The sequence below is a fragment of the Nocardia sp. NPDC052254 genome (assembly GCF_040679495.1).
GTDB lineage: Bacteria > Actinomycetota > Actinomycetes > Mycobacteriales > Mycobacteriaceae > Nocardia.
In genome coordinates, this window is record NZ_JBFAUW010000002.1 from 1 (window position 1) to 56,994 (window position 56,994).

55 protein-coding genes, 1 tRNA gene and 1 riboswitch (1 of these 57 only partly in view) are annotated in these 56,994 nt (G+C 67.2%); of the genes, 14 read left to right on the forward strand and 42 right to left on the reverse strand.

What is annotated here, in order from left to right; all coding sequences use genetic code 11:
- Window positions 1–198: 198 nt before the first annotated feature.
- From AB0L57_RS04935 to ftsH, 18 genes are all read right to left on the reverse strand, one after another.
- Window positions 199–1,149, reverse strand: a complete 951-nt coding sequence (locus AB0L57_RS04935) for an alpha/beta fold hydrolase (RefSeq protein ID WP_364959229.1) — start codon at window positions 1,147–1,149, stop codon at window positions 199–201.
- A 125-nt stretch (window positions 1,150–1,274) separates the two neighbouring features.
- A complete protein-coding gene (locus AB0L57_RS04940) occupies window positions 1,275–1,898 on the reverse strand; it encodes an FHA domain-containing protein (protein WP_364957362.1) in 624 nt (207 codons plus the stop codon).
- Window positions 1,899–2,078: 180 nt separating this feature from the next.
- Entirely contained in the window at window positions 2,079–2,444 is a 366-nt protein-coding gene (locus tag AB0L57_RS04945; protein WP_364957365.1) for an Lsr2 family protein, read from the reverse strand.
- 115 nt (window positions 2,445–2,559) lie between these two features.
- Window positions 2,560–4,026 (reverse strand): lysine--tRNA ligase, encoded by a 1,467-nt coding sequence (gene lysS, locus AB0L57_RS04950; protein ID WP_364959231.1) that lies wholly within the window; start codon window positions 4,024–4,026, stop codon window positions 2,560–2,562.
- Window positions 4,027–4,191: 165 nt separating this feature from the next.
- A complete protein-coding gene (locus AB0L57_RS04955) occupies window positions 4,192–4,614 on the reverse strand; it encodes a rhodanese-like domain-containing protein (RefSeq protein ID WP_364957368.1) in 423 nt (140 codons plus the stop codon).
- Window positions 4,615–4,682: 68 nt separating this feature from the next.
- On the reverse strand, window positions 4,683–5,213 hold the full coding sequence (locus AB0L57_RS04960) for a cysteine dioxygenase family protein (protein WP_364959232.1): 531 nt from the start codon (window positions 5,211–5,213) through the stop codon (window positions 4,683–4,685).
- 293 nt (window positions 5,214–5,506) lie between these two features.
- A complete protein-coding gene (locus AB0L57_RS04965) occupies window positions 5,507–6,301 on the reverse strand; it encodes a type III pantothenate kinase (RefSeq protein WP_364957371.1) in 795 nt (264 codons plus the stop codon).
- Between the two features lie 24 nt (window positions 6,302–6,325).
- The gene (gene panD / locus AB0L57_RS04970; protein WP_364957375.1) at window positions 6,326–6,745 is read right to left on the reverse strand and encodes an aspartate 1-decarboxylase; all 420 of its coding nucleotides are present in this window, start codon (window positions 6,743–6,745) and stop codon (window positions 6,326–6,328) included.
- Between the two features lie 14 nt (window positions 6,746–6,759).
- Complete coding sequence (gene panC, locus AB0L57_RS04975) at window positions 6,760–7,686, reverse strand: pantoate--beta-alanine ligase (protein WP_364959234.1); 927 nt, start codon at window positions 7,684–7,686, stop codon at window positions 6,760–6,762.
- A gap of 166 nt (window positions 7,687–7,852) precedes the next feature.
- Window positions 7,853–8,863 carry a DUF2520 domain-containing protein gene (locus AB0L57_RS04980; RefSeq protein ID WP_364957378.1) on the reverse strand — a complete coding sequence of 337 codons (1,011 nt, stop codon included), beginning with the start codon at window positions 8,861–8,863 and terminating at the stop codon, window positions 7,853–7,855.
- 375 nt (window positions 8,864–9,238) lie between these two features.
- Window positions 9,239–10,222 (reverse strand): diiron oxygenase, encoded by a 984-nt coding sequence (locus AB0L57_RS04985; protein WP_364957381.1) that lies wholly within the window; start codon window positions 10,220–10,222, stop codon window positions 9,239–9,241.
- Window positions 10,223–10,297: 75 nt separating this feature from the next.
- Window positions 10,298–11,317 (reverse strand): DUF6779 domain-containing protein, encoded by a 1,020-nt coding sequence (locus AB0L57_RS04990; RefSeq protein ID WP_364957383.1) that lies wholly within the window; start codon window positions 11,315–11,317, stop codon window positions 10,298–10,300.
- Between the two features lie 70 nt (window positions 11,318–11,387).
- Window positions 11,388–11,858, reverse strand: a complete 471-nt coding sequence (locus tag AB0L57_RS04995; RefSeq protein ID WP_364959236.1) for a DUF3180 domain-containing protein — start codon at window positions 11,856–11,858, stop codon at window positions 11,388–11,390.
- A 22-nt stretch (window positions 11,859–11,880) separates the two neighbouring features.
- Window positions 11,881–12,417 carry a 2-amino-4-hydroxy-6-hydroxymethyldihydropteridine diphosphokinase gene (gene folK, locus AB0L57_RS05000; protein ID WP_364957386.1) on the reverse strand — a complete coding sequence of 179 codons (537 nt, stop codon included), beginning with the start codon at window positions 12,415–12,417 and terminating at the stop codon, window positions 11,881–11,883.
- On the reverse strand, window positions 12,414–12,833 hold the full coding sequence (gene folB, locus AB0L57_RS05005; protein WP_364957389.1) for a dihydroneopterin aldolase: 420 nt from the start codon (window positions 12,831–12,833) through the stop codon (window positions 12,414–12,416). The genes folK and folB overlap by 4 nt, the downstream gene beginning before the upstream one ends.
- Window positions 12,794–13,660, reverse strand: a complete 867-nt coding sequence (gene folP, locus AB0L57_RS05010) for a dihydropteroate synthase (RefSeq protein ID WP_364957392.1) — start codon at window positions 13,658–13,660, stop codon at window positions 12,794–12,796. Before folP ends, folB begins: the two co-directional genes overlap by 40 nt.
- 10 nt (window positions 13,661–13,670) lie before the next feature.
- Window positions 13,671–14,336, reverse strand: coding sequence for a GTP cyclohydrolase I FolE (gene folE / locus AB0L57_RS05015; RefSeq protein ID WP_364957395.1), 666 nt, complete (start codon window positions 14,334–14,336; stop codon window positions 13,671–13,673).
- 84 nt (window positions 14,337–14,420) lie between these two features.
- A complete protein-coding gene (gene ftsH, locus AB0L57_RS05020) occupies window positions 14,421–16,796 on the reverse strand; it encodes an ATP-dependent zinc metalloprotease FtsH (RefSeq protein ID WP_364957398.1) in 2,376 nt (791 codons plus the stop codon).
- A gap of 312 nt (window positions 16,797–17,108) precedes the next feature.
- Here ftsH and AB0L57_RS05025 point away from each other — a divergent pair, with 312 nt between their 5' ends.
- On the forward strand, window positions 17,109–18,032 hold the full coding sequence (locus AB0L57_RS05025) for a hypothetical protein (RefSeq protein WP_364957401.1): 924 nt from the start codon (window positions 17,109–17,111) through the stop codon (window positions 18,030–18,032).
- Window positions 18,033–18,038: 6 nt separating this feature from the next.
- Here the strand turns inward: AB0L57_RS05025 and AB0L57_RS05030 are convergent, their stop codons facing one another.
- Window positions 18,039–18,860 (reverse strand): DUF1266 domain-containing protein, encoded by an 822-nt coding sequence (locus tag AB0L57_RS05030; protein WP_364957404.1) that lies wholly within the window; start codon window positions 18,858–18,860, stop codon window positions 18,039–18,041.
- A 182-nt stretch (window positions 18,861–19,042) separates the two neighbouring features.
- On the opposite strand from AB0L57_RS05030, the gene AB0L57_RS05035 reads away from it, so the two are divergent.
- Entirely contained in the window at window positions 19,043–19,294 is a 252-nt protein-coding gene (locus AB0L57_RS05035) for a DUF2277 domain-containing protein (RefSeq protein ID WP_364957407.1), read from the forward strand.
- A 10-nt stretch (window positions 19,295–19,304) separates the two neighbouring features.
- Here the strand turns inward: AB0L57_RS05035 and AB0L57_RS05040 are convergent, their stop codons facing one another.
- Window positions 19,305–20,615, reverse strand: a complete 1,311-nt coding sequence (locus AB0L57_RS05040) for a helix-turn-helix domain-containing protein (protein WP_364957410.1) — start codon at window positions 20,613–20,615, stop codon at window positions 19,305–19,307.
- A gap of 268 nt (window positions 20,616–20,883) precedes the next feature.
- Here AB0L57_RS05040 and AB0L57_RS05045 point away from each other — a divergent pair, with 268 nt between their 5' ends.
- From AB0L57_RS05045 to AB0L57_RS05055, 3 genes are all read left to right on the forward strand, one after another.
- Complete coding sequence (locus AB0L57_RS05045) at window positions 20,884–22,407, forward strand: aldehyde dehydrogenase family protein (RefSeq protein ID WP_364959238.1); 1,524 nt, start codon at window positions 20,884–20,886, stop codon at window positions 22,405–22,407.
- A complete protein-coding gene (locus AB0L57_RS05050; protein ID WP_364957413.1) occupies window positions 22,404–23,255 on the forward strand; it encodes an SDR family oxidoreductase in 852 nt (283 codons plus the stop codon). The genes AB0L57_RS05045 and AB0L57_RS05050 overlap by 4 nt, the downstream gene beginning before the upstream one ends.
- Before the next feature lie 301 nt (window positions 23,256–23,556).
- Window positions 23,557–25,062: an amidase family protein gene (locus tag AB0L57_RS05055; protein WP_364957416.1), complete on the forward strand. Its 1,506-nt coding sequence runs from the start codon at window positions 23,557–23,559 to the stop codon at window positions 25,060–25,062.
- 7 nt (window positions 25,063–25,069) lie between these two features.
- Here the strand turns inward: AB0L57_RS05055 and AB0L57_RS05060 are convergent, their stop codons facing one another.
- The 5 genes from AB0L57_RS05060 to AB0L57_RS05080 all read right to left on the reverse strand — a co-directional run bounded on the left by AB0L57_RS05060 (window position 25,070) and on the right by AB0L57_RS05080 (window position 30,495).
- Window positions 25,070–25,948 carry a LysR substrate-binding domain-containing protein gene (locus tag AB0L57_RS05060; protein WP_364957419.1) on the reverse strand — a complete coding sequence of 293 codons (879 nt, stop codon included), beginning with the start codon at window positions 25,946–25,948 and terminating at the stop codon, window positions 25,070–25,072.
- A gap of 377 nt (window positions 25,949–26,325) precedes the next feature.
- Window positions 26,326–26,880 (reverse strand): hypoxanthine phosphoribosyltransferase, encoded by a 555-nt coding sequence (gene hpt, locus AB0L57_RS05065; protein ID WP_364957422.1) that lies wholly within the window; start codon window positions 26,878–26,880, stop codon window positions 26,326–26,328.
- Between the two features lie 24 nt (window positions 26,881–26,904).
- Entirely contained in the window at window positions 26,905–27,927 is a 1,023-nt protein-coding gene (gene tilS, locus AB0L57_RS05070; RefSeq protein WP_364957424.1) for a tRNA lysidine(34) synthetase TilS, read from the reverse strand.
- Window positions 27,903–29,000, reverse strand: coding sequence for a zinc-dependent metalloprotease (locus AB0L57_RS05075; protein WP_364957427.1), 1,098 nt, complete (start codon window positions 28,998–29,000; stop codon window positions 27,903–27,905). Before AB0L57_RS05075 ends, tilS begins: the two co-directional genes overlap by 25 nt.
- A gap of 13 nt (window positions 29,001–29,013) precedes the next feature.
- The gene (locus AB0L57_RS05080; RefSeq protein WP_364957430.1) at window positions 29,014–30,495 is read right to left on the reverse strand and encodes a D-alanyl-D-alanine carboxypeptidase; all 1,482 of its coding nucleotides are present in this window, start codon (window positions 30,493–30,495) and stop codon (window positions 29,014–29,016) included.
- Window positions 30,496–30,642: 147 nt separating this feature from the next.
- On the opposite strand from AB0L57_RS05080, the gene ppa reads away from it, so the two are divergent.
- Window positions 30,643–31,134 carry an inorganic diphosphatase gene (gene ppa, locus AB0L57_RS05085; RefSeq protein ID WP_364957433.1) on the forward strand — a complete coding sequence of 164 codons (492 nt, stop codon included), beginning with the start codon at window positions 30,643–30,645 and terminating at the stop codon, window positions 31,132–31,134.
- Window positions 31,135–31,194: 60 nt separating this feature from the next.
- On the opposite strand, the gene AB0L57_RS05090 is transcribed toward ppa, so the two are convergent.
- Window positions 31,195–32,016: a crotonase/enoyl-CoA hydratase family protein gene (locus AB0L57_RS05090; protein WP_364957436.1), complete on the reverse strand. Its 822-nt coding sequence runs from the start codon at window positions 32,014–32,016 to the stop codon at window positions 31,195–31,197.
- Between the two features lie 170 nt (window positions 32,017–32,186).
- Between AB0L57_RS05090 and AB0L57_RS05095 the strand changes: the two genes are divergently transcribed.
- A complete protein-coding gene (locus AB0L57_RS05095; RefSeq protein WP_364959239.1) occupies window positions 32,187–32,651 on the forward strand; it encodes a flavin reductase family protein in 465 nt (154 codons plus the stop codon).
- Between the two features lie 108 nt (window positions 32,652–32,759).
- A riboswitch (SAM riboswitch) is annotated at window positions 32,760–32,874 on the forward strand.
- A 48-nt stretch (window positions 32,875–32,922) separates the two neighbouring features.
- Entirely contained in the window at window positions 32,923–34,365 is a 1,443-nt protein-coding gene (locus tag AB0L57_RS05100) for an aminotransferase class V-fold PLP-dependent enzyme (RefSeq protein WP_364957439.1), read from the forward strand.
- On the opposite strand, the gene AB0L57_RS05105 is transcribed toward AB0L57_RS05100, so the two are convergent.
- Genes AB0L57_RS05105 through AB0L57_RS05115 form a run of 3 tightly spaced genes read right to left on the reverse strand, consistent with a single transcriptional unit; the run spans window position 34,350 to window position 35,677 of the window.
- Window positions 34,350–34,553: a hypothetical protein gene (locus AB0L57_RS05105; RefSeq protein ID WP_364957442.1), complete on the reverse strand. Its 204-nt coding sequence runs from the start codon at window positions 34,551–34,553 to the stop codon at window positions 34,350–34,352. The two genes, AB0L57_RS05100 and AB0L57_RS05105, sit on opposite strands and share 16 nt — an antisense overlap.
- A 17-nt stretch (window positions 34,554–34,570) precedes the next feature.
- Complete coding sequence (locus AB0L57_RS05110; protein WP_364957445.1) at window positions 34,571–35,023, reverse strand: DUF2752 domain-containing protein; 453 nt, start codon at window positions 35,021–35,023, stop codon at window positions 34,571–34,573.
- A gap of 39 nt (window positions 35,024–35,062) precedes the next feature.
- Complete coding sequence (locus AB0L57_RS05115) at window positions 35,063–35,677, reverse strand: TetR family transcriptional regulator (protein WP_364957448.1); 615 nt, start codon at window positions 35,675–35,677, stop codon at window positions 35,063–35,065.
- 100 nt (window positions 35,678–35,777) lie between these two features.
- Here AB0L57_RS05115 and AB0L57_RS05120 point away from each other — a divergent pair, with 100 nt between their 5' ends.
- From AB0L57_RS05120 to AB0L57_RS05130, 3 genes are all read left to right on the forward strand, one after another.
- Window positions 35,778–36,566 (forward strand): SDR family oxidoreductase, encoded by a 789-nt coding sequence (locus tag AB0L57_RS05120; RefSeq protein WP_364957451.1) that lies wholly within the window; start codon window positions 35,778–35,780, stop codon window positions 36,564–36,566.
- A gap of 188 nt (window positions 36,567–36,754) precedes the next feature.
- Complete coding sequence (locus AB0L57_RS05125) at window positions 36,755–37,270, forward strand: L,D-transpeptidase (RefSeq protein WP_364957454.1); 516 nt, start codon at window positions 36,755–36,757, stop codon at window positions 37,268–37,270.
- A 164-nt stretch (window positions 37,271–37,434) separates the two neighbouring features.
- Window positions 37,435–38,850 carry an acyltransferase domain-containing protein gene (locus AB0L57_RS05130; protein WP_364957456.1) on the forward strand — a complete coding sequence of 472 codons (1,416 nt, stop codon included), beginning with the start codon at window positions 37,435–37,437 and terminating at the stop codon, window positions 38,848–38,850.
- A 21-nt stretch (window positions 38,851–38,871) separates the two neighbouring features.
- On the opposite strand, the gene AB0L57_RS05135 is transcribed toward AB0L57_RS05130, so the two are convergent.
- The 5 genes from AB0L57_RS05135 to AB0L57_RS05155 form a co-directional block, all read right to left on the reverse strand.
- The gene (locus AB0L57_RS05135; RefSeq protein ID WP_364957459.1) at window positions 38,872–39,222 is read right to left on the reverse strand and encodes a YrdB family protein; all 351 of its coding nucleotides are present in this window, start codon (window positions 39,220–39,222) and stop codon (window positions 38,872–38,874) included.
- Between the two features lie 400 nt (window positions 39,223–39,622).
- A tRNA-Thr gene (locus tag AB0L57_RS05140) sits at window positions 39,623–39,698 on the reverse strand.
- Between the two features lie 80 nt (window positions 39,699–39,778).
- Window positions 39,779–40,990 (reverse strand): DNA polymerase III subunit delta', encoded by a 1,212-nt coding sequence (locus AB0L57_RS05145; protein ID WP_364957462.1) that lies wholly within the window; start codon window positions 40,988–40,990, stop codon window positions 39,779–39,781.
- Between the two features lie 76 nt (window positions 40,991–41,066).
- The gene (topA, locus tag AB0L57_RS05150) at window positions 41,067–43,913 is read right to left on the reverse strand and encodes a type I DNA topoisomerase (RefSeq protein WP_364959240.1); all 2,847 of its coding nucleotides are present in this window, start codon (window positions 43,911–43,913) and stop codon (window positions 41,067–41,069) included.
- Window positions 43,914–44,297: 384 nt separating this feature from the next.
- Window positions 44,298–44,504, reverse strand: coding sequence for a cold-shock protein (locus AB0L57_RS05155; protein ID WP_011206895.1), 207 nt, complete (start codon window positions 44,502–44,504; stop codon window positions 44,298–44,300).
- A gap of 436 nt (window positions 44,505–44,940) precedes the next feature.
- Between AB0L57_RS05155 and AB0L57_RS05160 the strand changes: the two genes are divergently transcribed.
- Window positions 44,941–47,325: a DEAD/DEAH box helicase gene (locus AB0L57_RS05160; protein ID WP_364957465.1), complete on the forward strand. Its 2,385-nt coding sequence runs from the start codon at window positions 44,941–44,943 to the stop codon at window positions 47,323–47,325.
- A gap of 299 nt (window positions 47,326–47,624) precedes the next feature.
- Here the strand turns inward: AB0L57_RS05160 and AB0L57_RS05165 are convergent, their stop codons facing one another.
- From AB0L57_RS05165 to ssd, 7 genes are all read right to left on the reverse strand, one after another.
- Entirely contained in the window at window positions 47,625–48,005 is a 381-nt protein-coding gene (locus tag AB0L57_RS05165; RefSeq protein ID WP_364957468.1) for an Rv3654c family TadE-like protein, read from the reverse strand.
- Window positions 48,002–48,346, reverse strand: coding sequence for a TadE family type IV pilus minor pilin (locus AB0L57_RS05170; RefSeq protein WP_364957471.1), 345 nt, complete (start codon window positions 48,344–48,346; stop codon window positions 48,002–48,004). Before AB0L57_RS05170 ends, AB0L57_RS05165 begins: the two co-directional genes overlap by 4 nt.
- A 29-nt stretch (window positions 48,347–48,375) precedes the next feature.
- Window positions 48,376–48,588 (reverse strand): DUF4244 domain-containing protein, encoded by a 213-nt coding sequence (locus tag AB0L57_RS05175; protein WP_364957474.1) that lies wholly within the window; start codon window positions 48,586–48,588, stop codon window positions 48,376–48,378.
- A gap of 57 nt (window positions 48,589–48,645) precedes the next feature.
- On the reverse strand, window positions 48,646–49,242 hold the full coding sequence (locus AB0L57_RS05180) for a type II secretion system F family protein (protein ID WP_364957477.1): 597 nt from the start codon (window positions 49,240–49,242) through the stop codon (window positions 48,646–48,648).
- The gene (locus AB0L57_RS05185; RefSeq protein WP_364957480.1) at window positions 49,239–49,739 is read right to left on the reverse strand and encodes a hypothetical protein; all 501 of its coding nucleotides are present in this window, start codon (window positions 49,737–49,739) and stop codon (window positions 49,239–49,241) included. The genes AB0L57_RS05180 and AB0L57_RS05185 overlap by 4 nt, the downstream gene beginning before the upstream one ends.
- A gap of 287 nt (window positions 49,740–50,026) precedes the next feature.
- Window positions 50,027–51,211: a TadA family conjugal transfer-associated ATPase gene (locus AB0L57_RS05190; RefSeq protein ID WP_364957483.1), complete on the reverse strand. Its 1,185-nt coding sequence runs from the start codon at window positions 51,209–51,211 to the stop codon at window positions 50,027–50,029.
- Window positions 51,208–52,293: a septum site-determining protein Ssd gene (gene ssd, locus AB0L57_RS05195; protein ID WP_364957486.1), complete on the reverse strand. Its 1,086-nt coding sequence runs from the start codon at window positions 52,291–52,293 to the stop codon at window positions 51,208–51,210. The genes AB0L57_RS05190 and ssd overlap by 4 nt, the downstream gene beginning before the upstream one ends.
- Before the next feature lie 565 nt (window positions 52,294–52,858).
- Here ssd and AB0L57_RS05200 point away from each other — a divergent pair.
- Window positions 52,859–53,638, forward strand: a complete 780-nt coding sequence (locus AB0L57_RS05200; protein WP_364959242.1) for an HAD-IB family hydrolase — start codon at window positions 52,859–52,861, stop codon at window positions 53,636–53,638.
- A gap of 451 nt (window positions 53,639–54,089) precedes the next feature.
- Here AB0L57_RS05200 and AB0L57_RS05205 read toward each other — a convergent pair whose 3' ends face one another.
- On the reverse strand, window positions 54,090–54,833 hold the full coding sequence (locus AB0L57_RS05205; RefSeq protein ID WP_364957490.1) for an oxidoreductase: 744 nt from the start codon (window positions 54,831–54,833) through the stop codon (window positions 54,090–54,092).
- 263 nt (window positions 54,834–55,096) lie between these two features.
- Between AB0L57_RS05205 and acs the strand changes: the two genes are divergently transcribed.
- A protein-coding gene (gene acs, locus AB0L57_RS05210) for an acetate--CoA ligase (RefSeq protein WP_364957492.1) crosses the window boundary here: on the forward strand, window positions 55,097–56,994 show its 5' portion. The gene runs 58 nt beyond the window's last position; the window shows 1,898 of its 1,956 coding nt (coding positions 1–1,898); it begins with the start codon at window positions 55,097–55,099; its stop codon lies beyond the right edge, outside the window.

The window sequence follows — 56,994 nt, forward strand, 5'->3', positions numbered from 1 at the left end:
TGGTCGCCGTGGCCCGGCATGAACCCGATCGGCGGGCGCGCCGGCCCTTCGTCGCGTACGCAGCGGCACCCGAACGGCGAGACGGCCGCCAACCACCCGGGTAGCACTACCTCGAAACGCTTTTGACGTGCCGGGATGCGTTATGTGCGCGAGTCGCCTTTTCGGGGCGCTCTGTGGGGGCGGGGTCGCCGTTTCGGGCTATCCGGTCAAGGGCGGGATGAAGTGGCAGGGCACCTCGTGGGGATGGGCCGGGTCCAGGGCGTTCAGGGCGAAGGCCGCCGCTCGGTCGCTGCCCGCGATGCCCGCGTGCTCCGAGTAGTCCGCGTCGCATCCGTTCTGGACCACTACATTCGTGGTCTTCGGGCCCGGGACCAGGGCGACCGTGTACGGGACGACCAATTCGTCGTACCGGGTCTCGATATTGGTGTAGGTGACGTTCGGGTCGTAGACACCGTCCGCGTTCAGGGACTCGATGAAGTCCGAGGTGCCCACCATCTGGGAGCAGGCGCCGCAGGGGGTCACGCCGAGCACCGCGTCGAAGGCGGGGCCCGCACCCAGGCCGCGGGCGAAACTCCGCGCGGGATCGATCACCGGGCCGAAAGTTCCCAGCCATGGGGCGGCAATGGCGACGAACTTACCGACCTTGCCGGTTCCACCGAGACGCTTGATGAAGTAGTTGCCGACCAGATTGCCCTGGGAGTGAGCGACCAGGTCGACCTTCGCCGCACCCGTCGCGGCGCGCACCCGGTCCACGAAGGCCGAAAGCTGAGCCGAACTGTCCTCGATCGGGCGCATACCGCCGATCGCGGACAGCGGCCACGGCAGGTCGTAGGCGCCGTAGGTCAGCGAGTAGACGCAGTACCCCTCGTTCGCCAGCAGCGGTGCGTACACGCCCCAATTCGTCTGTGCCCCACCGCCGGTGCCGTGCACCAGCACCACGGGTTCGGGATGGGCGGCGCTCGGCCGGCAGGACCAGTCGTTGGCGCCGGGCAGCGAACCACCCGGATTTCGCAGCTCGTAGGGGATTCCGGCGAAGAAGTTGTAGTCGACCGGAAGATCGGCCCGCGCGACACCGGCCGCCGTCACCCACAGTGTGCTCAGCACTGCCAGGACCAGTACCGTCCCGGGCAGCCGCCGGAGCCCGCCCATCGTGCGTGCCGTGTGAGATGGCCTCATGAACCCTCCCCGACTGGAACGTGTTTCAACACGCTAGCCGGACTACGGGTCACCGCGGACCGATACCGGCGAGTAACCGGGAGCGGCAGTCCCACAATCTATAGATCGCGATGCGAGATGATTCCGGTCTGGATGGCCAACGCCGCCAGCCGCACTCGCTTCTGGTTCTGCGGCAGATCCTCCACACCGAACTTCGAAAACAGCGCGCGCAGATGGGTTTTGATCGCATCCACACTCAGATACAGCTCGTCGGCGATCTGCTGATTCGAGGCCGGGGTCGCGAATTCGGTATTGCCGCGATAGGGGCGGCACAGCGCGATCAGCACCGCGCGCTGGGTATCGGTGAGTGAACGCAGGCTCGGGAGCGAGGCCACCGACGTCCGGGTCGCGTCATCGACCCCGCCGGTGTAGTCGTGGAACGACAGTATGGAGGTACCCACCCGGATGCGATCACCGGTCTCCAGCCGACGCCGCCCGGCCAATCGCTCGCCGTTGACGAACGTCCCGTTACGCGAGAGCCCGTCGTCGATGATCGTCCAGTGCGCGCCGAGATACTCCACGGCCGCATGCAATCGCGACACCTCGGCATCCCAGGACAGCGCCAGATCCGCCTGTGGTGACCGCCCGATGGTGATGCGCACCCGATCCGGTGTCAGCGTGAGCTCGTGCCGACCCCCCACCTGATCACTGAAGCGCAGAAACGATTCGTGAATTCCCGTCACCGCGTCGCTACCCCCGATTATCGATCGCCAGTGACGTTATACGCATATACCCCATGGTGCCGCGCGACGGCCACGCCGAGCAAGATCACCACGCCGAGCACAGAAAAACCGCTGCCACCCGGACGTCGCACGATTCCTCCGGGCGGCAGCGGCGTACGCAACCGGGTCTGGCGACCGCACTCAGTTGTTGCGGCCAACTTCCTTGTGGTAGCTCTCCACGATATCGGCGGAGATACGACCACGCGCGGAAACCTTGTAGCCCTTGCGCCGCGCCCATTCCCGAATTGCCGCACTCTGCTCACGATCCATGGACACTCGCCCCTTCGGCGCCGTAGTACCCGCACCGATCGGCTTGTTGCGCCGGCGACCGCTCACCCGGCGGGCATTGGTCACCCAGGCGTCCAGCCCGTCCCGCAACTTCGCGGCATTTGCCGTAGACAGGTCGATCTCGTACGAAACACCGTCGATCGCGAACTCGATGGTCTCGTCCGCAATGGACTCGCCATCGACATCATCGATCAGGCTAACGGTGACCTTCTTTGCCATGAGATGAACGTCCTCTCGAAATCGTGCGACCCGGATACCAGGCCGATGCCCGAGTCGAGAATACCTCTAATTACAAAATTGCCAAGACGGGGGATTCGGCATTCAATCCCGGCACTCAGCGCCCGGCGGGACGCACAATTGGGAAGAGGATCGTTTCCCGGATTCCGAGACCCGTCAACGCCATCAGCAACCGATCGATTCCCATACCGGTTCCCGTTGTCGGCGGCATCCCGTACTCCATTGCCGCAAGAAAGTCCTCATCCAGGCGCATGGCCTCATCATCGCCGGCTGCAGCCAATCTGGCCTGGTCCACGAACCGTTCGCGCTGAATGACCGGATCCACGAGTTCCGAATAGCCGGTGGCCAACTCGAATCCCCGAACGTAGAGATCCCACTTCTCGGTGACGCCCGGCTTACTGCGATGCTGACGCGTCAACGGTGATGTCTCGACCGGGAAGTCGCGGACGAAAGTAGGTGCGTAGAGCTTGTCGCCGTAGGTATGTTCCCACAGTTCCTCGACCAGTTTGCCGTGCCCGTAACCCTTGTCCGAAGGAATTTCCAGACCAACCTGATCCGCGAGGGCAAGCAATTCCGGAACTGTCGTTTCCGGGGTTACCTCGACCCCCAGGGAATCCGACAGCGAGGGATACATCTCGACGGTGTTCCACTCTCCGCTCAGGTCGTATTCCGTACCATCCGCGAGTGTGACAACCTGCGTTCCGAAGACCTCCTGTGCGACTTCCTGGATCAATTCCCGCATCATCCGTGCGGAATCGTCGTAGGTGCCGTAGGCCTCATAAGTTTCCAGCATCGCGAACTCGGGCGAATGCGTGGAGTCAGCGCCCTCGTTACGAAAATTGCGGTTGATCTCGAAGACCTTCTCGATCCCGCCCACCACACAGCGCTTCAGGAACAACTCCGGCGCGATACGCAGATACAGATCCAGATCCAGCGCATTGGAATGCGTGACGAACGGCCGCGCCGCCGCACCACCGTGCAAGGTCTGCAGCATGGGGGTCTCGACCTCGAGAAAACCTCGGTGCTCCAACGCATTTCGCAGCGCGAGCACAGCCTTGACCCGGGTCCGGGCCATCTCCCGGGCCTCCGGGCGCACGATCAGATCCACATAGCGCTGGCGGACGCGCGATTCCTCGCTGAGCTCCTTGTGCGCCACCGGCAGCGGCCGCAGCGATTTGGCCGCCATCGACCAGGAATCGGCCATGACGCTCAGTTCACCGGTCCTCGACGAGATCACCTCACCGTGCACGAAGACGAAATCGCCGAGGTCGACATCGGCCTTCCAGGCCGCGAGCGCATCGGCGCCCACCCCGTTCAGACTGATCATGGCCTGCAGTTTGGTGCCGTCGCCCTCCTGCAGCGTCGCGAAGCAGAGCTTGCCGGTATTACGCATGAAGATGACGCGCCCGGCCACCCCGACCTGCTGTCCGGTGCTGGTATCGGGCTCCAGATCCGGATGGGCGGCCCGGATCTCGGCGAGGCTGTGGGTACGTGGCACCACCACCGGATAGGCGTCGACACCCGCGTCGAGCAGGCGCTCGCGCTTGTCTCGGCGGATCCGCATCTGCTCCGGAACATCGACTTCCGCTGCGGCAGGACGGGATTGCCCCGCGGGAACCCGGCCCGCGGAGTCACCGGACGAGGGGGTGTTCGGGGTGCTCACAGCGAACTACCCTATCGTGCGCCGGAAATCGTTTCACGCGCGCCCGACCCCCGCTCACCGGGCCGATTACAGCGACACCAGGGCGTTGATCTCACCGGCCAGATGCGGCGCACCCGCGGCCACCGACAGCAGTCCCGCGGCCTTCACCGCCTGGTAGCCACCGACCAGATCGGTGGCCCGATGCAGACCCAGTTGCTGCAATGCGGCCGCGGCCAGACTCGAGGTGTAGCCCTCCGAGCAGACCACCACCCATTCCCGATCGTGATCGGTGGCCAGCGCCAGCCGCGCCGAACTGGTGGGGTCCAGCCGCCACTCCAGCACATTGCGCTCGATGACCAGCGCACCCGGCAACGTACCCTCCCGGAGCCGCTGGGCCTGCGGGCGAATATCGACCAGCAGAGCACCGCGCGCGACGGCCTCCGGCAATTCGAACGCGTACATGCGTTTCAATTGCGCACGAGCCGCGTCCAACATGACGGCAATGGTCATGCGGCCTTCGCGGGGTCCTTCGTGGTTACGCAAGCCGCCGCCTTCGGCCCCAGCGGGGATCATGTGCGTCATTTCACATCGCCTTCGGGCTGATCGGTGAGCACGGAGCGGGTGCGCCGCAGCGTCCCGTGCCCGGTCACCTCGTAATAGGACATAGCTGACAACGGTGGTGAATAGGCGTGCACCGACAACGTCGGATTCGACGGTTCGGGAACGCCGGCGAATTGATCGGAGGCACGCACCACGTCGTGCACCCAGCCGAGCGGGAAGGAAGCCTGGTCGCCGGCGGAAAGAGTGCGCTGCCGCAATTCCTTACCATTCCAGCGGAATTCCGACAGCGCACCGCTCAGCACGGTCAGCGCGCCGAGCGAACCGGCGTGGTCGTGTAGTTCGGTGTACTTGTCCGGAACCCAGCTGATGAGCCAGACATCGACCTCATCGTCCGCGAGTAGCCTTACCGCCCAACGATTTTCGGTCGGCCAGACACCACTCTCCGGAAGCAGATGATCGAAACGGCCGGCCAGCACATCCTCCGCGCCCTCGTCGGTGAGCCGCAGCAGATCCGCGGGGCGAAGGCGGGTGGGCAGCGCGGGCGACACCGAGCGCTCGGCGAGTTCGGTGGCGAGGCGAGCCGGAGGAAGCTGCCCCGATCGACGACGAGCGGAATCACCGGCCGAAGCGGCATCGGAAACAGCGTTGATAACAGAGGAACGCATGAGCGAGGCTCCAGGAGTTGTGAATGATCGAGGGCGGGTACGCAGCCTCGAACATCAGCCGAGGCGAATCAGCCTCGACAACACTCCTGAGTGCTCACACGGAAAGACACGAGCCGAAGTCTAGCAGGACGTTCCCGGCACGCAACCACGGTGTGCGCCACCCCACAGCCGGCCGGTCACGAACGGCGTCGCTGCTGGTTGCGCTCGTAGACCAGGCGCAGGCCGTCCAGGGTCAGATGCGGTTCGTGATGATCGATCGTCTCCGACTCCGGCACGATCAACGGCGCGGTCGGGCCGGTCGCCACCACCGAAACGTCGTCACCGGCGAAGGCGTCGAGTTCGTCGCGAATGCGATCGATCAGGCCGTCCACCAGCCCGGCGAATCCGAATACCGCACCGGACTGCATGCACTCCATGCTGTTCTTACCCACCACCGATCGCGGCCGGGCCAGCTCCGCGCGCCGCAGCGCACTGCGTGCCACCAGAGCCTCGGTCGAGATCTCCACACCGGGAGCGATTGTGCCGCCGAGGAATTCACCCTTGGCCGACACCAGGTCCACACAGATCGCGGTACCGAAATCGACCACGATCGCCGGTGATTCGAACCGGTGATACGCGGCCAGACAGTTCACGATCCGGTCGGCGCCGACTTCCTTGGGATTGTCCACCAACAGCGGAATCCCTGTTCGCACACCGGGTTCCACGAGTACGTGCGGCACATGCGACCAGTACCGCTCCAGCATCGCCCGCAGTTCACGCAGTACCGGAGGGACGGTCGACAACGCCGATACGCCGATCACCTGGTCCAGCCGATCCCCCACCAGGCCACGGACCTGCATGGCGAATTCGTCGGCGGTCAGCAGTGGATTGGTGTGCACCCGCCAGGTGTGCGCCAGTTCGGCATGCGCCCCGTTCCCGGAGAACAGGCCGATCTCGATACTGGTGTTGCGGACGTCGATCGTGAGCAGCATCCTCGATGCCCCGCTGCCCGCGGCTCAGGCGAAGGTCAGCGAGCGCGGCGAGGTCAGCCCGGAGCCCTCCGGCGCATGCGCCGGATCCGCACCGAGCTCCACCGGACGATTGCGATCGTCGACGAAGACCACCCGCGGCTGGTACTCACGCAACTCGGCCTCGTCCATCATGCCGTAGGCGATCAGAATCACCAGATCGCCCGGATTCACCAAATGTGCTGCCGCACCGTTGATTCCGATGACACCCGAACCACGCTCACCAGCGATCACATAGGTCTCCAGGCGAGCGCCGTTGTCGATATCGACGATGCAGACCTGCTCGCCCTCGAGCAGATCCGCGGCATCCATCAGATCCGGATCCACGGTCACCGAACCCACATAGTGCAGATCGGCGTGGGTCACCGTGGCGCGGTGGATCTTGGACTTCATCATGGTGCGCAACATCGTGGTCGCCTTTCCTATGCGTCTGCCCGGGCGGTCTGGGCGGGGGTAGCGGGGTTCCTGTCAGCGGGGACGACCGTGACGGACATGTTGTCGATCAGCCGAGTGGCACCGACCCGCGCGGCCACCAGCAGGCGGGCATTGCCGCTGCTCGGGATGGGACCGAGATCGGCGCCGCGCAGCTCGAGATAGTCGACCTCGACCGCGGGGGCGCTGTCGAGCACCGACCGCGCGGCGGCCACCACCGCATCGGGCCCCAAGCCCGCCGAATGGCGACCAGCGACCAATGCCGCCGACAGCGTGATCGCCAGCTCCCGCTGCGCCTCGTCGAGATAGCGGTTGCGCGAGGACAGGGCCAGCCCGTCGGCCTCCCGCACCGTCGGTACCGGGATGATGTCGGAATCGAAATTCAGATCCCGCACCAGCTGCCGGATCAACGTCAGCTGCTGATAGTCCTTCTCACCGAAGAACGCCTCGTGCGGGCGGACGATCTGCAGCAGCTTCGCCACCACCGTCAGCATCCCGGCGAAATGGGTCGGACGGCTCGCACCCTCCAGTTCCGCACCCAGCGGCCCCGGATGCACCGAGGTCCGCGGCCCCTCCGGATACATCTGCGCCACACTCGGTGCGAACACCATTGCCACGCCCTCATCGCGCAGCAATGCCACATCCGCGTCCAGCGTGCGGGGGTAGGTGTCGAAATCCTCGTTCTCGCCGAACTGCAGCGGATTGACGAAAATCGACACCACGACAATCTGATTCGTGCGCTTGGCGCGGCGCACCAGCTCCAGATGCCCCTGATGTAGGGCGCCCATCGTCGGCACCAGCGCCACCGTGCGCCCCACCGCCCGCAGAGCCGAGGTCACCGCGGAAATCGCGGAGGGCTCGTGCACCACGGTCAGTTCCCCCGGGCGATACAGCTGCCGCAGCTGCTCCGGGCTCAACTTCCGCGCCGCCGCGCGATTGTCACTCACCGTGCCTCCAGTATCCCGCGGGACACCCGCACCCGGTCGGCACAGCGAGCCGCTGCGCGATTGTCACTCACCGTGCCCGGTAATCCGCGGGACACCCGCACCCGGTCGGCACAGCGAGCCGCTGCGCGATTGTCACTCACCGTGCCTCCAGTACTTCGATCAATTCCTTGTCGGCCCCCGTCAGCTGCGCAGTCCGCAGCGACATCGCTCGGTAACCGTCGGCGAGGTCCGGGTCGGTGGCTTCGAGTGCGGCCAGATGTGCAACCACCGCGGCCGAATCACCGCGCGCCACCGGGCCCGTCAGCGCGGGAAGTCCTCGTCGCAGCGCATTGTCGAGTGCTGCCGAGGCCAGCGGCGCCAGCATGCGCTCGGCCAGACCACCCGGCTGATCATCGACCATCGGCTGTCCGAGCAGACCCGGACCGTCCAGGGCGGCGCGCAATGCGGCCACCGCGTCGACGATCAGCGTCACCAGATGATTACTTCCGTGCGCGAGAGCCGCGTGATAGAGCGTGCGCCGTTCCTCCGCCACCCGCACCGGTTCCCCGCCCATCTCGATCACCAGCGACTGCGCGATCGCATAGCCGATCTCATCGGCCGCGGTGATCCCGAAACAGGCATTGGCCAATCGAGCGGTGTCCTCGTCGTGGCCGGTGAAGGTCATCGCCGGATGAATCGCCAGCGGACGAACGCCGAGCTCGGTGAGCGGCGCCAGCACGGCGACACCGTTGGCACCCGAGGTGTGCGCGACGATCGTGCCCGGACGCACCACGGCCGCGGTGGCCAATCCGGTGACCAGACCTGGAAGTTCACTGTCCGGCACGGCCAGGATCAGCAGTTCGCTGCGCGCCGCGATCTCCTCGACCGGCAGAATCCGCGACTCCGGCAGCCGGGTCCGCGCGCGATGTCGGGACGCATCGGAGATGGCCGCGACGCCGAAGACCACATGTCCGGCACGCTCCAGGGCAACACCCAACGCCGAGCCCACCCGGCCGGCGGACACGATACCCACCGTCAGCCGCGCGGGCGCCGGATCACCATCGGTGAATCCGGAACCGTCGGATGGATGACCCGCGTGCGTATTCCCACCCGCCGCGGGCCGCGAATATCCGGCCTCGTCGGGCCGCGAACACTCAGAGGTCACCATTGTCCTCTCGAAAAAAGCCGTTCCAGTCCCGCGCAGCGGGTACCAGACGTTACGAGTCGAGAATAGGCACGCCGACCTGACCCGGCCAGGTCCCTCGTGCGTGATATTTCCCTCAGTACCTTTGGCTGTTTTTTTGGCCTTCGCTTCGCTGCGGCGGGGTTTCGGCCCTCTGGGCCTCGATTCTTCCCTTCTCCGCTCCTCCGCTTCGCTCCCCCGCTCCGGCAGTCCAGAATCGAGGCGGGCCGAAACCCACCCGGGGAACGCCTTCCCGGGAGCGGTTACCTCGGCGTGGGGGTTGGGCCGGGTGGGCGAGTTGGCGGCTGTTCTCTCGGGAGGGTCGTCCCTACCAGCGAGTGCGGATGGGGGCCTTCGTGATCAGGCGATCTTGCGGGCCGGTTCGCTGCGGTAGCGGGAGGTGGGGCCGTCGATGCCGAGCAGGCGCCACGCCACCTTCGCGACCGGGTTCATCAGGCCGCTGGTGGCGGCCAGGGCCCGAACGTCACCGAAGATGTTGCGCATGGTGGCCTGGGATTTCGGATTGCTCCAGTAGGCCTCGCGCATGACCTCGGCGGGGATGTCGAATTTCTCGACGAACTCCCGGGGCGGGGTCATGATCATGTCGAGCATGATGCGCATCGCGGTCGGGAACAGCAGCGACAGCGCGAATTTCAGGGCCGGGTTCATCCCGGGAACATTGCGGCGCAGATATTCGTGGGCGAAGGAGATGTGGCGGGCCTCCTCCGCCACATGGATCTGCATGACCCGCTGCACCATCGGATGCAGATCGGCGCCGGCGCGCAACAGCGACTTCTGCAGATGATCGATGGGCTCCTCACCGCCGAGGATCATCGTGAAGAACAGTTCCGGGAAATACTTCACCGCCGGCCAGATGATCATCGTCAGCCTGCGGTCGACGGTGCCCATGCCGACCACATCGGTGCCGATGCGGTTGATCATCTCCTGGAACATCATCGTGTGGTTGCACTCTTCGGCAGCCTCGTGGGTGACGTAGCGGAACTCCGGGTCGCCGTTGGGTACCGAGATCAAATACTGCATCAGGCCGCGGATGAGCAGTTGCTCGAAATCCAGGCCCACCTTGGCGATACCGGCCTGCCGCCACATCCCCATCGCGATCTGCCGCTCCAGCGGCTGAGCTTTGTACCAGGGGTGACGACCGAGCGGATCCTCCTCCGGCATGACCCAGCGGGTGTCGGTCGGGTCGACGGCGAAATCCGGCGAATCCCAGTCGATATCGAGATAAGGATCGAAGTTCTTGGTGACCGACCCCTCGGACAGACCGCGCAGGATCTCGTGATACTCGGAATCGACCGGCGTCTCGTCGGCGGCAGTGGACAGCATCTTCGGTGTCTCCTTCGCGTACTACTACACCGAAGTTAGCGATACCGCCTGTTACATGCAACCTGTTTCAGTGCGCTAGTTCGCGCCGCTCTGCTCCGATCGCAGATTGGCCATGATCTCCGCGACGGTGAGCTTGCGGCCCGGCCGATCGGCATCGGCATCGGCATGCCGACGGCGGCGCGAATTCGCGGTTCCCATGGTCGCCGCGGGCTGAACGGGCGCCAACCGCGGAACCGTGGACGCCGCGGCGGCGGTGGCCGACTCCTCGACGTCGCCGTCGGAGTCCGAATCCGACTCCGACGTCCCGTCCGCCGAATCATCGGACGATTCCACATCCATCGCCGCATCGTCGTCCTCAGCCGCACCGTCCTCCGAGGACTCCCCCTCGCTCGCGGCGGTCTCCGCGGCGACTTCCGAATCCACCACATCCTCCGACTCGGACGGCTCGGCGGAAACCACCGCCGTCTCGGCCGTCACCGGATCGTCGTAGGGACTGGCGAAGGCGGGCGGTTCGGGATGGTCGGGATCGAAGACCGGAGACACCACATGCAGGGGCGACGACGGCGAACTCCACGCATCCCACGTATCGGTTTCCTGCGAGCTACCGTTCGCCACGGCGGCGTGGGTGAGCTCTTGCACCCGTACGGCCTCGGCCCGCAGCGCCGGGCGGTCGACCAGCAGGTCGCCGTCGAACAGTCGCTGGAGGCTTTCACGCAACACCGTGAGCTCGGTGCGCAACGCGGCCAGCTCGGTCGCGTCCGCGCCGACCTCACGGCGGACTCGCGATTCGACACCGAGTTCGTATTCGCGGCGCGCGGTGATCTCACGTTCGAGCTGTAACTCATAGACCTTTTGCAGGTCACGAGTCTTGGCCTGATCGACCGCCGCATCCCGGCGATAGCGGGTCGCCGCCAGCGCGGCCACCGCGGCGGCCCATAGTGCAGCGACCAAACCGACCCGGATCAGCTGCACATTGTCGCTGAAAACCAGAAACACACTGGCAATCAGACCGAGCAGGATCAATACGCCGACGACTATTTTTCCCGCGTTGTCCCGCTGCCGCGAGGAAGTACTGCTACGGGAGGGTGAAACCATGCCCGCAAGGGTAGCTCGAATAGCGGAATCCGGCGCGGAGCCGGTCCGGCAAAGCGCTCCGCTCCATTAGCTATGAGGTAGCCGGTTCGTCAGGAGGTTCATGTGGGGCCCGACAGCAATACTCCAGCCACAGCGCCGCGGCCACCAGAAGCACTCCGGCCACCAGACCGACGATCGCACCTGGTGTATCGGCGGCCGCCGCGCGGATCGTGCCACGCTGCGGAAACACCCAGATCAGGAAGCCCAGCCACACGCCCGCCGCGAGCGAACCGACCTGCGCCGAAGCCTTCGCCAGCGCCACCGCACGAGCCGCGGTGATCGGATGCAACTGTTTCGGACCGTCACCGATACGGTGATCGCCGACTCGGGAACGGATCATGAATGCCAGGACCACCTCCACCAGGGCGACCGGATACAACGAGGCACTCGCGATCACCGTGATCGGCGGGAAACTGGAATAGGCCCAGCGGGTGGCCACCCACGCCACCGCGGCTGCGATCGCGACATTCGCGAGCAGATCCAGAATCTTGGTGGGCCGCATGACATTCATGACCGGCCGCCACTCATCGATCCGCCGTACGCAGCGACAATTCGGTCATTCGCACACCCTCGATTTCGCCCGGATCGAGTTCGGCCAGCAGTTCTCGGATCGGCCGTGTCCGCCCCTGCACCTCGAGCGCGGCGTCGGGTTCGACTTCCGACCAGGGCACCAGGACGAATGCCCGGTTGTGCGCCTGCGGATGCGGCAGCGTCAGCGTCGGATCGGTACTCACGACCGGGTGGGTGCCGTCGCGGCGAACCTCGGCGCACCACACCACATCGACATCCAATGTTCTCGCGCCCCAGCGGATCTCGCGAACTCGGTCGGCCCGCTGCTCCAGTTCCTGCCCGCACGCGAGCCAATCGCGGGGACCGAATGCCGGATCCTCGACCACCACGACGGCATTGAGGTAGTTCTCCTGCGGCACCGGGCCCCACGGCGGCGTCGAATACACCGAGGACACGGCGATCAGCCGCCCTGCCAGGGCATCGACCACACTGCGCAGATAGGCGAACCGGTCGCCCAGATTCGACCCGATCGACAACACCGCACGGCTCATCCGGCCACCTCCGGCGACTCCCGCCGGCGAGTGGCGACCACCCGGACATCGGCGAAGGTGTGCGGAATCGGCGCGGCCGGTTTGTGTACGACCACTTCGGCCGCGGCCACCCGGTCATCGCGAAAGACCTCGTCGGCGATCTCCGCGGCCACCGTCTCGATCAGATTGCGCGGAGGGCCCGTGACGATCGCCACCGCACGCTGAGCCAGTTCGCCGTAGTCGACGGTGGCCGACAGGTCGTCGGTCGCGGCCGCTCGCGCGAAATCCATCCACAGGGTGAGGTCGACGACGAATTCCTGGCCGTCGCGACGTTCGAAGTCGAAGCAACCGTGATAGCCGTAGGCGCGCAGACCCCGCAACTCGATGCGATCGGAACTCACTCGCTCCCCCGACTCTGGTCGGCGGCTCGCCGCCATGCCTCCGCGACGACGATGGCGTCGACCGACGACCGGACATCGTGCACCCGCACACCCCATGCCCCGTGTGCGGCCGCGAGAGCGGAAATGGTCGCGGTCGCGACCTCACGGCCGTCGGGTGGGCGCGGGCCGGACTCGTCGGCCAGCAGGGAACCCAGGAAACGCTTGCGGGAAGCGCCGATCAGCATCGGCAGTCCCTGTGCGGTCAGCTCCGGCAGGGCACCGAGCAGGGCCCAGTTGTGCTCGGCGTTCTTGGCGAATCCGAGCCCCGGATCCAGCACCAGCCGGCTGGGATGCACACCGGCCGCCATCGCCAGATCCACCTGGACGGACAATTCGCTCAGTACGTCGCCGACGACATCGTCGTAGTGCTCGGCCGGACCGGTGTGCCGGTGGTCGGCGTTCGAACGCCAATGCATCAGAATCCACGGAATTTCCGCGGCAGCAACGACTTTGACCATGTCGGCATCGGCGCGGCCACCGGAGACGTCGTTCACCACGCCGACCCCGGCCGCGATCGCCGCGGCCGCCACGCCGGCACGCATGGTGTCGACACTGGTCGGCACGCCCGCCTCGACCAGGCCGCGGATCACCGGGACCACTCGTGCCGCTTCGGTTTCCGGATCGACGCGCACCGCGCCGGGCCGGGTCGATTCACCACCCACATCGATGATGTCGGCGCCATCCTCGTACAACCGCACCCCGTGTGCGACCGCCAACGCCGGATCCAGATAGCGGCCCCCGTCGGAGAAGGAGTCGCTGGTGACGTTCACCACGCCCATCACGACACACGAGCGCCCGTCCCGCGGTGTGATCAATGCGCTCATGGGCGACCGCTCATTTGCGCAGGATCAGGTCGAGGGCCTCGGCGCGTGAGGACGCGTTGGTCTGCAGCAGACCACGCACCGCGGAGGTGGTGGTGCTCGCGCCGGGCTTGCGGATTCCACGCATGGCCATGCACAGATGTTCGGCCTCGACCACCACGATGGCGCCGCGCGGATCCAGCTTGCGCATCACCGCATCGGCGACCTGGCTGGTGAGCCGCTCCTGCACCTGGGGCCGCTTGGCATACAGATCCACCAGGCGGGCCAGCTTGGACAGGCCGGTGACCCGCCCCTGCGGGCCCGGGATGTACCCCACATGCGCGACCCCGTGGAAGGACACCAGATGGTGCTCACAGGTCGAGTACATCGGAATGTCGCGCACCAGCACCAATTCCTGATGTCCCTCGTCGAACGTGGTGTTGAGCACCGAATCCGGTTCCGTGTACAGGCCGGCGAAGGTTTCACGATAGGCCCGCGCGACGCGGGCCGGGGTGTCGAGCAGGCCGGGGCGATCGGGATCCTCACCGACCGCGATCAGCAACTCCCGTACCGCGGCCTCCGCCCGCGCCTGATCGAAAGGCCGACCGGTGCTCAGGGCGATCGGTGGCGCCTCCACGACGACGGAGGCATCCGCCGATGCCGTATCGGATCCAGCCGAAGCGCCATTGTTGGCCGACATTCGAGGACTCCTCCACAATCACATAACCGACGCATGCAGCGTCATCTGCCGCCGCATCCGATCGTCGAGCCTAATCGCAGCCGGTCACCGCCGACCGTTCGGTCCGTCCCAATCGCCGTGATCCTGGGCACCGTTCTGCGTCGGCTCCTGATCTCCGGACCAGTCGGGACGGCGATGGCTGCCGCCGTAGCGCTGCGGATCTCCGTAACCCTGGGCACCGCCGCGGTATTCCGGCTGCTGACCACCCTGTGTCGGCTGCCCGGCATCTTCCTGCGGCGGCCAGCCCGGGGCGGACCAACCGGCCGGTGCACCGTAATCGGGCCGTGAACCGTGCGTCGGCTGCCGCTGCGGGTATCCCGGACCACCCGCGGGCCGCGGGTGGTTGCCGGGCTGAGGCTGAGCCGGATAACCGTAGCCGGGGGTGGGATTGCGATACCCCTCCTGCGGATAGCCGTTGGCCGGGACCGGCTGTGGGGCCGGTGCGGGCTGGTTCACCTGAGGAGTCTCGTCCTCCTCCGGCCACGGCTCACCGCGCTCGGCGGCGAGTTCGCGCGGTGTCTTCACCGGCGGCCGATCCGACGGCACCCGGTCACCGAAATCGTTGAAGGCGGTGATGCGCGGCCGCTTGTCGACGGTGGCCAGCACCTGTTCCAGATCCTTGCGATGCAGGGTCTCGCGTTCCAGCAGTGCCGTCGCCAGGGAATCGAGCTCATCGCGGTAATCGTTGAGAATCGCCCACGCCTCGGTGTGCGCGGCCTCGATCAGGTTGCGCACCTCCTCGTCGATCTCCCGGGCGACCTCGTGCGAGTAGTCCGAATTCGTTCCCATCGAGCGACCCAGGAACGGATCTCCCTGCTCCTGGCCGTAACGCACGGCACCGAGCCGGGCGCTCATACCGTATTCGGTGACCATCGCACGGGCGATCTTGGTCGCCTGGTCGATATCGGAGGAGGCGCCGGTGGTCGGCTCGTGGAACACCAGTTCCTCGGCCGCACGGCCACCCATCGCCATGACCAGACGAGCGATCATCTCCGAGCGGGTCATCAGGCCCTTGTCGTCCTCGGGCACGGTCATGGCGTGACCGCCGGTCCGACCACGAGCCAGGATGGTGACCTTGTAGACCGGCTCGATATCCGGCATCGCCCACGCCGCCAGGGTGTGCCCGCCTTCGTGATAGGCGGTGATCTTCTTCTCGTGCTCGCTGATGATCCGGCTCTTGCGCCGCGGGCCGCCGATCACCCGGTCGACCGACTCCTCGAGCGCCGGACCGGTGATGACATTGCCGTGCTCACGCGCGGTGAGCAGCGCGGCCTCGTTGATGACGTTGGCCAGATCCGCACCCGACATACCGACGGTGCGCTTGGCCAGTCCGTCCAGGTCGGCATCGGAAGCGATCGGTTTGCCCTGCGAATGCACCCGCAGGATCGCGCGCCGTCCGGCGAGATCGGGGTTACCGACCGGAATCTGCCGGTCGAAACGTCCCGGGCGCAGCAGCGCGGGGTCGAGGATGTCGGGCCGGTTGGTGGCCGCGATGATGATCACACCGGTGCGGTCGCCGAAACCGTCCATCTCGACCAGCAACTGGTTCAGGGTCTGCTCGCGCTCGTCGTGACCACCGCCGAGGCCCGCACCGCGCTGGCGGCCGACCGCGTCGATCTCGTCGACGAAAATGATGCAGGGGCTGTTCTGCTTGGCCTGATCGAACAGATCACGCACGCGGGAGGCGCCCACGCCGACGAACATCTCGACGAAGTCCGAGCCGGAGATGGTGAAGAACGGCACCCCGGCCTCACCCGCGACCGCACGGGCCAGCAGCGTCTTACCGGTACCGGGCGGGCCGTACAGCAGCACACCCTTGGGGATCTTGGCGCCCAGCGCCTGATACCTGGCCGGATTCTGCAGGAAGTCCTTGATCTCGTAGAGCTCTTCGACTGCCTCGTCGGCCCCGGCCACATCGGCGAACGTGGTCTTGGGCATATCCTTCGACAGCTGTTTGGCCTTGGATTTACCGAAGCCCATCATGCCGCCGCGGCCACCGCCCTGCATGCGGGCCATGACGAAGACGAAGATCCCCAGCAGCAGCACCATCGGCAGGACGAACAGCAGAATCTGGGTGAACCAGCTGTCCTGCTTCACGGCCGTGTTGAACGGCGCGCCCGAGGCCTGCACATCGCGCAGGATCTGCGCGGAGACCTCGCTGCCGCCGGGGTACTTCGCCATGATCTGGGTCTGGTTACCGGTGGCGTCGTTGCCCTGTTTCAGGGTGATGCGCAGCTGCTGCTCTTTGTCATCGATCTGCACCTGCTTGACGTTCGGTTTGTCGGCCAGCTGGGTGAGCGCCACCGACGTGTCGACGTTCTTCCAGCCGCGCGTGTCGTTGCTGAAGTAGCTGACCAGATAGATCACGAGCAAGATGCCCGCGACTATGGCCAGATTGCGAAACACTGTCTTGCGGTTCATAGAGCGTCGGCCGGCTGGCCAGTCCTTTCCGGTGTTTCCGGTATGTGCCTACGATGCGTCGAGCGGTGCCGTATCCATATCGGCACCGACCGGGTCGGGCAGAACGGATGCGGACAAGCCACGTTACCGCGTACGGTCTACTCGATACATCGCGCAGTTCGGCAGCTGATGCAGTTCAACAGGTAAACGGTCGGAGAACGCTGGTGGTTCCCGATCCATCGGGCGATCACCCCCAGGGTGTCCGTCCAAGTGGTCCCAATCATGGCATGCACGACCTATTGTGAGCGACAACACAGAGCGAACGCAGGGGGTATGGACATAGTCGAGCTACGGACACCCACGGCGATACTGCGGCACGGTGGCGGGCGAGTCCAGGTCCTGCGACCGGGTACCGACGGCGAGCGGGTGCTCGACGTTCCGGTATCGGACCTGCTGAAGGTCCGGCTGAACCGGCGCGCCGACGATGCGGTTGTGATCGAGATCTATCTGCGTTATCCCAGTCCGGTACTCACCGGCGTTCCGGCCGATCGCACACCGTTGCCGGTGCTGATCGCCGAACACGATGTGCCGCCGGCCACCGTGATCGTGCAGCGGATCAATTCCCAAATTCTGGGCACCCAGCGCATCGACATGTCGGCGCCGGATCTCGTCCCGCCCGCGCCGGTCTGGGGCCGGCTGGGCCCGACCCGCGCCGATGTGGACCGTGCCGTCCGGCGCATGGCCCCGCGCCGCGAGGTTCGGTCGGCCGCCGGCGTCCTGCACGGGATGGTCGCACCGAGCGAATTCATGTTGGAGACCGCCGCGGTCACGGCGGTGCCGCCCGCCGGCCGAGGCCGTGGATTACTGGCGGTCACCACCGACCGGGTGCTGTTCCTGTCGATCGGGGCGACGCCGCGCTACGCGCACGAGATGCCGGTGGCCGCACTGATCTCGGCCGAGGTCGGCAAGGGCACCGGAGACGAACCGGGTGGGGAATACGGCATCGACCTGACCGACGGCAACACGACGCTGCAGTTCGTGGGCACCGATCGGGCCGACACCGATCGCATCGTCGGCGCGGTCAATTTCGCGATTCAACGCGAATCGGCCGACGGCGCCGTGGCGCCGCCGGATCCCGGTGTGGCACAGCTGTATTCCGAATGGGAGCTGCTGGTGGAACGGCATTCGCTGGCGATGGTCGACGATGCGCAGTTCCAGCGGTACGGCCGCGGAATACTGCGCTCGCTCCCCGACTGAGAACTCTCACTCACCCTGCAGGGCGATACGCCGCCACGGACTGGTCGGCCGCATCCACAACCTGACCAGTTCGAGGCGTCGGTCGACCCCGCCGGATTTGAGTACGGCCATGTCCTCACACGCCTGCCAATAGGTCCAGCCGGCCAGATAGGCGTCGCCGAACTGTCGCCAATTGCGATAGCGCCGTTGCGCCGGGGGTAATGCGCGCATCACATAGTCCCAGGCCACATCCGCCTCGAGGTAGCCCGCGGTGAAGGCCATCCGTGCGACCGCGACCACCCGGGCCAGATCCCAGGCTTGGATGTCGGCCGGCAGCGGCTGGACCAGATGCCCGGTCAGGTCGAGCTTGATGGCCTGTGACCAGATGTCGTAGTCGCGGACCAGCGCCTCGGGATTGTCCATCCCCCGAAACGATCCGACCTGCCGCAGGAAAGCCCGGTGCCGATCGGCCCGCTCACCGAAGCGGTCGCGTTCGGGCGAGTTCAGCGCGGTGTTCACCAACGGGTGCACCAATGCGTACAACGGTCCGTGCATACCCTCGAGCAGTTGCTCCATCGAGGCCATCGCCTCGGTGCCGTCGGTGATGCCCCAGGCGCCGGTCAGCGTGTCGATGGCCAGCTCCCGGCGGTCGCCGAGCGGATGTTCACGTTCGGGGCCGAGCAGCAGCGCGTCGTGAAAGGCGTCCCAGCGGGCGGAGTAGAACGCCCCGAGGGACAGTGCGCGCAATTCGTCTTCGGAGACCTGGGCGCCGGACCAGTGATCGTCCTCGCGCTCGTCGAGCTCCGGGTAGGGGAAGGTGGTCAGGGTCGGCATGTCGCTGGCAGCCATGTCTCCGATTGTGTCGTATCGGCCATCGAGGGGTTCGGTTATCACACGATGCCGTGTCGACATCGGTATCGCGGCGGTGTGGCGGACCGTATTCGACCGGCCGGCACATTCCGATACACGCATTTTTCACATATGCCGTTTCTTCGCCCGCGTAGGCCGGAACCGAGGACTACTCTCTGCCCATGGGTAGCAACATCACACTGCTGCGCGGGCTCGAACCGCGCGCCACCGACCAGGAAATCTTCGCTGCCGCACAGGAATACGTCCGCAAGGTGGGCGGGCTGACCGGTCTGTCGTATGTCACCAAGCCGGCGTTCGACAAGGCGGTGGCCGCGGTAGCCGAAGCGACGACCACTTTGCTGGCGGAACTTCCCGAACACCCGGTGGCGGCCACGGCCGAACCACCGCTGCGCCGCTCCGGCGATCTGGTCTGAGCGCTCTCCCCTACACCCCGTAGATCGCGGCGCATTCCAACGCGAGCTCGAGGCGCAGTCCACATTCGTCGATCCGGCGGGCGAGTAGTTCCTCGATGCGCTGGATCCGGTAGCGCACCGTATTCTTGTGCACTCCGAGCTGCGCCGCCGCGCCTTCCGGACTGCGATGAGAGCGCAGGTATGCCAGCAGCGTCTCGCGCAACCGCGCCGAATTCGCGCCCGGTCCGGCCAGCGGGCCGAGTTCACGACGGATCAGCGCCCGCATGGCCGGCGCGTCCGCACCGGCCAGATAGGCCGGCTCGACTTGTGCGTAGGACACCACCCGGCCCATATCGATCACCGCCCGCTCGGCCACCTGCCGGGCAGCGATCGCCTCCCGATGGCTCTGCCGGAAACCGGCGGTACCGACGCCCGGCACACCGAGCGCGATCCGCACCGGCGCGGCGACGACGGTCTTCGTCGGCACGGCAACGGAATCCGAGTCCACCGGCAGCCACGCCCACAACGCCGACGATCCGGCCGGGACGGTGAGAATTCCGCCGCCGCCCAGCGCATGCGCCATTCGCACCGCCGTTCGTTCCAGTAGTCCCAGCTCGTCGTTGCCGCCGTCGGAATCGGGCCCACCGATCGGATGCGCCGCGGCGTACTCGCCATCGATGTCCCCGGGGACCGGCGGGGCCGCGCGCCCCGGCGCCTCGGCGTCGGTCCACAACACCGCGGCCACCTGGCGCTGAGCGAGCCGGAACCCCAGCCGGGCCGAGGCGTGGTCGGGGTCGGGATCCTCACCCGACAACAAGGCCCGCACGATCTCGGTGCGCTGGTTCAGGGCCGCACGCAGACCGCGCTCGCGTTCGCGGGTGTAGGTGTCGGTGAGGACCTCCACGGAGGTGTTGACCCAGCGGGTCGACCGCTCGAACATCCGCAACAGCGCCACCCGCTCGAATCGATCCGGCAGACGGCGTTCCTCGATGACATCGGTCATGTAGTCCAGCGCGGCCTCCTGGCCGACGTGATACACCCGCAGCAGTACGCGCAGGTCGTAACCGCGCTGGGCCAGTGTGCGCGCAAAGGCATGCGCCTGCTGCGGCACCGCGTAGTCCAGCGTGTCCTGGGTCAGGCCGCCGAGCACCGCCAAGGCGTGGGCCCGGGTACTGGCCTCCAGATCGCGACGCAGATCCTGGTCGACGAGTTCGGGAACGCGGTCGACGACCTGCGCGTCGAGGCGGGCTACCAGCTGTTCGAGGGTGTTACCGCGCAACGTCTCGGCGACGAAATCGGCCATCCACTGCCGCACCTCCACACTCGATGCGGCTGTAGCCAAGGCAGACCTCCGATTTGTACTCAGGAACCAAATTAGACCAGGGCACTTGACCGAGAAGACCAAGAATCACACGGCTCGTTGTGACACGATCATAGTTCCGTGAAGTGATTCACAGTGTCAATCGTTCGCAGCGCAGCGCACGTGGGAGAGACAGATCGTGACGAATACCGAATCGGCGCCCGGCGAATCCGCGTCCGGCAGCACCGCTCGCAAATCGGCCCGCAAGGCCGCCCCCCGCACAGCGAAACCGGCCCCCGTCGCCACCGAGATCGAGGTACGCAATCCGGCCACGGGTGAACTGTCCGGCACGGTTCCGGTCGAATCGGCCGACGCGGTCGCCGCCAAGGTCCGGGAATTGCGGCTCTACCAGCCGGAGTGGGAGGCGATCGGGGCAGAGGGCCGCAAGGAATGGCTGCTGAAACTGCAGGACTGGATCATCGACCACACCGACCATCTGGCCGATGTGCTGCAGTCGGAGACCGGTAAGGCGCGCATCGATGCCCTCATCGACCCGAACTTCTCGGTGGACCTCACCGGTTACTACGCCCGCCGCGCGGAGAAGTTCCTCGCCGACGAGCATCCCGCACCGCACAGCCCGCTGGCACGGGTCAAGAAGCTGACCACCGCGTGGCGTCCGTATCCGGTGGTCGGGGTGATCACGCCGTGGAACTTCCCGCTCGCGATGCCGGTCATCGATGTGATTCCGGCGCTGGCCGCGGGCGCCGCGGTCATCCTCAAACCCTCCGAGGTGACTCCCCTGTCGGCGCTGGAGCTGGCCCGCGGCTGGTCCGAGATCGGTGCGCCACCGGTGCTGGCGGTGGTCACCGGGGCCGGCGAGACCGGAGCCGCGGTCGTCGACAATGTCGACTACGTGCAGTTCACCGGGTCCACCAAGACGGGTAAGCGGATCGCCGCGGCCTGTGTGGAACGGCTCATCCCCTACAGCCTGGAGCTCGGCGGCAAGGATCCGGCCATCGTGCTGGCCGATGCCGATATCGATCGGGCGGCATACGGCGTCGCCTTCGGCGGTCTGTTCAATGCCGGACAGGTCTGCATCTCGGTCGAGCGGGTCTACGTCGAGGCGCCGGTGTACGACACCTTCGTCCGCAAACTGGCCGACCACGTTCGCCAGTTGCGGCAGGGCGCCGACGGGCGGGAGCCGAAATACGATGTCGGCGCACTGGCCAACGATGCGCAGAAGGCCATCGTGTCCAGCCATGTGGAGGATGCGGTCGCCAAGGGCGCGCGGGCACTGACCGGCGGGCGCGCCACCGGCGTCGGCACCTTCTACGAGCCGACCGTGCTCGCCGATGTCGACCATTCGATGACCTGCATGACCGAGGAAACCTTCGGCCCCACCATCCCCGTGATGAAGGTGGCCGACGAAACCGAGGCGATCCGCCTGGCCAACGACTCGATCTACGGTCTGTCGGCCTCGGTGTGGACCGGCGACAAAGCGCGCGGCGAGCGGGTGGCGCGGCAGCTGAACGCGGGCGCCGTCAACATCAACGACGTCTTCGCGAACATGTTCAGCTTCGCCCTGCCGATGGGCGGTCAGCAGCAGTCCGGCGTGGGTGCGCGCTGGGGTGGCGCCGACGGCGTGCGCAAGTACTGCCGCAAACAGGCCATCACGGTGCCGATCCTGCCCACGCAGGAAAAGGAACTGCTGTGGTTCCCGTACAACACCACCAAGATCGGTTTCGCACTGGCGGCCATGCGCGCCGCGGGTGCGCGCGGTATCCGCCGGCTCGGCATCAAGGACGTACTCGACACGGTCGGAGGGAAGAAATGACCGACTTCGGCATCATCGGGGGCAAGGTCGTCGTCATCACCGGCGGCGCCCGGGGTATCGGCCTGGCGACCGCGACGAGATTGCAGGCCCTCGGCGCGAAGATCGCGATCGGCGACGTGGACGAGACGGCGGTCAAACAGTCCGGCACCGACCACGATTTCGATCACTACGGCCGGGTGGACGTCACCGACCAGCAGTCGTTCGACAGTTTCCTCGACGAGGTCGAGCGGGAACTGGGACCGATCGATGTACTGATCAACAATGCCGGGATCATGCCCGTCGGCAAGGTGGTCGACGAGCCGGACGCCCTGACCCGCCGCATCCTCGACATCAACGTCTACGGCGTCATCCTGGGTTCCAAACTGGCCCTGGCCCGAATGCTGCCGCGGCGTAGCGGTCACGTCATCAATATCGCTTCCCTCGCCGGTGAGAGCCACATCCCCGGCCTGGCCACCTACAACGCGACCAAGCACGCGGTCCTGGGCTTCACCGACACACTGCGCGAGGAGTACCGCGGCACAGGCGTGTCGTTCTCCTCGGTGCTACCGACACTGACCAATACCGAACTGGGATCGGGTGTTCCGGTACCGAAGGGACTCCCGTCCGCCGAGCCGGAGGACATCGCCGAGGCCATCGCGGGACTGCTGGTCCGGCCGAAGGCCAAGGTCCGGGTCACCAGGATGGCCGGGTTCATGGCGCAGTTCTTCGGGCTGCTGCCGCAATCGCTCGGTGACACGATCGGCCGGTCGATGGGTTCGCAGGGTGCTTTCCTGGGCGATGTCGACGCGGATGCGCGCAAAGCGTACGAGGAGCGGGTCCGCCGCGGAACCGATTCGGCCGCCGAATAATCCGGCACCGGATACGGCCTGTTCACATCGGCCGGTCGCCACCGCGACGACGGTGCCGGCCGGCCGATGTGAATCGCCCGAGGGAGTCGCCGACAGGATGGCAGGTGTGCGCCCGGAATAGGGCCGCCACCCCGGCGATCATCGTCGGTACGCATCGCCGGAGGTGATAACTTGCGCGTCAGCATCGAAACACCCCATATCGACCACGACGCGACGGGGGCTTGGACATATGCAGAACGAGGGCACCGCACTAGCCGGCGCGACACCGAACGCCGTCACGCGCGCCACTCAGGAGGTACCGGTGCACGCAGCCGACACGAACGGCTCGAGATCCACGGAACAGGTATCCGGCCCCGACACGACTTCCGATGCGGCGCATCGTGATCCGTCCGATGAAGCCGAGCATCCGGAGGCGGCCGCCGATCCGGCGACCCCGGACGCCGCGGCGCCGGACTCACTTGCCGCGGACGCTCTGACCCGGGGCACCGCGGTCGCTATCGCCGCCGCCGTCCGCGACGGCGCCGTCACCGCGGGACAGATCGTCGAAGCCGCGCTGGAACGCATCCACGATGGTGATGCCAGGGTCGGCGCCTTCGCCACGGTCCGTGCCGACCAGGCCCGCACGGAGAGCCACACCCTGGCCGATCGCGCCGATCTGGACATCCTGCCGCTCGCCGGAGTTCCGGTCGCGGTCAAGAACAACATCGACGTCGCCGGCGAGATCACCGCCGCCGGCTCCCGGGCCGGCATCCGCACACCCGCGCGCGCCGACCATCCGGTGGTTCGTCGATTACGGGACGCGGGAGCGATCGTGGTCGGGTTGACCGAGATGCCCGAGGGCGGACTGTGGGGTGTTTCGGACACCCCCGATCGAATTGCCCGCTCGCCGTGGAACGCCCGCCACAGCGCCGGCGGCTCGTCCGGCGGCTCCGGTGCCGCGGTGGGCGCCGGGCTGACGCCGATCGCGCACGGCAACGACGGACTGGGTTCGGTGCGCATCCCCGCCGCCTGCTGCGGTGTCGTCGGGATCAAGCCCGGGCGCGGGGTGGTGCCGGCACAGGTGGGGGTGGATTCATGGGGCGGGATGACCGAGAACGGCGCGCTGGCGACCACGGTCGCCGATGCCGCCCTCATGCTGTCGGTCCTCGCCGATCGCCCGGCACTGGCCGATCTGGAGCCACCGACGCCCCTGCGTATAGCGGTCGCCGCCGGATCGCCGTCGCCGCTCATCCGAGTGGACCGGCACTGGACCGCGGCCGCGCAGACCGCGGCGCGTCTGGCCGGGGAGGCGGGGCACACCGTGGTCCCGGCCGAACTGCCATATCAGGGCGCGACGACGGCGCTGGCGTTGCGCTGGCTCGCCAATGCGGCGCGGGAGGCGGGCGCTGTCGCGAATCCGGAACTGCTGCAACGGCGGACCCGCGTCCATGTCGCCCTGGGGCGGGCGGTCCTGCGGGCCGGGCTGATCCGGCCCGGCCAGGTGGACCGGATCGAGGCACGATTGCAGGACTTCTTCGATCAGCACGATGTGGTGATCACTCCGACGCTGGCCGCGCCCGCTCCGTCCGCGCGTAGCTGGCATGCCCGGGGATGGCTGGCAAATGTGGTTGCCAGCGTCCGCTACGCACCGTTCACGCCGCTGTGGAATCTGGTCGGCTGGCCCGCGATGAGTGTGCCGATGGGCCTGCATCCGCGCACCGGAACGCCGGTGGCCGCCCAGCTCGCCGGGCCGCCCGGTAGCGAATCGACGCTGCTGTGCCTGGCCGCGCAGCTGGAGACCGCGCAGCCCTGGCAACGCACCGCCTGAACGTCTCCTACTGGTCTTCCTCGGCGGAGAAACCCCCGGCGACAACGCGATTGGCGAAATCGAGAATGGTCGGCCGATCGTCGTCGGCCCGCCACACCATGGCAAGTTCACACGGCGCGAGCCCGGACACAGGACGCGCGGTCAGACCCGGCCACCGGTACATCGGCACATTGTTCTCGGCCAGCAGGCACACGCCCAGGCCGAGGCTGACCGCTTCCAGCCGCTCCTCCGCGGTCGCGGCCTCTCCGCCGATCTTCGCCTGACGACCGTTGCGGGCGTCACCGCCGAGCCAGAAGTCGCGGGCCGCACCGGCCTCGGGCGGCATCGCGATGAACGGCTCGTCGATCAGATCGGAGAATTCGATGCTCTCCTGATCGGCGAGCCGGTGATTCTCCGGCAGCAGCACCCAGCGTGGTTCGGTGCGCAGCACCTGCCAGCGATAGCGGCCGGAATCGGGAACAGGTAACCACATCAGCGCCAGATCGGCCTGCCGGCCGGCGAGTCCGCTGGAGGGGTCGGTCCACGATGCCGAGTGCAGGGCCAGGCGATGCCCGCTGGCACTCTCCAGCTCCGCGATCAGGCCGCGCCCGATCGAACTCGGGATGCCGACCCGCAGCACCTCACCGGCTTCCTGCAGGGCCACGTTGGTGACCTCCCACAGCTCCAGAATTCGGCGGGCACCCTCGAGCAGTTCCTTGCCGGCCACGGTCAGCGCGACACTGCGCTGATTGCGATCGAACAGGACCACATCGAGCTGCCGCTCGAGCTGACGGATCTGTCGCGAGAGAGTCGGCTGAGCGATATGCAGCCGCTGGGCGGCATTCGTGAAGTGCAGTTCCTCAGCGACGGCGACGAAGTACCGCAGGTCGCGCAAATGCGGGTCCATAGCACCTTGCTATCAGAATCGGTCTTGGAAATCTAGCCGCTTCAGACCTTCAAGTTTGGATAGACGGTCATAAACAGCCAAACGGTTTGTTACTGACAGCATAGAACTCCGCAATAAGTGCAGCGCAATCGCCTCGGCCACTTCTCAGCGAACCCGTCGGTAACAACCGACTTTCCGACACGCGCCTCAGCTGAGGCGCGATGACCTGCGACTACGACGTCCCGCACGCGGGACGAACACGTCGAAGCAACCCGCAGGCATCAGCGCCGATGGACCAGCAACATTCATCGATAGCGATTGCGCAGGGAACATGCTCAAACAGTGACATTCGCCACACAATGGCGAGATTCGGTCACGCTCTCGGACGTACGCCCAGTTCAGGCGCTGTAGACGCGCGGATTCAGCGTGCCGATATAGGACAGGTCGCGGTACCTCTCGGCATAGTCGAGCCCGTAGCCGACCACGAATTCGTTCGGAATGTCGAAGCCCACGTTCGCCACCTCGAGCTGAGTGCGCAGCGCATCGGGCTTGCGCAGCAGCGTCACCACCTCGAGCGAGGCAGGGTTGCGACTGGACAGATTGCGCATCAGCCAGGACAGGGTCAGCCCGGAATCGATGATGTCCTCGACGATGAGCACATTGCGGCCGGCGATGTCCTTGTCGAGGTCCTTCAGGATTCGCACCACGCCGGAGGACGAGGTCGACGACCCGTAGGACGAAACGGCCATGAATTCCATCTGCGTCGGAATGGGCAGGGCCCGCGCCAGATCGGTCATGAAGAAGATCGCGCCCTTGAGCACGCCGACCAGCAGCAGATCTCCTTCGGGTGCGTCGGCGGGATATCGCTTGGCGATCAACTCTGCCAGCTCGTCGACCTTGGCTTGGATCTGCTCCTCGGTGATCAGCACCGACGCTATGTCGTCCCCGTACACGTGCGCTGGCTTCCCTTCGGGTCGTTATCGTGCGAACGCCAGTGTCAGCCTGCCATGTTCGCGCCTGGCAACCAACCTCGTCCCCGGCATTCCGCCGCCGACAGCGACACCGCCCTGACCCCGCCAATCGGTGATCAGCGTGTCCACCGCTCGTAAATGCTTGTCCGTCACCGCTTTTGCGCCGCCCTCGATGAGCCAGGCCCGAAGAACGCGCCGACGGATCGCCCCCGGCGCCGTGGCGAGTATCTCGACCGACAGTGACGAACCATCTCGAGCCTCGGACAGCAATCGGTCGGCAATCGAATCGAGGATCTCACCATCGTCACGCAGCTGCGCGGCAGTGCGGGCCAGCGCCGACGCCACACCGCCGCCCAATACCTCCTCCAGCAGCGGCAGCACCTCCGTGCGCAACCGGACCCGGGTGAATTCCGGCGCACTGTTGTGCGGGTCCTCGTGCGGCCGTAATCCCAGGTCGCGGCACAGCTGCCGGGTGATCTCGCGCCGGACACCCAGCAGCGGGCGCCCCCACGGATCGTCGAACGCCGCCATCCCCCGCAGGGACCGCTGCCCGGATCCACGACCCAGCCCGAGCAGAACGGTCTCGGCCTGATCGTCGAGGGTGTGGCCGAACAGCACCGGCATACCGTCGCGCAGATCGTCCAGGGCCCGGTAGCGGGCATGCCGCGCGGCGGCCTCCGGACCACCCGGACCGTCCACCTCGACCCGGCGCACCCGCGCCGAACGGCAGCCCAGGCGCCGGGCCGCATCCGCCGCTTCGGCGGCCACCGCAGCCGAGCCACGCTGCAGACCGTGATCGATGATCAGCGCATCCACACCGTCCGCCTCGACGACCGCAGCCGCGGTGAGGGCCAGTGAATCGGCGCCGCCGGACAGTGCGACCGCCACCGCACCCGCCGGGCGGTACAGCGCCAGCCACGCACGCACGGCCTGCCGCAGCACCAGCACCGAGGTGGTCTCGGGGAGCCGCACCTGCCCGGCGACCGGCCCCGATTCCCCTGGCGTCACCCCAGAACTCGATCGATCCATCGTTGCGGTGTACCGATCTCATCGGTGCGCGGCAAGGTGTCGGCATCGGTCCACACCGTGTTGAACCGCTGCATCCCGACCTTGTCGACCACTTCGTCGACGAAGGCCTTCCCGCGCACGTACTGGGCGACCTTGGCATCGACACCGAGCAGGGCACGCAGCAGCCGCTGGATGGGATTGGCCGGACGGCGGCGGCGCTGATCGAAGGCCTCGCGGATCTGGCTCACCGTGGGGATCACCGCGGGGCCGACGGCGTCCATCACATGATCGGCATGCCCCTCGAGCAGAGTCCCGAGCATCAGCAGCCGGTCCAGTGCCGCACGCTGCTGCGGCGGCTGGGTCGCGCGCAGCAGGCCGAGCACCCCACGATCGGCCGGATCATCGCCTGCCTCATCGGCACCGCTGCCCCGGCGCCGGCGCACCTCCTCCAGCAACCGTGTCATCACCTCGTTGAACGGTTCGTCACCGACCGCGCCGAGTGTGTCGACATTGCTCTTCATGTAGTCGGCCAGCCACGGCGCGGAGGAGAACTGCACCCGGTGGGTCACCTCGTGCAGACAGACCCACAGCCGGAAGTCGCTGGGCGACACCCCCAGTGCGCGTTCGACGCCCATGATGTTGGGCGCCACCAGCAGCAGGGTGCCGTCCGGCCCGGTGAACGGATCGTATTGGCCGAGAATCGCGGTCGACAGGAATGCCAGCATGGCGCCGGCCTGCACGCCCGCCGGCTTTCCGGTGAAGCGGCCGCGTTCGTCGTCGGTGCTGCCGGTGAGTTCGGACATCGATGCGGCCGCGGCGCGAATCCAGCCGGGGCGATCGACGATCGTCGCGGCGGGCACGGGGCGATCGTCGGCGAGCAGACTCACCTCACGGACCGGTCCCTCGGCGCGCACCGAGGCCTCCGCCAGCTCCCGCACCACCTGCTCGGCGGAATAACGGGTTGTCCGGGGACCGGACGGGACGACGGCGCTGCCGGTCCGCGCCGCGAGCTGCCAGTCCACCGAGCCCGCCAGTACCGATCGCTTCGCGGGTGTGTGCTCCGCCGAAGCGGATTCGTCATCGATTCCGGTCATCTCGTACCACCCGTCAGGAGCAGCCACAATTACGGAGTGCGGTGGCGACGGCATCCAATGCCGGACGGCTGGCCTCGGGCGGCCGGTCGTTCGACATCAGCGCGAAAGTAACGACGCGACCGTCGCGATCCAACACATACCCAGCCAACGCGCTCGACACCGAGAGAGTTCCGGTCTTGGCCCGCACCCAGCCCGCTCCCGACCGCTGCGGACCACCGTCGGTGAACCGCTCGGCGAGCGATCCGGAACCGCCCGCGACCGGCAGATAATCGAGCAGCGGCGCCAGCGGCGAGGGAGCCGCGCCGCTGTCACCGGTGTTGACGACCGGCGCCGCCGTCCCGTTCGCCGTCGTTCCGGCGGCGGGATCCGATGCGGCCGCCTCGGCGAGAATCCGGTCGAGCAGCCGCGCGGGCACGCGATCATCGGTGGACAGGCCACTGTTGTCGATCTGGGTGACACCGGTGGTGTCGAAACCCGCGGCACGCAGCGCGGTCAGGGTCGCCGCGGCGGCACCGGCGAAGGACTGTTCCCCACCGGTCACCGCGGCGATCTCCCGGCCGATGGCCTCGGCCAGCACATCGTCGGAATGAATCATCATGTCGCGCAGACGGTCCCGCAGCTCGGCGGAGTCCACATGCGCCAGCTCGGCGGCACCGGCAGGCGCGGTGCCGAGCCGCACCTTCGCCGGGTCCGCGCCGAGTTCCAGCGCCAGGCGCCGGCCCGCGTCCAGGGCCGGGGTCGCCGAGCGCGGCGAATATTCGACCAGCGGATCCAGCCGGCCGCCATCGATCATCACCGATTCGATCGGCGCCCACGAACCACCCGCGATATCGGCCGGATCCCAGCCCGCCGGCCAGGCCGGACCCGAATACACCGAGTTGTCGACGACCACCGAGTCGACCGGATGACCGGCGGCACGAATCTGGGCGACCAGATCCGACAGCTTCGGGCCGTCCGGGTAATAGCCCTTCCCGTCGGCCTGCGCCGTCAGCGTCGGATCGCCGGCGCCGACGAGTACCACCTCACCGGGCGACGAACCGGCGACCACTCGCGTGGTGAGCCGTTGATCGGCGGGCAACACCAGCAGTGCGGCGGCCGTGGTCATGACCTTGAGCGTGGAAGCCGGAATCATCGGCTTGTCCGGATCGGCACTCCACAGCGTGGTCCGGGTATCGGGATCGGAGACCGATCCGGCGAAGGTGCCCAGATCCGGGCTCGTGGCGACCGGTGCCAGCGCATTCGCCAAACCCTGCCGGTCGGCCTCGGGGGCGTTCGGCGCCGCGGGGGTCAGCTGCGGGAAGGGCTTCACGGGCGCCGGCGGTGCGGCTATCGTCAAACCACCGTGCCGGAATTCCTCGGTCCACGGCCGCACCGTCACCAGGACGGTCGCGACCACGACCACGGCCACAACGGTTGCCACCACCACCGCAACCCACATATTGCGGCGTCGGCGAGAAGCCAGCCCACCGATGTTCTGCTTACCACGACCTACCACGTGACAGCTGTCTCCCTATCGACCCGTGCGAGGCGGACGCTCCCTGCCGCACGGACCACACTATCCTCACCTCGCCGGCGTTCCCCCGAACGAGCTGGCGAGTCGGCAGGCTCACAGCACGCATACGCATCAGACGAAGGAGATGACGTGGAGTTCGACGTCACCATCGAGATCCCCAAGGGTCAGCGCAACAAATACGAGGTCGACCACGAAACCGGCCGGGTGCGCCTGGACCGCTACCTCTACACCCCGATGGTTTATCCGGCCGACTACGGCTACATCGAGAACACCCTGGGCTCCGACGGCGATCCGCTGGACTGCCTGGTGCTCCTGCCGGAATCGGTGTTCCCGGGTGTCATCGTCGAGGCCCGTCCGGTGGGCGTGCTGCTGATGAGCGACGAGGCCGGCGGCGACGAGAAGCTGGTGGCGGTTCCGGCCGGCGACAAGCGCTGGGACCACATCCAGGATGTGAACGACATCCCGGAATTCGAGCGCAAGGCCATCGAGCACTTCTTCGAGCACTACAAGGATCTCGAGCCCGGAAAGTGGGTCAAGGTCGACGGCTGGGACAACCGCGCCAAGGCCGAGACCCTCACCGACGAGGCGTACAAGCGACTGCAGGAGCAGGGCGGGCACTGATCGGCGTCCGACGGCGCTCGTCTTCGCGAGCGCCGTCGCGGGACCGCCGATTGCCCGCCGCTACTTGCCGCGGAAGACCGGGCTGCGCTTCTCGAACACGGCCTGAATCGCCTCGGTGAGATCTTCCGAGGGCAGGAACGCCGCATTCCACGCCGAAACGTAGCGCAGACCGTCGGCGATCTTGCCCGCCTTGGGCTGATCGAGGACGTCCTTGATGCCCTGCACGACCAGTGGCGGGTTCGCGGCGATCTCCTCGGCCAGTTCCTGCGCGGCCGCCAGCACCGCCTCCTGGTCGGGGTGGACGTCGTTGATCAGGCCGATCTTCTCGGCTCGCGCCGCGTCGATGTCCTTGCCGGTGAAGGCGAGTTCGCGCAGATGCCCCTCGCCGATGATGTCCGGCAGCCGATGCAGCGAACCGATATCGGCCACGATCGCGACCTTCGCCTCGCGCAGACTGAAGCTCGCCTCGGCACTGGCCAGCCGGATGTCGGCAGCGGCGATCAGATCCAGACCACCACCGACGCACCAGCCGGACACCGCCGCGATGACGGGTTTGCGGCAGTTCGCGACCGCGGTCACCGAATCCTGCATGCGCCGGATCTCGTGCAGGAAATCGGTGCGCGGCGCGGCCAGGGCCTTCTCGCCCAGCAGTGGGCCGAATGTCGGGCTCATGGCCGGCAGATCCAGACCATAGGAGAAGTTCTTACCCGATCCGGTCAGTACGATCGCCCGGATCTCGGCGTCCGCGTCCAGTTCGGCGAAGATCTGCGGCAGTTCGCTCCAGAAGTCCGGTCCCATCGCATTGCCCTTGCCGGGCCCGGTCAGCGTCACGCGCGCGACAGCACCGGTGCGATCGACCTCGAAAGCCTTCCAATCAGTCATTCTTACAGCGTATCGGGGCAGTTCGCAGGCTCGGGCGCAGCGGTCCGGAATATGTCACGGGGCACAGGACGTAGTTTGGAACCGTGAGCAGTTCCCAGCGACCCGATGCCGAGGTCGCAGATCTCGGCCCCAGCGATGACGGCATCACCGCGGCACAGTATCGATCCGCCATGCGGCACTATCCGGCCGGCGTGACAATCGTCACCCTCGCCCGCCCGGATCGGCCGGTGGGTTTCACCGCCACCTCATTCGCCTCGCTGTCGCTGGATCCGCCACTCATCTCGTTCAACATCGCGCACAGGTCCTCGTCGATCGATGCGATGTCACAGGCCGATTCCGTAGTGGTCCACTTTCTCGGCGAACATCAACAACATCTGGCACAACGGTTTTCGCGATCGGCCGAACACCGGTTCACCGATCCTGCGTTGTGGTCGACGCTCGAGACCGGTGAACCGGTCCTGCACGACACACCGATCTGGGTACGCGCCACGGTGCATCGGCTGATCCCCATCGGCGATCACACCCTGGTGGTCGGCCTGGTGACCCGGGTACACGACGACACCGCGGACGAGCCGATGCGCAACCCGCTGCTGTACTACAACGGCACATATCACCGCCCGGCCGGATTGGACTGACACCCAAAGATTGTGGAGGCGGGCATTCGCGCCGGCGCGAATACGCGGCAACCCTCCGTCCGCCACGGCGCTTGACAATCCGCCACGCCGTCTGCCAGTCTCGGCTCAGGTCATGAGTGCCAGCATCAAGCCCCGGCTCGCTGGTCGGCAACCCTCCTCCGCGGTGGGGTGCTCCGGGTGACGACCTGGCCGTTTGTTCGACCGAACACGGCAAGCGCGGACTCCGATCATCGTTGCACTCCCGGAGTCCCAGGACCGAGGGATTGTCCCGATGAGTACTGCTGTCTCCGACATTGCCGTCCCCGACGCCGATTCGGCCACCGAAACCGTTGCCGCGCACCATAACCGGGCTGAATCCGGGTGCTCCGGCAACACCACCCGCGCCTGCCGAACCGGCGACCCGATCGCCCGCGTCTCCGGCTGTGAGCTCCGAGTTCCCCTGGTGCAGGGCGGATTCACGACCTACGCCAATTTCGACTACGCCGCCAGCACACCGGCTCTGGCCCGGGTCACCGACCGGGTGAACGAACTGCTCCCCTACTACGCCAGCGTGCACCGCGGCGCCGGCTACGCCTCGCGGATCAGCACCGATTGCTATGAGGCCGCGCGCAATTCGGTGGCCCGTGCGGTGCACGCGGCCGCCGATCAGGTCGTCGTCTTCACCCGCAACACCACCGACTCGCTGAATCTGCTCGCCTCCTGCGTCCCGGGCGACACCGTGGTCCTCGACATCGAGCACCACGCGAACTTCCTGCCCTGGACCTGCGGCGGCCGCCGAGTGGTGCGTGCCGCCACCACGATCGCCGAGACGCTCCGCCGCATCGAGGCCGAACTGCGCGCCGAACCCGCTGCACTGCTTGCGATTACGGGCGCCTCGAATGTGACCGGCGAGGTGCTGCCGCTGGCGGAACTGACGACGCTCGCACACGAGTGCGGAGCGCGGATCCTCGTCGACGCCGCGCAGCTGGCACCGCACCGGCGCATCGATCTGCAGGCGAGTTCATCCGGAATCGACTATCTCGCCTTCTCCGGGCACAAGCTCTACGCCCCGTTCGGTGCCGGCGTGCTCGTCGGCCGGCGCGATTGGCTCGACGCGGCGCCGCCATATCTGGCCGGCGGCGGCGCGGTCACCACCGTGACCACCGAGGATGTCCGTTGGGCGTGCGCACCTCAGCGGCACGAGGCGGGGTCCCCGAACGTGCTGGGGGCGGCGGCGGTCGCGGCGGCCTGCGAGACCCTGGCGGACCTCGACGAACAGGCAGTGGTCGAACATGAGCACCACCTGATCCAGCGACTGCGCGACGGTCTGGAAACCACTGCGGGACTGGAGTTTCTGCGCATCTTCGACGACAGCACGGACAGTGTCGGCATCGTCGCGTTCACCATCGACGGATTCGAGCCGGGCCGGATCGCGGCATATCTGTCGGCGGAGTACGGCATCGGTGTGCGGGACGGCAAATTCTGCGCACATCCGCTGCTGCGGCGGCTGGGAGTCGACGGGGCGGTCCGCGCCAGTGTCGGCCTGGGCACCTCGGTCGCCGATGTGGACCGCCTGATCGACGCGCTGCATCGACTGGTCCGGGACGGGGCCCGCTGGAATTACACCCGCGCCGACGGGCAGTGGTCTGCGCTACCGGAGACCCGGGCGGGTCTCACCGAATCCCGACCCGGCGCCGCGCCCTGCACGGTCCGAGATCCTCAGGGCACCAGATAGCGCGCGGCCAGCTCCTCCACCAGCGGATCGCCATCGGTGACGGAATCGAGCGCCTCGAGGTCCTCTTCGATGGCGATCTGGCGCGGATCGTCCTGTTCGGGGTCGGGTGCACCGTCCTCGTTCAGCTGGCGCAGCATTTTCGCGCGCACTCGTGTCTTCAACGAATCAGTGGTCTCCGCTTCGGCCATATCTTCAGCATGCCCGGCTAGGCAGGGGCCAGCCAGGTGCCCAGGGGTGTGTTGCGTACCACGGTGAACACCACGAGGGCGCCGATCAGCACCCACTGCCCACGCTGGCCGACAGTGAACGGGAAGGTCCCGTCGGGCCGTCCGCGCCAACGGCCGAACGCCCACCGGCCCCACCAGAACACCACGGTGACCAGCAGCGGTAGCAGGAAGACATTGCTGTGCACGGCATCGAGCAGCCGACCCTCGGTGAGGTTGTGCATCGCCCGCAGGCCGCCGCACCCCGGGCACCACCAACCGGTGAGTGCGTAGAAGGGGCAGATTCCGTAGGAACCGTGCGTATGCGGATCGCGGAAATGCAGCAGGACCGCCGCACCCGCCGCGGCCCCGGCGACCAGCACCGGCATTCCCGCCGTCCGCCAACCGGTCCGCGATCCCGACGGCGATGCGGGAGCCCGATGCGCGATGTCCACAACCTCACGGTAATCGGCGGCGACCGGCAGCCGCCACACTCACCGGTGCGCGGTCACCGGTGCGGTGAGCGTGCCGGCGATCATGTCGATGATCTCGGCCCATGCCGCGCGATCGTCTGCTCCCACCCGCCCGGCCTCCACCGCGCGTTCGTGATCTGCCAGCAGTGAGAACAGCACCGTGGTGAGACTGCGCAACCGCCAGTGGCGCAGGCGGGGTGGCAGATCCGACAACGCGTGGTCCAGTCCGCCCACGATCACCCGCACCGAAGTGCGCTCGTCACTGGCGAGATTGGCCGCGTCCGACACCGCGGGGTGTGTGCGGATCTGTTCGAGAAACCTTGCATAGCAGGATGTCTCATCACTGGCCCCCAGTTCGAACATCGGGATCACCAGGGCGTCCAGCAGCGCGTGCACATCGTCGGGGGCGGGCCGCTGCGCCAGCAACTCCAATCGGCGCACCTCGAGTGTCGCCAGCCGTTGCGCCACCACCGCCTCGACGAGCCCGTCCCGCGATCCGAAGTGGTACGGGATCGCCGAGTTGTTGCGCTGTCCCGCCGCCGCGGCGATATCCCGCAACGGCACCAGATATCCACGTTCGGCGATCAGCCGTTCGCCCGCCGCCATCAATCGCTCTCGGGCACTTCTCGCTTCCACGCTGTGCACAATAAGCCCCACCTGGGATTTGAGTCGAGACTCTTGACAGTTAAGAACAAATTCTTAACACTGCAGTGACCACAGCAGAGAGGACTTCGTGATGATCCTGGACAAGTTCCGCCTCGACGGCCGCGTCGCCGTCGTCACCGGTGCCGGACGCGGTATCGGTGCCGCCACCGCCCTGGCGCTGGCCGAGGCCGGCGCCGATGTCGCGATTGCGGCACGCACCCGATCGCAACTGGACGCGGTCGCCGAACAGATCCGCGCGACCGGCCGGCGCGCACTGCCCGTGGCCTGCGATCTGTCGGATCTTTCCGCGGTCACCGCGCTGGCCGACACCGCCGCCGCCGAATTGGGCCGCATCGATATCGTGGTCAACAATGTCGGCGGCACCATGCCGAACACCTTCCTGACCACCTCGCCGGAGTTCCTGGAAGAGGCCTTCCGCTTCAACGTCTCCACCGCGCACGCGCTCACTCAGGCCGCGGTTCCGCACATGCTGGACAAGGACGGCGGGGCGGTGGTCAACATCTCCTCGATGATGGGCCGCGCGCCCGGCCGCGGCTTCCTGGCGTATGGCACCGCCAAGGCCGCGTTGGCGCATTGGACCCGACTGGCCGCCGCCGATCTGTCACCGCGGATTCGCGTCAATGCCATCGCGGTCGGATCGGTGCTCACCTCAGCACTCGAGGTGGTGGCACAGAACCCCGAGGTCAAGGCGAAAATGGAAGCCGACACGCCGCTGCACCGGCTGGGCGATCCGACCGATATCGCTGCCGGAATCGTCTATTTGTGCTCGCCGGCGGGCAGCTATCTCACCGGCAAGATCCTGGAGATCGACGGCGGTATCGCGTCCCCGAACCTCGAACTCGGCCTGCCTGATTTGTGACATTCGATCGGATCGATCGCGGGCCTTTCGCCACCATCGACCGCCTCGACGGTTCACAATGATCATCTATGCACTGTGATCGACCACACATCGACCGCATACGGTGCCGTCCCAGCTTGTCGACGAAACAGTGCCCGGATGTTCCCGGGCCCGCCCGGACATCGGGCCGATGAGAGAGGTCGGACGCTATGAACTGCACGAGTATCACTCGATGGGCGATCAGAGCGGCGGCCGCGACAGCGATCGCGGCCGCCGGATTCGCAGTCACTGTGCCCGCGGGCGCCGACCCGGTGTGGCCCGGCGGCCCCGACATCCCCGGCATCCCGCAACTCGTGCCCGCGCCACCCGGTCTGGCAACCGCCCCCTGTTCGGCCGCCGCCCGGGCCTGCCTGCGGCTGTCGACCAACGAAGGCTGGCTGATGGACAACGGCCGGGTGGTCTACGGACCGACCCCCATCTCACACGGCCGACCGGGTTACGAGACTCCCCCGGGTACCTTCCACGTCGCGTTCAAGGAGCCGTACCACTGGAGCACCATGCACAACGCGGAAATGCGCTGGGCGGTCTTCTTCAACGGTGACATCGCGACCCACATCGGCCCCATCGAGGAGAAGTCACACGGCTGTATCCGTATGACTCCCGAGGGCGCCAAGGCCTTCTACGACTATGTGAATCCGGGAGACGTCTTCGAAGTCGTGCCCTGATCGCCGGCTTCCGAACCCGACGGCCCGCCGAGAATGCGCGGGCCGTCGGCGTGTCCGGACCCGAACATTTGTACCGCCGCGTTCCCGCTGGCGGCGGCCGAATAGATTCATGGGCGAATCGGCCAGCGCCGGAGAGAAGGAGGCGGACCATTTCCGATCACAGGTTGCCGGACGGACGGATCCCCGTCGTCGTCTCGGCGGAGAGTCCGCAGTTGCTCATCGATGAGGCCACCGCGGTGCGCGACTACGTCACCGCGCACCCCGACACCGGTATCGACGAGGTCGCGGACACCCTGCTGCGGACCCGCACGGTGCGGCCGTACCGCGCGGTGATCATCGCCTCGGAGCGTGCCGATCTGCTCGGCGGCCTGGACGCACTGGTGTCCGGGGAACCCGATCCGAATCTGATTCGCGCAGACGGGCCTGCCACCACTCGTCGATTCGGCTTCGTCTTCCCCGGCCAGGGCAGTCAGCGCCCCGGGATGGGCACGCTGTTCTACGAGCATTCGGCGGCCTATCGCGACAAGGTCGACGAATGTGCCGCCGTGCTCGAAAAGGAGTGTGTCACCACCGAACCGCTGCGCTATCTGCTGGGCGACGACACCCGGGCCGACGAGGTCGGCGTGCTGCAACCGGCCCTGTTCATGCACACCGTCGGCCTGGCCGCGATGTGGCTCGCGACGGGAGTGCGTCCGTCGGTTGCCGTCGGGCACAGCCAAGGAGAACTGGCCGCCGCCGCGATCTGCGGATATGCCACCCTGCGCGATGCGCTCGTGGCCACGAAGGTCCGCGCCGACTTCATCGCCGAACATGCGCCGCTCGGCTACACCATGGCGGTGCTCGGCATCGATACCGCCGAATGCGAATCGCTGATCGCGCACGATATCGGCTGGATGAAGCTCTCGGTTGTCAATTCACCGCATATCGTCGCGGTCTCCGGTATCCGCACCGATGTACTGCGCCTCATCGAAACCGTCCGTGGCACCGGACGATTCGCCACCGAGATCCGCGTCCCGTACCCGGCACACACCGATGTGGTGGCGCACCACCGGCAACCGCTGGTCGCCGCGGTCCGAGATGTCCTGTACGAGCGGAATTTCGCCGAATCCGATATCCCGCTGTTCGCCGCCACCATCGGCGATCGGATTCCGCAGGGACTGCCGCAGGCCGAATTCTGGTTCCTCAACCTGCGCAACCGGGTTCGCTTCGATCGAGCGACCGTAGGCGCCGCGGGTGCCGCCGACTTCTTCATCGAACTGGCCGACAACCCGATGCTGTCGCTGGCCGTTCAGGAGAACCTGTCCGTGGCGGAAAGGACTGCGCCGGAAGCGTCTTCCGCTGTCGCCCCGCTGGTGGCGACCTCCCGTCGCGAAGCCACCGACCTGAGCGCGTTCACCCGCAACCTGGTCACCGCCGCGGTGCACGACCTCGGATTCCGCTGGGAGACACTGCTCGACGGCGCCACCGGCAAGACCGGGTCCGGTGTCCTGCCGAACTTTCCGAAACGCAGCATTGCCGCCACGGAGTCCACGGACCATATTCCGACCTGGGTCATACCACCGGCAGTCGGCAACGGGTGATGGCGCACCGTGCCGGAAGGCTCACGCCGGCACGGCAAGCTGCCCGATTCGGATGATCATCAGATTCGCGGCCACCACCACGACGAAAACCACTGCTGTGACGCTATAGCCGATGTTCCACAAGGCCGCGGCGGCACTTGCGAACACCACCGCTTTGGTGACGATCGCGAGCACCGGGATGTCGAATGCCGCCTGGGGCGCAGCGAACAACCCCCAGAGCACGGCCGCGATCAACGGTGCGCCGATCGCCGACACAACCTTGATCGCGGTGGCATCGGCCACCTTCCAGCCCCACAAGGCCAACGCCGCCAAGGCTGCCAACTCCATGACGAACGCCAAGGACAGGTTCCCCCACCGCCACAGTTCCTGCATGCCCGAACTCCCTACGTGAGCGCCGCTCTCTTATAAGAGCGGTGTTCGCTTTGAGATTGGCGTTGTCAATACATTCGAGCCCTCGTCGAGTCAGGTTCGGTCACTCCTGGCGCGAACGGCCCTCGATACCGCCGGGGCCAGGCGACCACCCGGCAGACCTGCGACCGGCTGCCAGGATCCATCGACCTCACCGGTCCCGGAAGCGCCGGCGGATCCCGCTGATGCCCGAACCAGTCCCGCCGGCATGACATTTCGGCATCGCCGACCTGGCGTGGCTGCGCAGCACGCTGTCCGACCTGATCGTGCGCTGCCTGCGACATCCGGCGGCCTCGTTCGAGATGCCGACAAGAAAAAAGAGCCCCCGTACCGGAAGGAACCTTCGTACGGGGACTCTCATGACTGGAGCCGCCTGGGGGAATCGAACCCCCGACCTTTTCATTACGAGTGAAGCGCTCTACCGACTGAGCTAAGGCGGCATGCCGTTTCGGCGGTGCGAGTCTATCGTCTTCGTGCCGGAACACGGAAATCGGTGGATGAAGGGCGGGATCGGGGCTGGTCAGGCGGATCGGGCTGCGATCAGGCCCGCGACCATGGCGGCGACGGCGAAGCGGGGTTTGACGTTCAGTTCCAGGGCCTCGCGGCAGGCCAGGACGGCCTCGATGGAACGGAGCAGGCCTTCGGGAGGGATCTCGTCTGCCAGTTCGCGGATCTCGTCGGACAGGTCGGGGTGGGTGAAGGTCAGGGTGCGGGCGGAGTCGGTGGTGGGAGTGCCGAATCGCAGGGCGAGGGCATCGCGATACAGGCCGGCCACATCGATCAACGCCCGGTCGAGGGCATCGCGGTTGGTGCGGGTGGCGCGTGATTTCTGGCGGCGTTCGAGATCTTTCAGCACCCCGGCCGAGCCGCGAGTGGCCGACGCGGCGCCTTTACCGGTACCACCCGCCCCCAGGGCCGTCGCGAGTTCGTCGCGCTCGCGCTCATCGCGTTCGGCGCTGACCTGCTTGGCCTCTTCGTCCGCCGATTTGACCAGTTCGTCGCCGGCCGTATACGCCGCGGCGGGACGCGCGACGGCGGATACCAGCGACAGTGCGCGAGTGCGCCGGGTGCGGGCCTGCTCATCGGTGGCGAGACGCCGGGCGCGGCCGACATGCCCGCCGCTCACCGAAGCCGCCCACATCGCCTGTTCGGAGCTCATGCCGTCGCGGTCGCGCAGCACCCTGGCGATGGCATCCGCCGAGGGGGTGACGAGAGAGATGTGCCGGCACCGGGAACGCAGCGTGACCGAGATGTCCTCGGGATCCACCGACGGGGCGCACAGCAGGAACACGGTGCGCTCCGGTGGTTCCTCCACGACCTTGAGCAGGACATTGCCCGCGGCCTCGGTCAACCGGTCGGCGTCCTCGACCAGCACCACCTGCCAGCGGCCGGTGCTGGGGCGCCGCGCGGCCACCTGCACGATCTCGCGCATCTCCTTGGTTCCGATACTGAGGCCCTCGGGAACGACCCGCCGGACATCGCCGTGGGTTCCGGCCATGGTGGTGGTGCACGCATGACACCGGCCACAGCCGGGTGCCCCCTCCGCAGTGCACTGCAGTGCGGCCGCAAAGCACAGTGCCGCAACGGATCTTCCGGATCCGGGCGGTCCGGTGAAGAGCCAGGAATGCGTCATCGCCGAGGATACGACCCCGTCGCGTGCCGCCACCGCGGCGGCGGTCAACTCGGACTCGACCGAGTCCTGTCCCACGAGCCGATCGAAGACACCTGCCACGCGCTACACCCTAATCGGCGATACCGACAGTCTGATCCGAGCCGGGCGGCATCGGTCCGATACCGCCCGGGTCCAGCTACGAATCGCCGGCGGTCTTCTTGGCCGCGGCCTTCTTCGCGGTCGTCTTCTTCGCGGTCGTCTTCTTGACGGTGGCCTTCTTCGCGGCGGCCTTCTTGGCGGGTGCCTTCTTCGCGGTCTTCTTGGCGGCCTTCTTCACCGGGCCTCGCGCTCGGCGATCGGCGAGCAGTTCGGAGGCACGCTCGTCGGTGATCGACTCCACCTCGTCGCCCTTGCGCAGGCTGGCGTTGGTTTCACCATCGGTGACGTACGGCCCGAACCGGCCGTCCTTGATCACCATCGGCTTGTCCGTGGCCGAATCCTTGCCCAGTTCCCGCAGCGGTGCCGCACTGGCGGCCTGCCGGCCACGGCGCTTGGGCTCCGCGTAGATCTTCAACGCCTCGTCCAGGGTGACCGTGAAGATCTGATCCTCGGTGGTGAGCGACCGCGAATCGGTGCCCTTCTTCAGATACGGACCGTAGCGGCCGTTCTGCGCGGTGATCTCGTCACCGGATTCGGGATCCTTACCGACCACCCGCGGCAACGACAGCAGCTTGAGCGCATCGTCGAGGGTGATGCTGGCCAGATCCATCGATTTGAGCAGCGATCCGGTTCTGGGCTTGGGGCCCGCGGCCTTCTTGGCACCCTTCTTCGCGTCGGGATCGGCCTCGGGTTCGGGCAGGATTTCGGTGACGTACGGCCCGAAACGACCTTCCTTGGCGACGATCCGGTGACCGGACTCCGGGTCCACACCGAGTTCGCGTCCCTCCTGGGGAGTGGCGAACAACTTCTCGGCGATCTCCGGGGTCAGCTCGTCGGGCGGCAGATCATCGGGCAGATTCGCGCGCTGGGAGATCGGATCACCATCGGGATCGTCCGGATTGCGCACCATCCGCTCCAGGTACGGCCCGAAGCGGCCGACCCGGACCACGATGTCGCGGCCCTCGTCGTCGGCGAACATCTTGATCGAGTTGACCTCGCGAGCATCGATGTCGTCGAGTTGCTCGCCGACCATCCGCTTGAGCCCACCCGAGCGCGCCACCGACCCTTCGGCACCGTGGTCGCCACCGAAATAGAAGCTGGACAACCAGTTTCCGCGCTGTTCCCGGCCTCCCGCGATGGCGTCGAGATCGTCTTCCATGGCGGCGGTGAAGTCGAAATCGACCAAGCGGCCGAAGTACTCCTCCAGCAGGCCGACCACGGCGAACGCCACCCACGACGGCACCAGCGCATTGCCGCGCTTGTAGACGTATCCGCGATCGAGAATCGTCTTGATGATCGAGGCATAGGTCGACGGGCGCCCGATACCGAGCTCTTCGAGCGCCTTGATGAGCGAGGCCTCGTTGTAGCGCGGTGGCGGATTGGTCGTGTGCCCGTCGGGTGTGAGTTCGGTGGCACCGACGTTCTGCCCTTCGGTCAAAGCGGGCAGCCGGGATTCGGCGTCGTCGGACTGGCCGCCGGAGTCCTCGTCGACACTCTCCACGTAGGCCTTGAGGAAACCCGCGAAGGTGATCGTGCGACCGGAGGCCGAGAACACGCATTCCTCACCCGTACCGGCCCGGCCGGTGATGCGGACGGTGAGGGTGGTGCCGCGCGCATCGGCCATCTGCGAGGCGACGGTGCGCTGCCAGATCAGCTCGTACAGCCGGAATTCGTCCTGATCGAGGCGGGCGTGCAACTGGCCCGGGGTGGCGAACGTGTCACCGGCGGGCCGGATCGCCTCGTGGGCCTCCTGCGCGTTCTTGACCTTGCGGTTGTACTGACGCGGCGTCGGGTGAACGAACTCGGGACCGTACAGCTGGGTCGCCTGCGCACGCGCCGCGGTGATCGCCGACTCCGACAGCGTCGTGGAGTCGGTACGCATATAGGTGATGTAGCCGTTCTCGTACAACCGCTGCGCGACACGCATCGTCCGCTCGGAGCCGAACCGCAGCTTGCGGGCGGCCTCCTGCTGCAGCGTGGAGGTCATGAACGGTGCGTAGGGCCGACGGGTGTACGGCTTGGACTCGACCGACGTGACCTGGAAATCCGCGTTCTGCAGTGCCGCGGCCAGCCGCCTCGCGGCCGCCTCGTCCAGCACGGTGACGCCGGAACGGGTCTTGAGCTGTCCGTCGGGTCCGAAATCGCGGCCGCCCGCAACGCGGGAACCGTCGACCGTGACCAGACGCGCGCCGAAGACTCGCGGATTGGCCTGATCCGTCTCACCGCCGCCGGCATCGAATTTCGCCGCGATGTCCCAGTACTCCGCCGACCGGAATGCGATCCGCTCACGCTCACGCTGCACGACGATGCGGGTCGCCACCGACTGCACCCGGCCTGCCGACAACCGCGGCATGACCTTCTTCCACAGCACCGGACTGACCTCGTAGCCGTAGAGGCGGTCGAGGATGCGCCGGGTCTCCTGCGCATCGACCAGGTCGTTGTCCAGTTCGCGCGTATCGGCCGCGGCCGCCCGGATCGCCGGTTCGGTGATCTCGTGAAACACCATCCGCCGCACCGGAATCTTGGGCTTCAGCGTTTCCAGCAGGTGCCACGCGATGGCCTCGCCCTCGCGGTCGGGGTCCGTGGCCAGATACAGCTCGTCGGCATCACGCAGCAAGGTCTTCAGTTCCGAGACCTTGGCTTTCTTGTCCGGATTGACGACGTAGATCGGTTCGAAGTCGTGATCGACGTCGACGCCGAGCCGTGCCCAGGACTGGCCCTTGTACTTCGCCGGCACATCGGCGGCGCCACGTGGCAGATCTCGGATATGCCCGACCGACGCCTCGACCGTATACCCGCGGCCCAGGTAGGGCGCGATCTTGCGGGCCTTGGTCGGCGACTCGACGATGACGAGACGGCGCACGGCAGGCCCCCGCCCGGCCACAGCCGACGCATCGGGCCCGTCGGACGCCGCATCGGGAGTCGGTGATGCACCGCGGTCTCGTGTTGCCACCGGCGAACACACCTTTCCTGTCGACCCGCGCGACGCAGGCGCGCGGCGCGCGGCTGGGGCATGGCAGAGACAAATGTCTCCCGCCAGAGACGTTTATACCGTGTTTCGCTGTCGCGGAGCCCGTACCTCGGGCTCGCGACCCGGGAGTCCCGACGGTCTTCCGTGGCACTCCCCCGTGCGTACCGCCGGTTTCGGCGAATGCGGTCAAACCGAAAAGCCCCGGTTTCGATCGAGTCTACTTCCCCCGGATACGACTCGTCCCTCACCGCCCATCGGCGGTGAGGGACGAGAGATCGGACCTTTTGGGTTACTCGCTCAGCTGAGCGCGCGAACTCCGGTGGCCTGCGGGCCCTTGGTGCCCTGGCCGACCTCGAATTCGACCTTCTGGTTCTCCTCGAGGGTGCGGAAGCCCGACCCTTGAATCTCGGAGTAGTGGACGAAGACGTCAGCGGAGCCGTCCTCGGGCGCGATGAAGCCGAACCCCTTCTCCGCGTTGAACCACTTCACAGTTCCCTGTGCCATTCTGTTCCTTCTCTTTCCATACCGGAACGGCGGACTAGTTTGGTTTGATCCACCGGGTCCGTTCCGACCGCTGTACTCTGTTCCCCCTGCAGGAAGCTTCAAGCACACCGTTCGCAACATCGATCCTGCTGATGGTTTGGACTTTGGATCCGTTCCCTCGAACACAGAAGCTTGCGACCAGGAACCAGTGAACCATGTCTTCCGGCAATTCGACAGCTGAGTTACGGACAATTTGCAAAAAAGATGATCTTGCGAATGCGCAGGTGAGGGGCACAATGCCCAAATCCAAACTTGGGGTAGGTTTGCTTAGCGATAACCGAGCGAGCGTCAGGCAAAACGGCTGTGACGCAGATCGCTACTCGGCAGTGAATTGGCAGCTCGGGCGGGGACGGCACACAGTGTTCACAGTTTCGCTGCGGACCATGGTCTCGGTCCGATGAATCCGAACGGCGCGGCAACCGACCAGATATCCGGGGAGACCACCGGCTATGGGAGATCGTTGCTGAATCGTGTCCTATTCGGAGTGTCGGATGGGGAAAGTCGTATCACGCATGTGACCGACCTCCCAGCGCGGGCGGCACACTTCGAAGACTGGCCTTCCTGGGCCGCTCCGGAAGCGATCGAGGCACTGCGTGAATCCGGCGTACAAACGCCGTGGTCGCATCAGATTCGAACCGCCGAGTTGGCTTTCGGTGGTGCCCACGTCGTGGTGTGCACCGGGACCGCATCCGGGAAATCGCTCGGATATCAACTGCCGATCCTGACCGAACTCCGACAGGATCCGCGAGCCACGGCTCTGTATATATCGCCCACCAAAGCACTCGGTGCCGATCAATTCCGCGCAGCCGCGGAGTTGACCGGGGACGGCCCGCTGCGCGATATCCACCCGGCCTGCTACGACGGCGATACCGCGCCCGAGGTCCGGCGATGGGTACGGGCGAACGGCCGCTGGATTTTCACCAACCCGGACATGCTGCACGTGGGTGTGCTGCGCAACCATCAGCGATGGGCCCGGGTACTGCGCAGGCTGCGGTATGTCGTGGTCGACGAATGCCACGCCTACCGAGGAGTCTTCGGTTCCCAGGTCGCCATGGTGTTGCGCCGGCTGCGACGGCTGGCCGCGCATTACGGTGCCGATCCGATCTTCGTGCTCTGCTCGGCGACCAGCGCCGATCCGGCCGCCGCGGCAGAACGGCTGATCGGTGCGCCGGTGACCGCGGTGACCACGGACGGATCCCCGCAGGGCGCTCGCACCGTCGCGCTCTGGGAACCGCCGCTGCTGACCGATTTCAGCGGCGAGAACGGTGCGCCCGTGCGGCGGGCCGCCACCACCGAGGCGGCGCGGATCATGACCGATCTCGTGGTCGAGGGCGCGCGCACATTGACCTTCGTACGATCGCGGCGGGCCGCGGAGGTGGTGGCCATCGACGTGCGGCGAATGGTCTCCGAGGTCGATGCCGGTCTGGCCGGCCGGGTCGCCGCCTACCGGGCCGGATATCTGGCCGAGGACCGGCGCGAGCTCGAGGCGGGCCTGTCCGACGGTTCGTTGCTGGGTGCGGCGACCACCACGGCGCTCGAACTCGGCGTCGACATCGCCGGACTCGACGCGGTGGTGATGGCCGGGTTCCCGGGGACCGTCGCGTCGTTCTGGCAACAGGCGGGGCGAGCCGGTCGTCGCACCCAGGGATCACTGGTGCTGATGATCGCCCGGGACGACCCACTCGACACCTATCTCGTGCATCATCCGCACGCGCTGCTGGGCCGTCCGGTGGAGGCCGCCGTCACCGACCCGCACAATCCTCATATCGCGGCCCCGCATCTGCTGTGCGCGGTCGGCGAACATCCCATGACCGATGACGAGGTCCGCGAGCTGGGAGCCTGGGAGGTTGCCCTGGACCTTGCCGAGCAGGGGCTGATCAAGCGCCGGGAGCCTGGGCGGGGCCCGGCTCGCTGGTACCCGACCTCGGGTGCGCATCCGCACGACGACGTCGATGTACGAGGCGGAATAGGCGCCCAGATCGCGATCATCGACACGAGCAGCGGGCGGCTGCTCGGATCCGCCGATTCTGGACGCGCACCGGCCACGCTGCACGCCGGAGCGGTCCACCTGCATCAGGGTGAAACCTTCGTCGTGGACGAACTCGATGTGGAGGCCGGTGTCGCGCTGGTCCACGCCGACCAGCCCGGATGGACCACCAGCGCCCGGGCCGTCACCTCGGTGTCGGTGGACGATCGAGTGCGTGAACGCGTTCACGGGCAGGTCACGGTGACTCTGGCCGATGTGCGGGTGAGCAGGCAGGTGATCGGCTACCTGCGCACCCTGCCGACCGGTGAGGTGCTCGACCTCATCGAATTGGATATGCCGGAGCAGACCCTGCCGACCAGGGCGGTGCTCTATACGGTCACCCCCCGCCTACTGGCGGCCGCCGGCATCGAACCACGGCGAATACCCGGCGCACTGCACGCTGCCGAGCACGCCGCGATCGGAATGCTGCCGCTCGTCGCGAGCTGCGATCGATGGGATGTGGGCGGTGTCTCCATCGGCGAACATCCCGATACCGGACTGCCCACGGTCTTCGTCTACGACGGCCACCACGGCGGAGCCGGCTTCGCCGAGCGTGGCTTCACCCGGATACGGACCTGGCTGGCGGCCACTCACGCGGCCATCGCTTCCTGCTCGTGCCCACAGGGCTGTCCGTCCTGCGTGCAGTCACCGAAATGCGGGAATGGCAATACCCCGCTGGACAAGGCCGGAGCTGAGGCGCTACTCACCGCGATCCTCGCCGAACTTCCGGACGACGCGATCGAATCCGACCGGTAATGGTGCGGACATGGCCGGGACATACCCCCGACACCTGCCGAAACGCTGCTGTGAGGCGCACAGGCCCGCGGCAACATGGGTTGAAGAGGAAGTTACTCATGTTAACCAAATCATTGCCCTAGCGCTTAACGGACATGTGGGCATTCACATCCATGCATTTATCCGAATCGTGACCAAGGGATTGTTCGGACAATTGCGCGACCGAAATTCACAACAGCCGGAATGCGAATGCGTCACACTGGACAACGGACCGAATGTGGTTGCGATCACCATTCTTTCCGACACCAACCGCCCGGTATTCATGATCGATTTTCTTCGGCCACAGGTCCGGCCCGCGCGACGGCAACAACTGATCGACTGCCCACAATCGCCGGAGATACCTCGAATCCGACAGTGACCGCCACATCCCAGCCCTGCGCGGTGCACCGCACCATCCGCATCCGGCCACCCCGCACCACCGACTCGGCTCGATCGCATGCCGCCACCTCACCGAAATCCAATGCACTCGCCGCGGCCAGTGCGCCGAGATCGGCGGCGCTCTGCGCCCGATGACGCGCGCAGACCACGGCAGCGATCTGCACGATCATGACCGTCACCAGCAGCAGCGCGATCAGTGCCAGACATGCGGCCACCGTGGCGCCGCCTGCACACGCGCGGCACCGCTGCGCGGCTGTCGTCATCGCGGCTCTCCCGGCTCCCGAGCGGCGACCGCCTCGGCGCGCAGTCGAAGCATCGGCAACAGCGGCACCCGGGCGCTCACCGTCGCGACGATCCGATCATCGGCATCGCGGAGATCGATGGTGGCACCGGGCGGAGCCACCTGCCGCGCGATCGGCACCGCATCCGAATCCGCCCCACGCGCGGCGAGTCTGGCGGCCTCGCGAGCGGCGTCGATACAGCGGATCTGCATCGACGCCGCCAGCAATGCACCCAGGCAGAGCACGACCACCACCACCAGCGCCGCCAGCGCGATGGCCGCTTCGACCGTGACCGCCCCGCTCTGGTCCGCGCCGATGCACATCGGCGACGATCGCGGGCGGCAAGCGAATCTCAGACTGTGGTGTCGAGCGCCTTGTCGATGATCTTGGTCAATGCGTTGACGATCGAATCGCCGGTGACCACCGTGTAGAGCACCGCCCCGAAGGCCGCGGCCGCGATCGTGCCGATGGCGTATTCGGCAGTGCTCATGCCGTCGTCGGCCATGGCCGCCTGGATCAACCGCGAACGTAGTTCGCGTACCACCGACTGTGCTGTTGCGAGCATCGGTTTCCCCTTTCCCTTCGATCGGCGCGGCAGGTCCACGCCGAGTCCGTTGTGCCGTCACCACAGCCCACCGCCCAGCACCCGGCCGGCCAATCCGACGACCACCGGCACGATGCCCAGACATACGAAGGCCGGCAGGAAGCACAATCCGAGCGGACCGCTGATGAGAACGCCCGCACGCTCGGCACGCGTGGCCGCGGCGTCCTCGACCGCGGACCGGCACCGATCGGCGAGATCGGCCACCGCACCCGTCAGTGCCGCGCCCGAGCGCGCCGACCTGCGTACCAGCCGAGCCAGTGCGTCCATCTCGACGATCGGTGCCTCGCGAGCCGCCCGTTCCCAGGCGACGACCGGATCGGCCCCGAGGGCGAGCAGATCCGCAGCGCGGTACAGCGCGGTGCGGAAGGGCTCGGGGGCGCTGGGTGCGACGGCTCGGGCCGCGGTGGCGGCGGGCAGGCCCGCCTGGAGACAGGCAGCGAGCAGATCCAGAGCGGAGGCGATCTCGAGCGGGTCGCCTGCGGACGGCCGGATTCCCCGAGGTGGCACGGGTACGACACCGCGCGCGACGCGGAGCCGGACGGACGGCGTGACGCGAGCCGGGACGAGCAACAGCGCGACGGCCGCGCCCAGCAGGGCGACCGGGATTCCGTTCATGTCCGCACCCGCCCGGTGATGGCATCGGCCCAGAGCAGCCCCGCACCGATCAGCCCGGTACCGAGCGGCAGGAGGAACGAGCCGACTCCCCGGCCGATGAGCACCTGCACCGGATGCGCACCCATGAGCTGTCCCAGCGCGATGCCGAGTAAGGGCAATCCGGCCAGTACCGCGGCGCTGGCTCTCGCACCCGCCAGGGCCGCAGTGGTGCGTTCACCGAATCGTCTGCGCCCGGCGAGATCCGCACGAGCCGCATGGAGCAGGTCCGCGAGTGCGAGGCCATGCCGCTCCGCCACCTCCCAGGCATCGGCCACCCGCCCCAATTCGGTTGTCACGGCACACTTCCGGGTACGCAGGCCGGCGGCGCCGGACCCGCCGAGCCGCGCGCGTGCGGCGCTGACCGCGAAGGCCGCGCCGACCGGACCGCCGACCTCCGCGGCCGCGACGGATGCGGCGGTACCGGGATGAGCCCCCGTCCGCAATTCGCCGATCACCACATCCAGTCCCTCCAGTAGTTTCCGGCACTCGTCATCGTGTCGACGCTCGCGACGTCGGTTTCTCGACCGCACAACGTATGTGGCGGCCGCCAGCACAGCCGCCCCGGCCGGGCCCGGACCGAATGCGACCGTGGCGACCACCGCGGCCAGGGCAGATCCGCGAATGATCCACGTGGACTGAATATTTCGTCTCTCATCCGAACGCCTCGACAACACGCGCAGCCGGTGCCGCCGGACCGGAGTCGGCAGGACGAGCAGGGCCGCCGCGCCGCACAGCAGGCTCGCGGTCACCGTTGTGCCCGTTCGCGCAACAGGCGCGACAGGGCGTTCCGGGCGGGTGCCGCACCGGAGTCCGCACTCCACGCCGTCTCGATCCGGAGGCCGGCGTCGTCGCGGACGACCAGACCGATCTCCCCCAGCAATCGCGTGCCATCGGACCGGCGGCGCATGGCCAGGACGATCTGGACCGCCGCTGCCAGCTGGCTGTGCAGGCCCTCCCGGCTCATTCCGCCCAGTGCCGCAAGGGCTTCCAGTCGTGCCGGGACTTCGCGCGGCGAATTCGCGTGCACCGTCCCCGCACCGCCGTCGTGCCCGGTGTTCAGTGCCGTGAGCAGGTCCACCACCTCGCCCCCGCGCACCTCGCCGACCACGATGCGGTCCGGACGCATGCGCAGCGCTTGTCGCACCAGATCCCGGACGGTGACCGCTCCGGCGCCCTCCACATTCGGGACCCGGGACACGAGATGCACGACATGCGGATGCGGTGGCGACAATTCGGCCGCGTCCTCGACGCAGACGATGCGCTCGGCGGGATCGACCCGAGCCAGCAGTGCCGAGAGCAGCGTCGTCTTCCCGGCACCGGTACCACCGACCACGAGATAGGCGAGCCGGGCCCGGACGATGGCGTCCAGCAAGCGCTCCGACTCCACCGTCAGGGTGCCGGATGCGCGCAGATCGTCCAGGCTGTGGCCGACCGGCCGCAGCACTCGCAACGAGATGCAGGTCCCGCCCTGAGCGATGGGCGAGAGCACCGCGTGCAGGCGGACCCCGAAACTCTCTCCGGGCGCACGCTCGTATTCCGGCAGCCGGCCGTCCACCCAGGGTTGCGCGTCGTCGAGGCGGCGCCCGGCGGCCAGGGCCAGCCGCTGGGCCAGCCGCCGTACCGCCGCATCGTCGGGAAAGCGAACGGGTGCACGCTCGAGGCCGTTGCCGCGATCCACCCACACCGCATCGGGCGCGGTCACGAGCACATCGGAGACCCGCGCATCGTGCAGCAGTGGTTCCAGTGCGCCGGCGCCCGTCATCTCCGTTTGCAGGAGTCGCAGGGCTCGCAAGAGATCCGTATCGCCGAGGACCCGGCCCGCTTCGGCACGGATGGCGGCCGCCAGTCGTGCGGGGTCGTGCTCACCAGGCTGAGCGGCGAGCCGTTCCCTGACCCGTTCCAGCAGTTCGGCATTCACCACCCCGCTCATCGAGCACCATCCGGCAGTACGGCCAGTACCGCTTCCGCGCCGGCCAGCAGCGGGCCGCGTGTCAGCGCCAGTCCGCCCCGTTCGAGCGTCCCCGCGAGGCCCGGTTGTGCCCGCATGGCCGCCAGCAGCGGCAGCCCCAGCGTGTCCGCGACCTCGCGACCTCGCAGCCCGCCCGGGGCCGGTCCGCGAACCACCAACGCCTGGTTGGGATTTCGGCGTGCGATATCGGCGACCACCGCGCCTGCGGCCGCCACCGCACGTAGTCGGGCCGGCACCACGAATACGACGAGATCCGCGATGTCCAGGAAGTGGTCGGTATGCGGTCCCCGGTTGCCCGAGATATCGCAGATCACCAGATCCCCGGCGCCGCGACCGGCTGCCACGACGGCCCGCGCGGCGCCGACGCCGATCTCGTCCGGGCCGGTGCCGTCCGGTCTGCTGCAGGCCAGCACCTCCAGCCCAGGGGCGGCGGCAGGCAGTGCGTCGTGCAGGGCCTGCGCCCCGATGCGGCCGTCCTGCACCGTCAGGTCCGGCCAGCGGAGCCCGGGGGCCGATTCGATTCCGAGGAGCAGATCGATACCGCCACCGAGCGGGTCCGCGTCGACCAGCAAGGTCTGTGGCCGGAATCGACGATCGGCGGCGGCCAGGGCCAGCGCGCCGGCGAACACCGAGGTACCGGCCCCGCCACCGGCACCGACGAGGGCCACTACCAGCCCGTCGCCTGGATCTCGCCACGCATGGGCGGCGAACGACTCGATCAGGGTTTCGGTGCCGGAGGGCAGCGCGACAACCCGTTCCGCACCGACCTCGGCAGCGGCCTGCCAGTGTTCGAGCTCCGGCTCACCGCCGCCGACCAGCACGACCCCCGAGCGCCGGGGATATCCGGCTGCCGCGCAGGCCTGTGCCGCCGCGGTATCGACAAGCACCAGTGCGGCCGCGGCCCACGCATGTCTGCCGACAGGCATCGAGCGCTCGTCGAGTGCGCGGTCGGCCGCGGCGGCGACCCGGCGCACCTCGTCGCGCAGCCGCTGGTCGCCGACCAGCACCAGCGCTGGAGGTGGAACTGCTGCAACGGAATTCATGTCTGCCAGCGTCGCCCGAATCAGCAGTCCGGACCACAGGCCCGGCGGCGAGTGTGGACAACACGCGGCCTGTGGACAGATTCGGAGCGGTGATCGACGGCATCGCCCACTGCCGGTGTGCAGCGGCGCGAACGGATCGGAGTGGACGATCGCTGCGAATCGGGAACCGAGAGCACCAACCGGTCCAGAAATAGAGGACGGCCCCAGCCGGGGGGGGAGGAGGCTGGGGCCGTCGGGGTTCAGCCCCGGGGGGTCGGGCTGAACACGCCTGGACCATGTCCAGGTGCCAGCAATACTACACCCAGAAACGGGCCGCGACGCAAGTCCATTGCATCGGGAAGTTTCGGCCTCGACGGCGGCGGTTGCCCCGCGTCGGGGCCATATACGCATCCGGGTCGAACACCACATCCGGCGCAATGCTCCCTATTCTGGATTCGTGACGGCCGAGGGCGACCAATCAGCTACGGAAACGCGAACAGCCGGGACTCCTGGAGTCCCGCGACACCGCAACGACACAGCACCGCACGATGCGCATCGGACGGCGAACCCCCGGCAGGAGCCCCGGATCGCCGCGTTCTTCGATCTGGATAAAACGGTGATCGCGAAATCGAGCGCATTCGTCTTCAGCCGGCCTTTCTTCGATCAGGGCCTGATCGATCGGCGCACGGTCCTGGAATCGAGCTATGCCCATTTCCTGTTCATGCTCTCCGGTGCCGATCACGACCAGATGGAGCGCATGCGTGAACATCTGACCAAGATGTGCGCCGGCTGGGATGTGTCGCAGGTGCGCGCGATCGTCGCCGAAACCCTGCACGAACTGGTCGACCCGTTGATCTTCGCCGAGGCCTCGGATCTGATCGCCGACCACAAGATCCGCGGTCACGATGTGGTGATCGTCTCCGCCTCCGGTGAGGAGATCGTCGCGCCGATCGCCGCCGCGCTGGGCGCCAACTACACCGCCGCCACCCGCATGGTGGTCGACAACGGCAAGTACACGGGCGAGGTCGAGTTCTACTGCTACGGCGAGGGCAAGGTCGAGGCGATCGAAAAACTGGCCGGGACCGAGCATTACGACCTGTCGCAGTGCTATGCCTACTCCGATTCGATCACCGATCTGCCGATGCTGTCGGCGGTCGGACATCCCACCGCGGTGAATCCCGATCGCAATCTGCGGCGCGAGGCGTTGGCCCGGGACTGGCCGATCCTGACCTTCTCGAATCCGGTGTCACTGTGGTCGCGTATTCCCGCACCGTCGAGTACGACGGTGGCCGCGACCGTGGTCGTCGGACTGAGTGCGGTGCTGGCGGGTGCGGTCAGTTACCGGCTGCTGCGCCGACGCCGCTGAGAGCGGCACACCCGCAATATCGGGCCTGGTCAACGCCGCGCAACCCATCGATATAACCACGCTGCGCCGGACCCCGTATCGATTATCGAAATGTCCGCTCGACCCTTGATGTGAGGGGTATCACAGAGTAACAATGGACCCACGGAAGGGCGGAAGGCCAAGATCGAAACGGAAGAGAAGGTTCGATCTCCCGGCCGCACTTCCCAGCACGGACGCCAGGCACCCACGCGGAGCGCGCCGCGACAAGGGCAGAAGCGTTGTGGGCCTGCGAAATTCGTACTCACCTCGGCAATGGCCTCGCACAGGTTGCGGGGATGAACCGGCGGAGCGCGGATGATCGCCGAGGCCGCAGAACACAACCCGACCAGCACGCTTGGTAACCGGGCAGTCCGTGCTAGCGGGCGGTGAGGCCGACGACGGCTACGCCGCCCGCTTCGACGTATCGGTCACCTCAGGCCGCCGAATCGGCGATGGATCGCGCTTCGCGGGCACCGTCTTCGAGCCCGCCGCAACAGAACAGCACCCAGCCACCCACACCGTCGGGGGTACCGGTCGCGAAGCCGGCCGCCGCATCGAGATATGCCTGGCGCCGTCGCAGCCAGAACACCTCCGGGACGCCGAGACTGTGCGGATCCAGGCCCGATGCCACGGTCACCAGCCGGGACGCCGCCCGGGCGACCACACCATCGGCGGAACCGAACGCGCGTAGCGACAGCAATTCGCCGTGTACCACCGCCGCCAGTACCGGAGCCGGCGCACTCGAGGTCAGTACGGTCTGGGCCAGGAGATCGAGCCGATCGGCGACACCGGATTCCGCACGGGGACGGCCGAGTTCGATCTCTTCGTCGACGAGGTCCGCGGCGGCCAGCAGGTGCAGCCGCGCCAACGCCTGCAACGGCGCCCGCTGCCAGACCCCGGTCATATTGCGCAGTGCGTCACCGTCGAGCGCCTGTCCGACCCGCAGTGAGCCAGCGAGAATCGGATCGGCGACCCGACCGTCGGCCGGCAGCTCGGTGGCGCCGCCATCGATGGCCGCGGAGGAGCGCGCCGCCCGCACCGCGGCCTCGGCCGCGGTTGTCGGCCAGCCGCGGCGGTTGGCCTTGTGCATGTGGACCTCGGCGAGCGCGTCGCGGGCGCGGTCGGCCGCATCACGCACACCGGGCAGGTCGACCAGGGGTTGCAGCACATCGCTCACGACCCACACGCTAGCCGAGGCACCGTCGGCGGCCCGCAACCTCCGGGCACGACAGATTCGCGACATCCGCCCCGTACCCGCGCCCGGTGACCCGTACGCGACGCAGGTCACGGTCCGTTAGGGTCACATCGTGGCCGAGGTCACCCCCGGCCCGCGCGTATCCGATGGAAGAGGCCCGATGAGTCACAGTCGACGAGTCACCCCGGGAAGCGCCCTCGCCGGGCCGACCGGGTGCGGGCGTCCCGCAAGTTACAGGAGGCGAGATGACCGACACCACCGCTGAGCACCGAGACGTGTATCCGCCGACCGCGGAGTTCGCCGCGGCCGCCAACGCCGATGCATCGATCTACGACCGGGCCGCGGCCGATCGTGACGGTTTCTGGGCCGAGCAGGCACAACGGCTGCACTGGCATCAGCCCTGGACACGCGTATCCGATTGGGACAATGCGCCTTTCGCCCGCTGGTTCGTCGACGGCAAGCTCAACGTCGCCTACAACTGCGTGGACCGCCACGTCGCCGACGGTTACGGCGATCAGGTCGCGATCCATTGGGAAGGCGAACCGGGCGACTCCCGCGCCATCACCTACGCACAACTACAGGCCGAGGTCAGCCAGGCCGCCAACTACTTCACCGAACTCGGCCTGGTCGCCGGTGACCGGGTCGCGATCTACATGCCGATGGTGCCCGAGGCCATCGTGTCCATGCTCGCCTGCGCACGACTGGGCCTGACCCACTCGGTGGTCTTCGCCGGCTTCTCCCCCAGCGCCCTGCGCCAGCGCGTCGACGACGCCGAAGCCCGGCTGGTCATCACCACCGACGGACAATGGCGCCGCGGAAAGGCCGCACCGCTGAAGGAAGCCGTCGACGAAGCGCTCTACGCCCACGGCGACGTCCCACACAGCGTGGAACACGTCCTGGTCGTGCGCCGCACCAACATCGAGATCGCCTGGACCGAGGGCCGCGATCTGTGGTGGCACGACACCGTCGCGCAAGCGTCCGAGGAACACGCTTGCAGCGCATTCGATGCCGAACACCCGCTCTACATCCTCTACACCTCCGGCACCACCGGAAAACCCAAGGGCATCCTGCACACCTCGGGCGGTTATCTGACCCAGGTCGCCTACACCCACCACAACGTGTTCGACCACAAACCCGGCGCCGACGTCTACTGGTGCACCGCCGACATCGGCTGGGTCACCGGGCACTCCTACATCGTCTACGGCCCGCTGGCCAACCGCGCCACCCAGGTCGTCTACGAGGGCACTCCCAACTTCCCCGATGAACACCGGCACTGGCAGATCATCGAGAAGTACGGCGTCACAATCTATTACACCGCCCCCACCCTGATCCGCACCTTCATGAAATGGGGCCGCGAGATCCCCGACGCCCACGACCTGTCCTCGATCCGGGTCCTGGGATCGGTCGGCGAACCCATCAACCCCGAAGCCTGGCGCTGGTACCGCGAGGTCATCGGCGCGGGCTCGGCCCCGATCGTGGACACCTGGTGGCAGACCGAAACCGGCGCGATCATGATCTCTCCGCTGCCCGGCGTCACCGCCGCCAAACCCGGCGCGGCCATGGCAGCACTGCCCGGCATCTCGGCAAAAGTCGTCGACGAAGAAGGCAACCCCGTCGAACGCGGCTCCACAGAGGCCAACGGTTATCTGGTCCTCGACCAGCCGTGGCCGTCGATGCTGCGCGGCATCTGGGGCGACAACGAACGCTACAAAGCCACCTACTGGGAACGCTTCGCCGCTCAGGGCTGGTACTTCGCCGGTGACGGCGCCAAGATCGACGCCGACGACGCCCTGTGGGTCCTCGGCCGCGTCGACGACGTCATGAACGTCTCCGGCCACCGCATCTCCACCGCCGAAGTCGAGTCCGCACTCGTCGGGCATCACAGCGTCGCCGAAGCCGCGGTCGTCGGCGCCACCGACACCACCACCGGCCAGGGCATCGTGGCATTCGTCATCCTCACCGGCGACACGACCGACACCGGCCGCGAACTCGTCGACGAACTCAAGGCCGAAGTCTCCCGCGAGATCAGCCCCATCGCACGCCCCCGCGAGATCCACGTCGTACCCGAACTCCCCAAGACCCGCTCGGGCAAGATCATGCGGCGACTGCTCCGCGATGTCGCCGAAGGCCGCGAACTCGGCGA

Coding starts and splice junctions, on each gene's coding strand:
- AB0L57_RS04935 (WP_364959229.1), bottom strand. CDS start 1,149: ATGGGCGGGCTCCGGCGGCTGCCCGGGACGGTACTGGTCCTGGCAGTG.
- AB0L57_RS04945 (WP_364957365.1), bottom strand. CDS start 2,444: ATGGCAAAGAAGGTCACCGTTAGCCTGATCGATGATGTCGATGGCGAG.
- lysS (WP_364959231.1), bottom strand. CDS start 4,026: ATGCGGATCCGCCGAGACAAGCGCGAGCGCCTGCTCGACGCGGGTGTC.
- AB0L57_RS04955 (WP_364957368.1), bottom strand. CDS start 4,614: ATGACCATTGCCGTCATGTTGGACGCGGCTCGTGCGCAATTGAAACGC.
- AB0L57_RS04965 (WP_364957371.1), bottom strand. CDS start 6,301: ATGCTGCTCACGATCGACGTCCGCAACACCAGTATCGAGATCGGCCTG.
- panD (WP_364957375.1), bottom strand. CDS start 6,745: ATGTTGCGCACCATGATGAAGTCCAAGATCCACCGCGCCACGGTGACC.
- AB0L57_RS04980 (WP_364957378.1), bottom strand. CDS start 8,863: ATGGTGACCTCTGAGTGTTCGCGGCCCGACGAGGCCGGATATTCGCGG.
- AB0L57_RS04985 (WP_364957381.1), bottom strand. CDS start 10,222: ATGCTGTCCACTGCCGCCGACGAGACGCCGGTCGATTCCGAGTATCAC.
- AB0L57_RS04990 (WP_364957383.1), bottom strand. CDS start 11,317: ATGGTTTCACCCTCCCGTAGCAGTACTTCCTCGCGGCAGCGGGACAAC.
- AB0L57_RS04995 (WP_364959236.1), bottom strand. CDS start 11,858: ATGCGGCCCACCAAGATTCTGGATCTGCTCGCGAATGTCGCGATCGCA.
- folK (WP_364957386.1), bottom strand. CDS start 12,417: ATGAGCCGTGCGGTGTTGTCGATCGGGTCGAATCTGGGCGACCGGTTC.
- folB (WP_364957389.1), bottom strand. CDS start 12,833: ATGGCGGCGAGCCGCCGACCAGAGTCGGGGGAGCGAGTGAGTTCCGAT.
- folP (WP_364957392.1), bottom strand. CDS start 13,660: ATGAGCGCATTGATCACACCGCGGGACGGGCGCTCGTGTGTCGTGATG.
- folE (WP_364957395.1), bottom strand. CDS start 14,336: ATGTCGGCCAACAATGGCGCTTCGGCTGGATCCGATACGGCATCGGCG.
- ftsH (WP_364957398.1), bottom strand. CDS start 16,796: ATGAACCGCAAGACAGTGTTTCGCAATCTGGCCATAGTCGCGGGCATC.
- AB0L57_RS05025 (WP_364957401.1), top strand. CDS start 17,109: ATGGACATAGTCGAGCTACGGACACCCACGGCGATACTGCGGCACGGT.
- AB0L57_RS05030 (WP_364957404.1), bottom strand. CDS start 18,860: ATGGCTGCCAGCGACATGCCGACCCTGACCACCTTCCCCTACCCGGAG.
- AB0L57_RS05035 (WP_364957407.1), top strand. CDS start 19,043: ATGGGTAGCAACATCACACTGCTGCGCGGGCTCGAACCGCGCGCCACC.
- AB0L57_RS05050 (WP_364957413.1), top strand. CDS start 22,404: ATGACCGACTTCGGCATCATCGGGGGCAAGGTCGTCGTCATCACCGGC.
- AB0L57_RS05060 (WP_364957419.1), bottom strand. CDS start 25,948: ATGGACCCGCATTTGCGCGACCTGCGGTACTTCGTCGCCGTCGCTGAG.
- tilS (WP_364957424.1), bottom strand. CDS start 27,927: ATGGATCGATCGAGTTCTGGGGTGACGCCAGGGGAATCGGGGCCGGTC.
- AB0L57_RS05075 (WP_364957427.1), bottom strand. CDS start 29,000: ATGACCGGAATCGATGACGAATCCGCTTCGGCGGAGCACACACCCGCG.
- AB0L57_RS05090 (WP_364957436.1), bottom strand. CDS start 32,016: ATGACTGATTGGAAGGCTTTCGAGGTCGATCGCACCGGTGCTGTCGCG.
- AB0L57_RS05095 (WP_364959239.1), top strand. CDS start 32,187: ATGCGGCACTATCCGGCCGGCGTGACAATCGTCACCCTCGCCCGCCCG.
- AB0L57_RS05100 (WP_364957439.1), top strand. CDS start 32,923: ATGAGTACTGCTGTCTCCGACATTGCCGTCCCCGACGCCGATTCGGCC.
- AB0L57_RS05105 (WP_364957442.1), bottom strand. CDS start 34,553: ATGGCCGAAGCGGAGACCACTGATTCGTTGAAGACACGAGTGCGCGCG.
- AB0L57_RS05120 (WP_364957451.1), top strand. CDS start 35,778: ATGATCCTGGACAAGTTCCGCCTCGACGGCCGCGTCGCCGTCGTCACC.
- AB0L57_RS05125 (WP_364957454.1), top strand. CDS start 36,755: ATGAACTGCACGAGTATCACTCGATGGGCGATCAGAGCGGCGGCCGCG.
- AB0L57_RS05135 (WP_364957459.1), bottom strand. CDS start 39,222: ATGCAGGAACTGTGGCGGTGGGGGAACCTGTCCTTGGCGTTCGTCATG.
- AB0L57_RS05155 (WP_011206895.1), bottom strand. CDS start 44,504: ATGGCACAGGGAACTGTGAAGTGGTTCAACGCGGAGAAGGGGTTCGGC.
- AB0L57_RS05160 (WP_364957465.1), top strand. CDS start 44,941: ATGAATCCGAACGGCGCGGCAACCGACCAGATATCCGGGGAGACCACC.
- AB0L57_RS05165 (WP_364957468.1), bottom strand. CDS start 48,005: ATGACGACAGCCGCGCAGCGGTGCCGCGCGTGTGCAGGCGGCGCCACG.
- AB0L57_RS05170 (WP_364957471.1), bottom strand. CDS start 48,346: ATGTGCATCGGCGCGGACCAGAGCGGGGCGGTCACGGTCGAAGCGGCC.
- AB0L57_RS05175 (WP_364957474.1), bottom strand. CDS start 48,588: ATGCTCGCAACAGCACAGTCGGTGGTACGCGAACTACGTTCGCGGTTG.
- AB0L57_RS05180 (WP_364957477.1), bottom strand. CDS start 49,242: ATGAACGGAATCCCGGTCGCCCTGCTGGGCGCGGCCGTCGCGCTGTTG.
- AB0L57_RS05190 (WP_364957483.1), bottom strand. CDS start 51,211: ATGAGCGGGGTGGTGAATGCCGAACTGCTGGAACGGGTCAGGGAACGG.
- ssd (WP_364957486.1), bottom strand. CDS start 52,293: ATGAATTCCGTTGCAGCAGTTCCACCTCCAGCGCTGGTGCTGGTCGGC.